The sequence below is a fragment of the Arthrobacter humicola genome (assembly GCF_039531445.1).
Classification (GTDB): domain Bacteria; phylum Actinomycetota; class Actinomycetes; order Actinomycetales; family Micrococcaceae; genus Arthrobacter; species Arthrobacter humicola.
This window is the reverse complement of the sequence record NZ_BAAAQB010000019.1, coordinates 120,549-170,972: the sequence shown is the minus strand read 5'-3', so window position 1 is coordinate 170,972 and position 50,424 is coordinate 120,549. Positions and strand designations below refer to the sequence as shown.

Annotated in this window: 40 protein-coding genes; 7 read left to right on the top strand and 33 right to left on the bottom strand. The window is 66.5% G+C overall.

The window, feature by feature from the left end; all coding sequences use genetic code 11:
- The first annotated feature begins 393 nt into the window (after positions 1 to 393).
- Positions 394 to 1,401, top strand: a complete 1,008-nt coding sequence (locus ABD243_RS07210) for an alpha/beta hydrolase (RefSeq protein ID WP_344363765.1) — start codon at positions 394 to 396, stop codon at positions 1,399 to 1,401.
- 64 nt (positions 1,402 to 1,465) lie between these two features.
- On the opposite strand, the gene ABD243_RS07205 is transcribed toward ABD243_RS07210, so the two are convergent.
- The 5 genes from ABD243_RS07205 to ABD243_RS07185 all read right to left on the bottom strand — a co-directional run bounded on the left by ABD243_RS07205 (position 1,466) and on the right by ABD243_RS07185 (position 8,243).
- Complete coding sequence (locus tag ABD243_RS07205; protein ID WP_344363783.1) at positions 1,466 to 3,289, bottom strand: gamma-glutamyltransferase family protein; 1,824 nt, start codon at positions 3,287 to 3,289, stop codon at positions 1,466 to 1,468.
- 106 nt (positions 3,290 to 3,395) lie between these two features.
- On the bottom strand, positions 3,396 to 3,524 hold the full coding sequence (locus tag ABD243_RS07200) for an MFS transporter small subunit (protein ID WP_344363762.1): 129 nt from the start codon (positions 3,522 to 3,524) through the stop codon (positions 3,396 to 3,398).
- A 1-nt stretch (position 3,525) separates the two neighbouring features.
- On the bottom strand, positions 3,526 to 4,920 hold the full coding sequence (locus ABD243_RS07195; protein ID WP_344363759.1) for an OFA family MFS transporter: 1,395 nt from the start codon (positions 4,918 to 4,920) through the stop codon (positions 3,526 to 3,528).
- 197 nt (positions 4,921 to 5,117) lie between these two features.
- Entirely contained in the window at positions 5,118 to 7,622 is a 2,505-nt protein-coding gene (locus tag ABD243_RS07190) for a Tex family protein (RefSeq protein WP_344363757.1), read from the bottom strand.
- 15 nt (positions 7,623 to 7,637) lie between these two features.
- A complete protein-coding gene (locus ABD243_RS07185) occupies positions 7,638 to 8,243 on the bottom strand; it encodes an SOUL family heme-binding protein (protein WP_344363755.1) in 606 nt (201 codons plus the stop codon).
- A 155-nt stretch (positions 8,244 to 8,398) separates the two neighbouring features.
- On the opposite strand from ABD243_RS07185, the gene ABD243_RS07180 reads away from it, so the two are divergent.
- Positions 8,399 to 12,013, top strand: coding sequence for a TM0106 family RecB-like putative nuclease (locus tag ABD243_RS07180; RefSeq protein WP_344363752.1), 3,615 nt, complete (start codon positions 8,399 to 8,401; stop codon positions 12,011 to 12,013).
- A gap of 244 nt (positions 12,014 to 12,257) precedes the next feature.
- Here the strand turns inward: ABD243_RS07180 and ABD243_RS07175 are convergent, their stop codons facing one another.
- The 12 genes from ABD243_RS07175 to ABD243_RS07120 form a co-directional block, all read right to left on the bottom strand.
- The gene (locus tag ABD243_RS07175; RefSeq protein WP_344363749.1) at positions 12,258 to 13,115 is read right to left on the bottom strand and encodes a triose-phosphate isomerase family protein; all 858 of its coding nucleotides are present in this window, start codon (positions 13,113 to 13,115) and stop codon (positions 12,258 to 12,260) included.
- Positions 13,116 to 13,217: 102 nt separating this feature from the next.
- Entirely contained in the window at positions 13,218 to 14,567 is a 1,350-nt protein-coding gene (locus ABD243_RS07170) for an MFS transporter (protein WP_344363747.1), read from the bottom strand.
- Positions 14,568 to 14,707: 140 nt separating this feature from the next.
- A complete protein-coding gene (locus ABD243_RS07165; protein ID WP_272914163.1) occupies positions 14,708 to 14,836 on the bottom strand; it encodes a hypothetical protein in 129 nt (42 codons plus the stop codon).
- Between the two features lie 12 nt (positions 14,837 to 14,848).
- The gene (locus ABD243_RS07160; protein ID WP_344363744.1) at positions 14,849 to 15,616 is read right to left on the bottom strand and encodes an SDR family NAD(P)-dependent oxidoreductase; all 768 of its coding nucleotides are present in this window, start codon (positions 15,614 to 15,616) and stop codon (positions 14,849 to 14,851) included.
- A 37-nt stretch (positions 15,617 to 15,653) separates the two neighbouring features.
- Positions 15,654 to 16,676 (bottom strand): 3-hydroxyacyl-CoA dehydrogenase family protein, encoded by a 1,023-nt coding sequence (locus tag ABD243_RS07155; RefSeq protein ID WP_344363741.1) that lies wholly within the window; start codon positions 16,674 to 16,676, stop codon positions 15,654 to 15,656.
- 2 nt (positions 16,677 to 16,678) lie between these two features.
- Positions 16,679 to 17,161, bottom strand: coding sequence for a ribose-5-phosphate isomerase (locus ABD243_RS07150; RefSeq protein WP_344363739.1), 483 nt, complete (start codon positions 17,159 to 17,161; stop codon positions 16,679 to 16,681).
- Positions 17,158 to 18,924 carry a dihydroxyacetone kinase subunit DhaL gene (dhaL, locus tag ABD243_RS07145; protein ID WP_344363736.1) on the bottom strand — a complete coding sequence of 589 codons (1,767 nt, stop codon included), beginning with the start codon at positions 18,922 to 18,924 and terminating at the stop codon, positions 17,158 to 17,160. The genes ABD243_RS07150 and dhaL overlap by 4 nt, the downstream gene beginning before the upstream one ends.
- 98 nt (positions 18,925 to 19,022) lie before the next feature.
- Positions 19,023 to 20,027 carry a sugar phosphate isomerase/epimerase family protein gene (locus ABD243_RS07140; protein ID WP_344363734.1) on the bottom strand — a complete coding sequence of 335 codons (1,005 nt, stop codon included), beginning with the start codon at positions 20,025 to 20,027 and terminating at the stop codon, positions 19,023 to 19,025.
- A gap of 146 nt (positions 20,028 to 20,173) precedes the next feature.
- Positions 20,174 to 20,884 carry a GntR family transcriptional regulator gene (locus tag ABD243_RS07135; RefSeq protein WP_344363731.1) on the bottom strand — a complete coding sequence of 237 codons (711 nt, stop codon included), beginning with the start codon at positions 20,882 to 20,884 and terminating at the stop codon, positions 20,174 to 20,176.
- Positions 20,885 to 21,581: 697 nt separating this feature from the next.
- On the bottom strand, positions 21,582 to 22,652 hold the full coding sequence (locus ABD243_RS07130) for an alkene reductase (RefSeq protein ID WP_344363729.1): 1,071 nt from the start codon (positions 22,650 to 22,652) through the stop codon (positions 21,582 to 21,584).
- Between the two features lie 82 nt (positions 22,653 to 22,734).
- Entirely contained in the window at positions 22,735 to 23,790 is a 1,056-nt protein-coding gene (locus ABD243_RS07125) for a 2,3-butanediol dehydrogenase (RefSeq protein ID WP_116768486.1), read from the bottom strand.
- Between the two features lie 143 nt (positions 23,791 to 23,933).
- A complete protein-coding gene (locus tag ABD243_RS07120) occupies positions 23,934 to 25,724 on the bottom strand; it encodes an NAD(P)-binding domain-containing protein (protein ID WP_344363725.1) in 1,791 nt (596 codons plus the stop codon).
- Between the two features lie 216 nt (positions 25,725 to 25,940).
- Here ABD243_RS07120 and ABD243_RS07115 point away from each other — a divergent pair, with 216 nt between their 5' ends.
- A complete protein-coding gene (locus ABD243_RS07115; RefSeq protein ID WP_344363723.1) occupies positions 25,941 to 27,278 on the top strand; it encodes a helix-turn-helix domain-containing protein in 1,338 nt (445 codons plus the stop codon).
- 20 nt (positions 27,279 to 27,298) lie between these two features.
- Here the strand turns inward: ABD243_RS07115 and ABD243_RS07110 are convergent, their stop codons facing one another.
- Positions 27,299 to 27,835 carry a PKD domain-containing protein gene (locus ABD243_RS07110; protein ID WP_344363720.1) on the bottom strand — a complete coding sequence of 179 codons (537 nt, stop codon included), beginning with the start codon at positions 27,833 to 27,835 and terminating at the stop codon, positions 27,299 to 27,301.
- Positions 27,836 to 28,218: 383 nt separating this feature from the next.
- Positions 28,219 to 28,875, bottom strand: coding sequence for a DUF6318 family protein (locus tag ABD243_RS07105; RefSeq protein WP_344363717.1), 657 nt, complete (start codon positions 28,873 to 28,875; stop codon positions 28,219 to 28,221).
- 191 nt (positions 28,876 to 29,066) lie between these two features.
- Here ABD243_RS07105 and ABD243_RS07100 point away from each other — a divergent pair, with 191 nt between their 5' ends.
- The 3 genes from ABD243_RS07100 (at position 29,067) to ABD243_RS07090 (ending at position 30,630) form a co-directional block, all read left to right on the top strand.
- Complete coding sequence (locus tag ABD243_RS07100; protein ID WP_116768482.1) at positions 29,067 to 29,501, top strand: pyridoxamine 5'-phosphate oxidase family protein; 435 nt, start codon at positions 29,067 to 29,069, stop codon at positions 29,499 to 29,501.
- A gap of 146 nt (positions 29,502 to 29,647) precedes the next feature.
- The gene (locus tag ABD243_RS07095) at positions 29,648 to 30,082 is read left to right on the top strand and encodes a very short patch repair endonuclease (RefSeq protein ID WP_116768481.1); all 435 of its coding nucleotides are present in this window, start codon (positions 29,648 to 29,650) and stop codon (positions 30,080 to 30,082) included.
- A 374-nt stretch (positions 30,083 to 30,456) separates the two neighbouring features.
- On the top strand, positions 30,457 to 30,630 hold the full coding sequence (locus tag ABD243_RS07090) for a hypothetical protein (protein WP_161958257.1): 174 nt from the start codon (positions 30,457 to 30,459) through the stop codon (positions 30,628 to 30,630).
- Positions 30,631 to 30,643: 13 nt separating this feature from the next.
- On the opposite strand, the gene ABD243_RS07085 is transcribed toward ABD243_RS07090, so the two are convergent.
- The 14 genes from ABD243_RS07085 to ABD243_RS07020 form a co-directional block, all read right to left on the bottom strand.
- Positions 30,644 to 31,921 (bottom strand): 5-methylcytosine restriction system specificity protein McrC, encoded by a 1,278-nt coding sequence (locus ABD243_RS07085; RefSeq protein WP_425547147.1) that lies wholly within the window; start codon positions 31,919 to 31,921, stop codon positions 30,644 to 30,646.
- A gap of 115 nt (positions 31,922 to 32,036) precedes the next feature.
- Positions 32,037 to 34,268, bottom strand: coding sequence for an McrB family protein (locus ABD243_RS07080; RefSeq protein WP_344363712.1), 2,232 nt, complete (start codon positions 34,266 to 34,268; stop codon positions 32,037 to 32,039).
- 92 nt (positions 34,269 to 34,360) lie between these two features.
- Complete coding sequence (locus ABD243_RS07075) at positions 34,361 to 34,669, bottom strand: hypothetical protein (RefSeq protein ID WP_425547145.1); 309 nt, start codon at positions 34,667 to 34,669, stop codon at positions 34,361 to 34,363.
- 59 nt (positions 34,670 to 34,728) lie between these two features.
- Positions 34,729 to 35,160, bottom strand: a complete 432-nt coding sequence (locus ABD243_RS07070) for an acyl-CoA thioesterase (RefSeq protein ID WP_091251521.1) — start codon at positions 35,158 to 35,160, stop codon at positions 34,729 to 34,731.
- Positions 35,161 to 35,249: 89 nt separating this feature from the next.
- Entirely contained in the window at positions 35,250 to 37,340 is a 2,091-nt protein-coding gene (locus ABD243_RS07065; RefSeq protein ID WP_344363710.1) for an ABC transporter ATP-binding protein, read from the bottom strand.
- The gene (locus tag ABD243_RS07060) at positions 37,337 to 39,070 is read right to left on the bottom strand and encodes an ABC transporter ATP-binding protein (RefSeq protein WP_344363707.1); all 1,734 of its coding nucleotides are present in this window, start codon (positions 39,068 to 39,070) and stop codon (positions 37,337 to 37,339) included. The genes ABD243_RS07065 and ABD243_RS07060 overlap by 4 nt, the downstream gene beginning before the upstream one ends.
- A 321-nt stretch (positions 39,071 to 39,391) precedes the next feature.
- On the bottom strand, positions 39,392 to 41,473 hold the full coding sequence (locus ABD243_RS07055) for an MDR family MFS transporter (protein WP_344363705.1): 2,082 nt from the start codon (positions 41,471 to 41,473) through the stop codon (positions 39,392 to 39,394).
- A 103-nt stretch (positions 41,474 to 41,576) separates the two neighbouring features.
- A complete protein-coding gene (locus ABD243_RS07050) occupies positions 41,577 to 42,062 on the bottom strand; it encodes a MarR family winged helix-turn-helix transcriptional regulator (RefSeq protein WP_116768499.1) in 486 nt (161 codons plus the stop codon).
- A gap of 260 nt (positions 42,063 to 42,322) precedes the next feature.
- On the bottom strand, positions 42,323 to 43,975 hold the full coding sequence (locus ABD243_RS07045; RefSeq protein WP_344363701.1) for a thiamine pyrophosphate-binding protein: 1,653 nt from the start codon (positions 43,973 to 43,975) through the stop codon (positions 42,323 to 42,325).
- Positions 43,972 to 45,051: an agmatinase gene (gene speB / locus ABD243_RS07040; RefSeq protein WP_344363774.1), complete on the bottom strand. Its 1,080-nt coding sequence runs from the start codon at positions 45,049 to 45,051 to the stop codon at positions 43,972 to 43,974. The genes ABD243_RS07045 and speB overlap by 4 nt, the downstream gene beginning before the upstream one ends.
- Before the next feature lie 181 nt (positions 45,052 to 45,232).
- Positions 45,233 to 45,574: a P-II family nitrogen regulator gene (locus ABD243_RS07035; protein WP_344363699.1), complete on the bottom strand. Its 342-nt coding sequence runs from the start codon at positions 45,572 to 45,574 to the stop codon at positions 45,233 to 45,235.
- Positions 45,571 to 46,992 (bottom strand): ammonium transporter, encoded by a 1,422-nt coding sequence (locus ABD243_RS07030; protein ID WP_344363697.1) that lies wholly within the window; start codon positions 46,990 to 46,992, stop codon positions 45,571 to 45,573. Before ABD243_RS07030 ends, ABD243_RS07035 begins: the two co-directional genes overlap by 4 nt.
- A gap of 241 nt (positions 46,993 to 47,233) precedes the next feature.
- Positions 47,234 to 47,998 carry a hypothetical protein gene (locus ABD243_RS07025; RefSeq protein ID WP_344363695.1) on the bottom strand — a complete coding sequence of 255 codons (765 nt, stop codon included), beginning with the start codon at positions 47,996 to 47,998 and terminating at the stop codon, positions 47,234 to 47,236.
- Positions 47,999 to 48,107: 109 nt separating this feature from the next.
- Positions 48,108 to 48,683: a helix-turn-helix domain-containing protein gene (locus tag ABD243_RS07020; RefSeq protein WP_116768469.1), complete on the bottom strand. Its 576-nt coding sequence runs from the start codon at positions 48,681 to 48,683 to the stop codon at positions 48,108 to 48,110.
- A gap of 281 nt (positions 48,684 to 48,964) precedes the next feature.
- On the opposite strand from ABD243_RS07020, the gene ABD243_RS07015 reads away from it, so the two are divergent.
- Positions 48,965 to 50,424 (top strand): sodium:solute symporter family protein (locus tag ABD243_RS07015; RefSeq protein ID WP_344363692.1); only part of this gene is annotated, 1,460 nt, incomplete at its 3' end.

The following is a 50,424-nucleotide window of genomic DNA, read 5'->3' as shown; positions in this document are numbered from 1 at the left end:
AGAGTGGCACCGCAGCACCTCAACGCGGCCTATGGCGGCAGACCGGTCAGTGGCGGCGTCATCCGGGCTGACGTGCCGGCCGTGTAATCACGGACCCGGCAGCGACGGCAGTCCGGTCGGTAGTCACGGCACCTCGACCTTCCGAACAGCCCACGAGATTCCAGACCACCTCTCCAGTTATCTCGATCATGGAGATAACATCGGACTGTGAACGATGCGATGCCGAAGGACCCCGGCAAACCTGTTGTTGATCCTGGGCCGGATGCAGCGAGTGGAGCCCGTGGGCCTGAATCGTCCGCCCCTGCGCCGGACCCCGCCGATTTGGAGTCCCCACACCTAAGGTCCGCTCAGGTCAACGCGGCTGGAACCGAGTCGCCGGGCTTCAGGTCGGCGGTGCTGAACTGGAGCGGCGCCTTCGCCGCCGCCGCGCTGATCGTGGTTCCGCTCTGGATGCTGATTGGCAACCCTGCAGTCCTCGGCGGCCACCCCGCACTGCCCGTGCTGCTGATCGTCGCGGCCGTGGCAGGTCTGCTCTGGGCGTTCATCCTGGTCAAACGCTCGACTCTGCTCGAACGCTGGAGACTGAACAAACAGCAGAATCCAAGAGAACACGGGCAGAAGAGGGTCAGCGTGTCATCCTGGCAACTGATTCGCGGCCTCGCTGGCAGGATCGTGGTCTTGGGGGTCGTCGCGGCGTTGTTGTGGCTCAACCCGTTCCCCTACCAGCCAAGCGGCACCGCCGGCCAGACCACCGCACCCGGCGGAACCACCGGAACCGCCGCGAAAACCAGAACCGCGACCATCACGGAGGACGCCACCTCGATCACCCTTGTTCCGGAAGGCAAAGCCACCACGGGGCTCGTCTTCTACCCGGGGGCCAGAGTCGATGCACGCGCCTATCAGGACATCCTGCGCCCGCTTGCAGACGCCGGCCACCTGGTAGTCATCCTGAAAACACCCCTGGGCATCCCCCTGCTGAACACCGGCCAGGCCAGGGAAGCCATGGACCGGCACCCCGAGATCGGTTCCTGGGCTGTCGGTGGTCATTCCTTGGGAGGAGTGAGTGCGTCCTCCTTCGCGAAGTCGAATTCCAATGTCTCCGGACTGCTCCTGTTTGCCTCGTACCCGGCCGAAAACATGGCAGACGCCCCCGGCCTCTCGGTGCTGTCCATCTCCGGCTCGAATGACGGCCTGAGCACTCCCGACAAGATCGTGGCGTCGAAATCCCTACTCCCGCCGAACACCACCTACGCAACGGTCGTGGGCGGCGTGCACGCGTTCTTCGGGGACTACGGCGAGCAGCCCGGGGACGGCGAGCCGGGCATCTCCCGTGAACACGCGCAGCAGCAGATCGTCGCTGAGTCGCTCAGCTTCATGGACCAACTCCAAGCCAGCCGCTAACAGCAACCAGGCGAAGGCCCCTCCGGAACCGCACGAAGTCTGCACCGGCGGAGCGCTCCATCCGCTACCGGCCCGCGGCGTACCCCTGCGCACCGCGCGGGTTCGCGGCCGCCTGCAGGACGCCGGTTTCAGGATCCCGTACGACGGCGGACAGCCGTCCCAGCGTCCAGTCACCAGCCCGGGTGACAATATGGCCCCGGCGCTCCAAGCCCTCGATGACGTTCTCCCCCAGCCGGCCTTCGACGACGGCGCCGCCCGGCTCCCACGTGCGCGGCCAGAAGGACCCGGGCATCGACGTCGTATGGAACGTCGGCGCGTCGATTGCCTGCTGCGGCGAGTACCCGCCCACGATGGTCCGCAGCAGGTAGGGCAGCTGCCATTGGTCCTGCTGGTCTCCTCCGGGCGAACCCAGTGCGGTCACGGCCCGGCCGCCGCGCAGCACGAGAGTCGGCGTCAACGTGGTCCGCGGGCGCTTGCCGGGCGTCAGCGTGGACGGCGTGCCGGGTTCCAGCCAGGTCATCTGCAGCCGGGTGCCGAGGCAGAAGCCCAGCTCCGGGATCGCGGGCGAGGACTGCAGCCAGCCACCCGAGGGCGTAGCCGAGACCATATTGCCCCAGCGGTCCACGACGTCGATGTGGCAGGTGTCGCCCCGGGTCTCACCTGTCGGCGCCACGGTCGGCTCCCCGATGCCCAGGGCCGCGTGACGACGGGACCCCACCCCGCGCCTGCCGCCAGCCGCGCCGCCGTCGAGCGCAACACCTGCGGCGCCGCCACCCGACCGTCCAGCGGCCACCGGCGGCACGTACTCGGTACGGAGGGGCGGGAGATGCGGCTCGCGCCCCGGCACGGAACCTGGCCGGAAGGCGTGGGACGCTCGGTCTGTGATCAAGGCGCGGCGGCTGGCGCAGTAGTCGGCCGAGAGGAGGTAGTCCAGCGGAACGTCGGTGTCCCCGTAGTATGCCTCGCGGTCTGCCAACGCAAGCTTCTGCGCCTCCAGGATGGTGTGCGCACCCAGCTCCGTGGACGGGTCCAGGTAACGGTCCTCGAAACCGTCCAGGATGGCGAGTGTCTGGAGCAGTGCCGGCCCCTGGCCCCACGGGCCGGTTTTGGCAATTGTGTGGCCGCGGAATTCCACGGTGGAGGCGGCCTCGTACCTGGCCTCGAACCCTGCCAGATCCGCCAAGGCCAGCACCCCGCGGTGGTCCATGCCCGAGGAGTTCCGGTGCGGGGCCTGAACCGAATCCACCATGGCCCGGGCCACGAATCCCTCGCGCCACTCGCGCCGGGCCGCATCAATCCGGGCCTCGCGGGACGACGCGCCGGCACCGGCTCCGACGAGCCGTTCCAGCGTCCGCGCATAGGCCGGATTCCTGACCACCTCACCCTCAGCCGGGATTCTGCCGCCGGGCATCCACAGCTCCGCGGAGGTGGGCCAGTGCGCCTGGAACAGAGCGGCCACGGCCGCAATGGTGGTTCCGACCCGGCCCAGCATCGGGTGGCCGTCCCGTGCGTAGCCGATCGCGAAGTCCAGCACGGTCTCCAGCTCCCAGGTGCCGTGGTCACGGAGCAGCAGGAGCCAGGCGTCGACGGCGGCAGGTACCGCGGCGGCGAGCGCACCGGAGCCCGGCACGAGGTCCAGGCCTTCGGCAAGGTAGTGCTCCACGGTGGCCCCGGCAGGTGCGGGACCCTGGCCCATCAGGACTACCGGCTTGGACGGTTCGTCTGCCGTGACAAACACGCCGGTCATGTCGCCGCCGGGTCCGTTGAGGTGCGGCTCCACCACATGCAGCACGAACGCCCCCGCCACGGCGGCGTCGAAGGCGTTACCGCCGCGTTCCAACACGGCTTGGGCCGCCGCCGTCGCGAGCCAATGCGTGGATGCGCTCATCCCGAACGTGCCCTGCAGTGTGGGGCGGGTGGTGAACGGATCCGGGCGCGTGAACGCGGCCGGGCCGGTGTGCTGCCGGTGCAGGGAATCTTCGCGCGCCACGGGGTCAGCCAAACAGTGCCGCCACCCGGGTCAGGGTCTCGTACACTCCATAGGCGAGCGGCACTCCCACAAGGCCCCACGCGATGATCAATTTTCCGGTCGACGGTTCCACCGGTGTCTGCGCATTACTCATCTCAAGCCTCCAAGGCGGGTTCTTCGGGCCGGACACGGCCGGGACGTGGTTCGTGGAATCGCGCATCCACTGGCGTGACCAGCAGGTTTGCCACGAAGCCGACCACCAGCAGCCCCACCATGGTCAGCAGGGCGCCCTGATAGGACGCGGCCGTGAGCGCGCCGGGCTTGCCCTGCGCGTCCAGGAAAGCGTTGACGATCAACGGACCGGCGACGCCGGCCGCGGACCAGGCGGTCAGGAGGCGGCCGTGGATGGCACCCACCTGGAACGTGCCGAAGAGGTCGCGCAGGTAGGCGGGGGCGGTAGCGAACCCGCCGCCGTAGAAGGAGATGATGATAAATGCGAGCGCCACGTAGAGAACGGTGGACGTCGAGCCGGCCAGCGCGAGCACGGTGTAAAGCAGGGCGCCGACGCCGAGGTACACCATGTAGATTCGCTTGCGGCCGGTCACATCGGAGGTCGCTGACCAGGCAAAGCGGCCTGACATGTTGCCGATGGACAACAGCCCGACGAAGCCGGCGGCGACGGCGGCACTGACCAGGGAGGTGCCGTCGGACTGGCGGAAGAAGTCCTGGATCATCGGGGCGGCCTGTTCCAGGATGCCGATGCCTGCCGTGACATTGCAGAACAAGGCAATCCACACGAGCCAAAACTGCCGCGTCTTCACCGAGTTCCGGGCGGAGACGTTGTCCGTCGTGACCAGAGCGGCGGCCTTGACCTTGCCGGGGTCGAAACCTGCCGGTTTCCATCCCTCGGCCGGGACCTTGATGGTGAAGGCGCCGAACATCATGTAGGCCAGGTAGACGACGGCGAGGGTCAGGAAAAGCTTGGCCACCGAGTCGCCGCTGGCCACCCAACCCTTGGCGCCGGAGTTGGGGTCGTACAGCTTGAGCAGTGCCGTCGAGACGGGGCTGGCGATCAGGGCGCCGCCGCCGAACCCCATGATCGCCATGCCGGTGGCCAGCCCGGGCCGGTCAGGGAACCATTTGATGAGGGTGGACACCGGCGAAATGTAGCCGATCCCCAGCCCGATGCCGCCAACGACGCCGTAGCCCAGGTATACGAGCCAGAGCTGGCTGCTGAAGATCCCCAGGGACCCGATCAGGAAACCGCTGGCCCAGAACACGGCAGAGGTGAACATCGCCTTGCGCGGCCCGTTCCTGTCCACCCACGTGCCCATGATGGCGGCCGAGAGGCCCAGCATCACGATCGCGATGGAGAAGATGACGCCGATCTCGGTCAGGCTGGCACCAAAGTGCTTCACCAGAGCGGTCTTATAGACGCTCGTCGCGTACGCCTGGCCGATGCACAGGTGCACGGCGAGCGCCGCAGGCGGCACGAGCCACCGGTTGAATCCCGGCGGTGCGATGGTTCGTTCGCGGTCCAGCCAGCCCATAAATGTTCCCCCTGCTCGTCAACGACGTCGGTGTCCAGCACACTGAGGCGAAGGGTCACTCACACAGACCGTTGCCTCCGGCAATCATGGTGCAGATCGTCAGCAAACGTATTATTTATGCGCCGAGCGGTAGCTGTTCAGCGATGAGCGGTAGCCGAGTGGATGGCAATAGCGTCCGGGGGGCTACTTGCCGAGGCCTACTTGCCGAGGCCGGCTTTTCGGAGCGCCTCCGCCATCGCGGTGTTGACGGGCGACGGCGTGGACCTCGGCTGGGAGGCCGACCGTTGCGGCTGGGACTGTTGCGGCCGGCCCTGCTGCTGGCCTGCCTGCTGCTGTCCGCTCCGGGGCTGACCGGCCCGCGGCTGAGCTGGCCGCGACGTGTCAGGCTTAGGCGTGCCGGGACCGTTGCCTGCCCGGCCCCGGGACGAAGGTGAGCTGCCGCCGGAAGCTGCCGGTTCGTCGTCGAGCCTTAGCGTGAGGGAGATGCGTTTCCGCTCCGGATCGGCTTCCAGCACCTTGACCCGGACCACCTGCCCGGACTTCACCACTTCGCGCGGGTCGGAAACGAACCGGTTGGCCAGCGCAGACACGTGCACCAGCCCGTCCTGGTGCACGCCGACGTCCACGAATGCGCCGAATGCCGCCACGTTGGTCACCGTACCCTCCAGCACCATGCCAGGCCTGAGGTCTGAGATCTTCTCGATCCCTTCCGAGAACGCCGCTGCTGCGAAGGCCGGACGGGGGTCCCGGCCGGGCTTCTCGAGCTCGGCGATGATGTCCTGCACCGTGGGCAGGCCGAAGGATCCGTCGACGAAGTCCTGCGGGTTCAGCGCGGAGGCCGGGCCGGCCTTCGCTGCCGCCTTGATCTTCCGGGCGACGGGGTACGCCTCCGGGTGCACACTGGAGGCATCCAGCGGCTCAGCTCCCCCGGTGATCCGCAGGAAGCCGGCGCACTGTTCGAATGCCTTGGCCCCGAGCCGTGGGACCTTCTTCAGCTCGCTGCGCTTCGCGAACGGGCCGTGTTCGTTCCGGTAGGCGACGATGTTCTCGCTCAGCAGGGGCCCGACGCCGGCCACCCGGCTCAGCAGCGCCGGCGAGGCCGTGTTGACGTCCACGCCCACCGCATTCACGCAGTCCTCGACGACAGCGTCCAAGCTGCGGTCCAGCTTCGCGGCCGTGACGTCGTGCTGGTACTGCCCGACGCCGATCGACTTCGGCTCGATCTTCACGAGCTCCGCGAGCGGGTCCTGCAGCCTCCGGGCGATCGAGACGGCACCCCGCAGGGACACGTCCATGCCCGGCAGCTCGGCGGCAGCGAGCGCCGATGCCGAATAGACCGATGCTCCGGCCTCGGACACCACGATCTTCTGCGGTTTGGTTTCTGATCCGGTGCCGAGCTGCTTGATCAGTTCGCCGGCGAGTTTGTCCGTCTCCCGCGACGCGGTGCCGTTGCCGATCGCCACGAGTTCGACGCCGTGCTTCTTCGCCAGGCCCACGAGGGTCCGCAGCGCCTCGTCCCATTTCCGGGCCGGGGCGTGCGGGTAGATCGTGTCCGTCGCAACCACTTTGCCGGTGCCGTCGACCACTGCGACCTTCACGCCGGTCCGCAGTCCCGGGTCCAGCCCCAGGGTGGCGCGGTTCCCGGCAGGTGCGGCGAGCAGTACATCGCGCAGGTTGGCCGCGAACACGCGCACGGCTTCGTCCTCAGCGGCGGCAAACATCCGGCTGCGCAGGTCGGCGGTCAGCCGGGCCAGGACCCGCGAACGCCACGCGAGCTGGGCCGTCTGCAACAGCCAGGCGTCGGCGGGCCGGCCGCGGTCGGCGACCCCGAGGAACCTGGCCACGGCGGCTTCGTAACGGCCGCGCGCCGCGGTGAGGGCGGCGTCGTCGTCCGGTGCGGCCTCGGCGAGGTCGAGCTCCAGCACGCCGTCTTTTTCGCCGCGCAACAGTGCCAGAACGCGGTGCGAGGGCATCCCGGACGGCTGCTGGGAGAACTCGAAGTAGTCCTTGAATTTCTGGCCCTCGGCCTCCTTGCCCTTCTTGACCCGGGACACCATCCGGCCCTGCATCCAGAGCCGTTCGCGCAGCGTCTCCGCCAGGTCCGCATCCTGGGCCACACGCTCGACCAGGATGGAGCGGGCACCGGCCAGCGCTGCGGCGGCGTCCCCGATCGAATGTTCGGCGTTGAGGTACTTGGCGGCTTCGCGCTCCGGGTCCAGCTCCGGGCGCTTCAACAGCGCGTCGGCGAGCGGCTCCAGCCCGGCTTCGCGGGCGATCTGCGCCTTCGTGCGCCGCTTGGTCTTGAACGGGAGGTAGATGTCCTCGAGGCGCGACTTCGTGTCGGCCCCGACGACGGCGGCCTGCAGTTCCGGGGTCAGCGCCCCCTGCGCGGCGATCGCCTCGAGGATGGTCCGACGCCGGTCCTCAAGTTCGCGGAGGTAGCGCAGCCGCTCCTCCAGATCGCGCAGCTGGGTGTCATCCAGCGTCCCGGTGGCTTCCTTGCGGTACCGGGCGATGAAGGGCACGGTGGAGCCGGCGTCGAGCAGATCCACGGCGGCCTTGACCTGCCAGGCCTGCACGCCGAGCTCGGCCGCGATCTGGGCGGCGATGCCCGATTCCTGGGTCTGCGTGGACGCGGCCCTGGGCGACGGGCTGGAGGCGGGTGAGGCGGGGCGCTGCGGGAGTTGGGTCACCCTGTCCATTTTGCCCTACCCGGGTCAGCGGCCCGATTCGGCCAGCGGAGTAACAGGCTCCTGCACGTCCTGAACAACCTCGTTGTGGCGCAGGAGCCACGGTTTGAAGGGCGGATCAAAGCGGGCAAACCGTGGCGGGCCCACGGCCGTCAGCCCGGCGACCACCAGTGCTGCCTGGAGGCCAGTGTTGTGCCGTTCAAAGGCGGCTTCCGACCCGCTGCCCGTGAACCGAAGAGCAGCTGCCAGGGACCCGGGAATGGCCCGCACCTTGACATCGGGGTTCGCCGGGACCGGGGCGGCCTCCGCCGTCAACCCGGCGGGGAGCACAAAGGCCACCACAAAATCAGCAGGATCTTTGCTTCCCGGCAGCGGACCACTCTGCAGCACCGGGGCGGTCATCGCCAGCTTCTGCGAAGGACCGAGCTCCTGGATCACCGGTGCCGTCATCGCCAGCTTCTGTTGGGCCGTATTGCTGCCGGTGATGTAGTTGAACAGGTGCCGGAAGGCGGCATTCCCGGCCCGGTCAAAGGTTGCGTTGACCTGTATTTCGGCCACAACATGCGCGGGATAGCGGCGCAACTCGAAGTGCGCGTATCGCCGGACCAGCTCATAGGGTTGCTGTTCAGTCATAGTTCTCAGACCCTACGCCGAACCGGCGACAGGAACCAGATCCGGACTGCTCCCCTGGTTCGTGGTTTTTGGTTCCGGCGTGATTGTCAGAGGGCTTTGATACCTTGAACAACAGAAGGCCGGACCCGGCTCATTCCAGCAACAACGGGGGCACAGTGTTTTTCCTTGAACCTGAAGTGCCGGGATCATCACCGGATCTGGTCTACTCCGCGAGCGACCTTGTGGTGGCTGCCAGCTGCGAGTACCAACTGCTCCGCAAGCTCGACGAGAAGCTGGGCCGCTCCCCCAAACCGGACTTCGGCGTCGACGAGATGCTCGAACACGCCGCCAAGCTGGGCGACGTCCACGAGCGCAGGGTCCTCGCGGATTTCGTCGAAGAGTTCGGCCCCTGGGATCCGGCCACCGGACGCGGCGTGTACGACGTCGCTCCTGCCGACAGCATGGATCGCGCCACCTTGGCGGCCAAGCACGCCGAGTCCATCGAGGCACTGCGGGCGGGCGCCGACGTCGTCTTCCAAGCAGCCTTCTTCGACGGCCAGTTCCATGGCCGCTCCGACTTCCTGGTGCGGCAGCCGGACGGAAGCTACGCCGTGTTCGACACCAAGCTGGCGCGCCACGCAAAGGTGACGGCACTGCTTCAACTTGCCGCCTATGGGGACCAGCTCCTGAAGGCCGGCATCGCACCGGATCCGGCAGTCACCCTGGTTCTCGGCGCCACCGTCCCGCTCCCGGGCGGCGGCTTCGACTACCTCCGCAGCCACCACAACTTGCCGGACATCCTGCCGGTGTTCCTAGAGAGGCGCGAGCGCTTCCTCACCCTGACTTCTACGCACATGGCACAGCCCAACACCGCGCAATGGGGTGCGCCCGGGCTGACCGCCTGCGGCCGGTGCGATTACTGCCAGGAGATGGTCAAGGCCACCGATGATCTCCTCCTCGTGGCGCGGATGAACTCCGCGCAGCGCAAGGCACTGCACGAACGGAAAATCTTTACGGTCAAGGACCTCGCCGAGGCACACCTTCCCGGGGCGAACAGCGCGCTGCGTCGCCTGCAGGACCAGGCCCGAATGCAAAGCGGCGTTGGCGCCTACGACGGGGAAGTCCGGTACGTCAAGGACGGCGAAGAGCACATCATCCGCTTTGCGGTGCTTCCGGAAAAAGCGCTGGCGGAACTGCCGTCGCCCTGCGAGGGCGACATCTTTTTCGATTTTGAGGGCGACCCTCTCTGGCAGGAAAGCGCCACGGGGGTCTGGGGGCTGGAGTACCTGTTCGGCGTCATCGAAGCACCGACGCAGCCCGGCGTCCCCGGGGTTTTCCGGCCCTTCTGGGCGCACAGCCGGGAGGCCGAGAAGCAGGCGTTCCTGGATTTCCTTGACTATGTGGAGCAACGCCGGCAGACGTACCCGGATATGCACGTCTACCACTATGCCGCCTATGAGAAGACGGCCCTCCGCAAGCTCTCCGTGATGCACGTGGCCGGCGAGGACACCGTCGACCGCTGGCTGCGTGAGGGGCTTTTGGTGGACCTCTACCAGACCGTCCGGAACAGCATCCGGATTTCCGAGAACTCCTACAGCATCAAGAAGCTTGAGCCGCTGTATATGGGGACAAACCTGCGCTCGGGGGACGTGAAAGACGCCGGAGCCTCGGTTGTTGCCTACGCCCAGTACTGCGAGGCCCGCGACTCCGATCAGCCCGAGGAGGCAGCCAGAATCCTCTCCGGGATCTCCGACTACAACGAATACGACTGCCTCTCCACGCTGGAGCTGCGGAACTGGCTCTTGGGCTTGGCCCGGGAGCGCGGGATCGGACCGGGTACCGGAGCGGAAGCGGTCCCGGCCGAACTTCGCGCCCCCGCCGATCACGCCGAGGCAGATGCCGGCCTCGGACCCGCTGAGCTTGCCCTGGCCGAGTTCCTCGAGCCAGATTCGGGGCTGCCGGACGCGGATCGACAAGCGGTCGCCATCCTCGCCGCGGCCGTGAGCTACCACCGTCGCGAACGCAAGGCGTTCTGGTGGGCGCACTTCGACCGGTGCGAGAACGGACCGGACGCGCGCCACCCGCAGGACCGCAACGTGTTCCTGGTCGAGGACGCTGTGGCCCTCGAGGACTGGTGGAGGGACGGGACCAAGCTGCCCGAACGCAGGGTGAAGCTGATCGGTACCGTGACCGCCGGCTCGGATCTGCGTGAAGGCAGCATCTGGTTCCGCATGTACGAGCCCCCGCTCCCCGCGGGACTCGCAGGCACTGGCATCAACGGGACCGGCCGGAACGGCTGGTTCGGCACCGAAGTTCTGGAACTTGGCGAGGAAGACGGCCGGGACACGGTCATCATCCGGGACAAGCTCAAGAGGAACATCGAGCCGTACGCCCAACTGCCGATGGCGCTGACCGAAGACCAGCCCATCGCCACCAAGAATCTCGAGGAAGCGCTGGCGGCGCTGGCCGACGACGTCGCGGCGGGTTTGCGCGCTTCCCGGTCCGGAGCCAGCCGGTTCGGGAAGCATCCAGCCCTCGACCTCGTGCGCAGAGTGCGTCCGCGGCTTGCCTCGGGGGCGCCCCTGCCGGTGCCTGGACAGGGCCCGGAACGCTTCGTTGACGCCATCACGGAGGCCATCGCGGCCCTGGACCATTCATACGTGGCGGTCCAGGGGCCCCCGGGGACGGGCAAGACCCATGTGGGATCGCATGTGATCGCCCGGCTCGTCTCCCGCGGGTGGAAGGTTGGCGTCGTCGGCCAGTCGCATGCGGTGGTCGAAAATCTGTTGCGGACCGCAGTCACGAAGGCCGGCGTCGATCCCGCCCGGGTCGCGAAAGACGTCAAGCACCGGGATCCGCTGCCCTGGAACCAGCGTTCCGCCCAGGATGTGGCACGGCTGCTCGAGTCCCCCGGCGGCGCCCTCATCGGAGGCACCGCGTGGACGATGACCGGGGCCACCGTGCCGCGCGGCTCGCTCGATCTGCTGGTGATCGATGAGGCCGGTCAGTTCTCGCTGGCCAATACCCTCGCCGTGGCGCAGGCCAGCAGCCGTCTCCTGCTGCTCGGCGACCCGCAGCAGCTTCCCCAGGTCAGCCAGGGTTCACACCCTGAGCCGGTCGACGATTCGGCCCTCGGCTGGATCTCCGCCGGTCACGCCACCCTGCCGCCCGAACTCGGATACTTCCTTGCGGACTCGTGGCGGATGACGTCGCCGTTGTGCCGGGCCGTGTCCGAACTCTCCTACGAGGGACGGCTCGTCTCGGCACCGGCCGCCGACGCCCGGCGCCTGGACGGTGTTGCCGCGGGTATCGAAACGGTGATGGTCGAGCACCAGGGTAACGTCACGTCCTCGCGCGAGGAGGCTGACGAAGTGGTCCGGCAGGTGCAGCGGCATGTGGGCCGCGGTTGGCACACGGAGGACGGCACCCGGCCGTTGGCTGAATCCGACGTCCTCGTGGTGGCGGCCTACAACGCGCAGGTCAACCTGATCCGCGAGGCCCTCAATGCTGCCGGGCTGCTGCGTGTGAAGGTGGGAACCGTGGACAAGTTCCAGGGTCAGGAAGCCGCCGTGGTGATCGTGTCCATGGCGTGTTCGGCAGTGGCGGAGGCGCCCCGGGGAATGGAGTTCCTGCTCTCGACCAACCGGATCAACGTGGCGGTGTCCCGCGGGCAGTGGCGTGCGGTCATTGTCCGCGCGCCGGAGTTGACCAACTATCTCCCCACACATCCCGAGGGCCTGGAACAGCTGGGTCGGTTCATCGGCCTGTGCCAAAGGTCAGTCCGCGCCTAGCTCCAAGGGAACATGCTCATTGTTCACTCGTCATTTCGAGGACATGCTCATTCTTTGCCTTGGCCAAGGGACATCAGGGCATCATGTCCATCGCTCGCGGTCAGGGCTGGACATGCTCACGCTTCGCTAGCCATGTCGGAGAACATGCCCAATCACAGGCTGTTACAGCATGGGACATGCTCATTCACAGGCAGCTACAACACGGGACATGCTCATTGTTCACGCGTGACCCCAAGGAACATGCTCATTCTTTGTCGTGACCAAGGGACATCAAGGCATCATGTCCATCGCTCGCGGTCAGGGCTGGACATGTCCCGCGGGCGCCCGCGAGCAGCAGTGCCTCGTCGAGGACGCGCCCGAAGTTAGCGGGGTTGTGCGCGAAGCGGCCCAGGAACAGGCCGGAGACACCCTCGAGCATCGGCAGCATACCGGGCTTGGCCGAACCGCCGTAGATGATCGGAAGCCCGGGCACCCCGGCCGTGGCCAGGCGCCCGCGGAGCCCGCGGACGACGTCGGACACGTAGGCCGCGGCCGCTGGCTCGGCCGCGCCGATGGCCCAGACCGGTTCGTAGGCCACCACCAAACGGCCGGCGCGGTTCCAGTCGCCGTCGACGGCCGATGCGATCTGGCGGTACACATGGTCCGCCGCGGCAGCCGACTCCCCGGCCTCGGTCTCCCCCACGCACAGCAAGGGCGTAAGCCCGGCGTCGTCGGCTGCCCGAGTCTTGAGGGCCACCATGGCGTCGTCTTCGCCGAAGTGCCGGCGTCGTTCGGCGTGGCCGATTTCCACGAGGCGGACGCCCAGCTCCGCGAGCATGGACGGAGCCACTTCCCCGGTCCACGGGCCGTCGGCCCAGCCACAGTTCTGCGCCCCGAGCATCAGCGGCGACCCCTCTAGTAGCCGGGCTGCCGCGGGCAGGACGGGGAAGGACGGAATTACAAACGGGACAACCCGCCCGGCCGCGAGGGCCGGACGGGCGTCCACTTCTTTCCGCAACTGCTCCAGCCACGCCAGGCTGTCCCGGTAGCCCAGGTACATCTTGGTGCTGACGCCCACCAGAATGCTCTGGCGGGAAGCCTGGCGGCTGGAAGTCTGCTGCATTGCGGGTGCTTTCTGCTGGGTCCAGGGACTGCGGTCCTGGGAGCTGCGGCCTCACGGGCTGGGCCTCGGACTGCGGTCTTGGGGCTTCGACGTCGAAGCCGGTTACTGCTCCAACAGCTCGTCGGCCTTGTTCCGGAATCTCTTGGTTGCGAACATCATGGCCGCGGCCAGGAACGGCAGCACGCCCAGTGCGTAGACACCCATGGTTCCGGTGTCGGATGCCGTGATCTGGTTGACGGACGTCCGCAGGATCGGGGCGACGAAGCCGCCCAGGTTGCCCAGCGAGTTGATCAGGCCAATGCCTGCGGCTGCAGCCGTTCCGGTCAGGAACGCCGTGGGGTAGGACCATGCGATGGGACCGATGGACAGGAAGCTGCAGACGGCCAGGCTGATGAAGACGATGCCGAGGGCCGGAATGTGGTTGGCACCGGCCCAAGCCGAGCCGAAGATGCATAGACCGGTGGAGATGAAGAGTCCGGTGCCCCAGACCCTGCGGCGGATCACCGTATTGGCTGCCTTGCCGATGAAGTAGCAAGCGAAGATGCCGAAGGACCACGGGATTGCCGCCATGAGTCCGACGGCGAGGCCCACCTTTTGCCCGGTCAGTTGCGCCACCTGTTGCGGCAGGTAGAAGGTGACGCCGTAGACGGCGACCTGCAGGCAGAAGTAGATGACCGTGAAGTACCAGACCTTGCCGTTCTTCATGGCAGCCAGCACACCGCGCGGGCCGGTCTCTTCCTTGACGCCGTCCTCCAAGGCCATGACGTCCAGGAGCGCCTTCTTCTCGTCCTTCTCCAGGAACTTGGCGTCCTGCGGGCTGTTGATGAGGAAGAAGTACGCCGCGACACCGGCCAGGACGGCCAGCATGCCTTCGACGAAGAACATGACCTGCCAGCCCTGGACGCCGGGGACCTGGTCGCCGATGTTGATGAGCCAGCCGGACAGCGGTGCGCCCATCATCTGGGAAAAGGGCTGCGCGAGGTAGAAGATCGCGAACATCTTGACCCGGACTTTGTTGGGGAACCACGCGGCCAGGAACATGATGACACCCGGGAACAGGCCGGCCTCGGTCACACCCAGCAGGAAGCGCAGGATGATGAAGGACGTCTCGCCCTGCACGAACGCGAAACAGGCGGAGACGATGCCCCAGGTGATGGCGATGCGGGCCAGCCACACCTTGGCCCCGAACTTGGTCAGGAGCAGGTTGCTCGGAATTTCGAACAAGGCGTAGCCGATAAAGAAGATCCCGGCGCCCAAGGCGAAGGCGCCAGCGCTAATGCCCTTGTCCACTCCGAGGGCCGCCTCGGAAAAGCCCACGTTGGTGCGGTCCAGGAACGCCACCACGTACAGGATGACGAGCATCGGCATGAGCCGCCGGGACGCCTTGGAGATGGCCGACTTCAGGACCGGTGTCTCCAGGAGATCCCTGGTGGAGGTTGTTGCTACGGACATCAAAACTCCTCATTGAGTGAATCAGTTGAGTAGATCAGGAAGGTAGAACAGGTCGAACGAGCAGATGGAACGGGTGGAGACGCAGAGGTGTAAGGCAGAGGTGCAAAGCAGATGGGTGAAGCGAGCGGGCGAAGCGCCGGCTAACGGGATAAGGCCATCATCAGGATTCCGGCCACGCAGGCCAGGATCCCGACGGCGAGATAGATCTTCCGTCCTTTGCTCCAGCTCGCGAATCCGGCGGGAGCGGCAGTCTTGCTGTGGTGTGCCACGGGACTACTTCCTTAGTGCATGTAGAGTCCGCCATCCACATTCAGCGTCTGCCCGGAGATGTAGCCGGCGTCCTCGCTGATGAGGAAGGCGATGGCGGCCGCGATATCCCGGGTGGAACCGACGCGGTTGACCACGAGGTCTTTGGTGAGTTCGTCTTTGCGTTCCTCGCTGAGCGTGCCGCCCATGATGTCGGTGTCGATGGGGCCTGGGGAGATGGCGTTGACGGTGATGTCGTAGGGGCCCAGTTCCCGTGCGGTGGACCGGGTCAGGCCGATCACGCCGGCTTTGGCCACCGAGTAGGGCGTCTTGGAGTAGGTCCCGCCGCCGCGCTGGGCTGAGACCGAGGAGATGTTGACGATCCGCCCGATTCCGTTCTTGACCATGGATTCGGCCACGCGGCGGGTGGCGTAGTGGACACCGTTGAGGTTGATGCCGAGCACCCGGTCCCATTCGGCGGCGTCAAGTTCCAGGTACGGGACCGGCGAGCTGACGCCGGCCACGTTGGCGAGTGCCACAATCTGGGGCAACTCGGCCTCGATCTCGTCGATGGCGGCACGGACGGATGCCTCGTCGCAGACGTTGGCGCCCGCGCCGTAGGCCTTGACGCCGTGCTCCGCGGCCAGTTCCTTGGCCGTTGCCTTGCACCGGGCGTCGTCGAGGTCAATGATGCCGACGTTCCAGCCCTGCGCCGCGAGGTAGGTGGCGGTGGCGCGGCCGATGCCGCGCTCGGATACGGCGCCGGTGACGATTGCCGTGCGTTCGGCGGGGAAAATGCTCATGGGATTGCTCCTGAAAAGTGCGAAAGAAGAAGTAGGTTCAGTTGATCGGGGCGGGACCAAGGTCCTCCAGGAGCTGCTGCATCGCCACGTACGCCTTGTTCCGGTACGCGATCAGCTCCGGTGTGCGCTCGGCCGGCACGTTGAGGAATCCGGCGCCGGACTTGGTGCCCAGCTTGCCTGCCTCCACCAGATCGGTGAGGATCTGCGGCGTCGCAAAGCGTTCGGGGAAGTCGGTCTGAAGGGACTTGTAGCAGAAGTTATAGACGTCCAGTCCGGCCATGTCGGCGATGGCGAACGGTCCGAAGAACGGCAGCCGGAAGCCGAAAGTGGTGCGGACCAGGGTGTCGATGTCTTCCGCGGTCGCGATCTCCTGCTCCACCAACTGCGCTGCCTCGTGGAACAGCGCGTACTGGAGCCGGTTGAGCACGAATCCGGTCACGTCCTTGACGACGGCGGTCTGCTTCCCGGCGGCGTGCACGAGGTCGCGGACGGCGCCGACCGTGGCCGCCGAGGTGCCGGCGTGAGGGATGATTTCGACGCCGGGGATGAACGGCGAGGGGTTGGAGAAGTGCACGCCCAGGAACCGTTCCGGGTTGGTGACGGGCTCGGACAGGTCCGCGATGGAGATCGTGGAGGTGTTGGATCCGATGATGGCGTCCGGGCGGGCGGCGGCGCTGATCCGGGCCAGGGTCTGGTGCTTGATCGCGATGACCTCGGGGACGGCTTCTTCGATGAAGTCGGCGTCGGCCACGGCTTCCTCAATGTCCTTGGCGGGCCACAGGTTTTCCTTTAGGAGCTCCGTGGAGCCTTGCGGGAACAGCCCGGCGGCAACGAATTCGTCCGATTCCGTCAGCAACCGCTCGTAGTTCTTCTGCGCCACTTCGGCGGACACGTCAGCCAGCGCGACGCGCGCGCCGCCGAGGGCCAGCACCTGCGCGATCCCGCCGCCCATGTAGCCGGAGCCGACGACGGCGATCTTGCGGGCGGCGTTGATGGCGCCTGCGGTGTCCGGTGCTGTGCTCGTTTCAGGAGCCGGGGCGTTGGTTGTTGATTCGGTCATGGTCAGACTGCCTTCGTGTAGTCGGGCTCGTAAGAGCAGATGGCGTCCACCTTGGCGGCGGAGGAGGAGTTTTCGTCGAAGTGGTGGCCCAGCCATTCACTCACGAGCTTCTTGGCGAGTTCCAGGCCGATGACGCGCTGGCCGAGGGTGAGGACCTGGGCGTTGTTGCTCAGGACCGAGCGCTCCACGGAGTAGGCGTCGTGGGCGGTGACGGCCCGGATGCCAGGGACCTTGTTGGCCGCGATCGCCACGCCGAGGCCGGTGCCGCAGATCAGCAGCGCCCGGTCGGCGTCGCCGTCGGCGACTTTCCGGGCCGCATCGACGGCCACGTGCGGGTAGGCGGTGGAGTCGTTGGCGCCGACTCCCACGTCCTGGACGGACGCCACCCGGGGATCCGCTTCGAGCAGCGCCTTCAGCGCGTTCTTGTATTCGACGCCGGCCTCATCGTTGCCGATGACCACGCGCCAGCCTGTTGCTGCGCTCATGCTTGTGCTCCTTGTTCCGCCGGCTCGGGGTTGACGAGCCGGGTTCCGGTAGGGGAAATGTGTGCAGAGATCCGCGTCGCGATGAGGGCGAAGGACACCGCGCCGGGGTCGGGGTGGCCGAGGCTCTTTTCGGCAAGCGGGCGGGCCCGGCCTTTGAGCGGGCGCAGCTCGGCGGTCCGGTCTGCGGCGGCCGTGGCGGAGGCCGCCGCTGCGGCGAGCGAGGCAGCCACTGGGGTGCCGGCGTCGAACGCGGTGAGGAAGGCATCCCGGAACGGCAGCAGGGCGTCCACCATGGTCTTGTCCCCGGGCTCGGCCTTGCCGAGAGCGGTGATGGCGTCGGTGAAGGCGGTGACCGCGGCCGCCGCGTCCTCGCCGCTGTAGCTGTCCCGGTTGCCCAGAGCCAGCCCGGCCGCGATGACCGCGGAGCCCCAGAGGGCGCCGGAGGTCCCGCCGGCGCGTTCGCTCCAGGCCTCCCCCGCAACGGTCAGGATCCGCGCAACTGATGCACCGCCGTCGTTCGCGGCTGCCTGCCGGGCCGCCGCGACGGCCGCATCGACGCCGCGGCGCATACCGATCCCGTGGTCGCCGTCGCCGGCGATGGCGTCCAGCCGGCCCAGTTCTTCTTCATGCTCGACGACGACGTCGCGCACCTGCCCGAGGAGCTCTACGGCCAGCCGCCCGAGGGCTGCCGCCGCCGGGGTGGGGCGCTCGACGTCGGCGGCCTCCTCGGCTTCCGGCCCGGCGAGTTCGCGGCGGGCCCGGGACGCCAGGTTGCCCTTGCGGAACGCCGGAGTGTCGGCCGGGGCGGCCCAGTACTGCTCGAGTTCCTCGTCCAGCCACAGCAGGGTCAGGGAGAGTCCGGACATGTCCAGACTGGTGACGAGTTCGCCGCATTCGGGCTCCACCACAGTGAGCCCGGCGGCGGTGAGGAGTTTCTCGATCTTGCCGTAGAGCAGGAAGAGTTCGTCGTACTTGACGGTGCCCAGGCCGTTGACGATCGCCACCACACGGGTGCCGGCGTCGTCCGGTTTGTCGGCCAGGAGCTTGCTGACGAGGAGGTCGGCCAGTTCAGAGGCGGTGGGCATGGGGTGATCGGAGATGCCGGGTTCGCCGTGGATGCCCAGGCCGAGGGACATGTGCCCCGGAGGGACAGAGAACAGCGGCGCCTCCGCCCCGGGCAGGGTGCAGCCGTCGAAGGCCACGCCGAGGGAGCGGGTGCGGTAGTTGGTGCGGATGGCCAGACGCTCGACGTCGTCCAGGTTCAGTCCCGCCTCCGCGGCGGCGCCGGCGATCTTGAAGACTGTCAGGTCCCCGGCGATGCCGCGGCGCTTCTCGATCTGGTCCAGCGGGGCACTGGCGATATCGTCGGTGACCAGGACGGTGCGGGTCTCGATGCCTTCGGCATTGAGCCGCAGCTGGGCCTGGCCGAAGTGCAGGACGTCACCGGCGTAGTTGCCGTAGCTCAGCAGCACGCCGCCACCGGCGTTGGCCACCTTGGCTACCCGGTAGACCTGGCCGGCCGCGGGCGAGGCGAACATGTTGCCGCAGGCCGAGGCGGTGGCCAGTCCCGGGCCGACGAGGCCGGCGAACGCCGGGTAGTGCCCGGAGCCACCGCCGACCACCAGGGCGACCTGCCCGGCCGGGACCTCGGTGGAGCGGACGACGCCGCCGTCGACACGGGCCACGTAACCGCGGTTGGCTGCCACGAAGCCGTCCAGTGCCTCATCCGCAAAGTCAGCGGGGTTGTCGAAGATCTGGGTCATGGTTTCCTCATTGAATCCGTGTTGGAGAAGTGGATCTGGGGTGAAACGGGGTGGTGCGGCCGCCCCCAATCGGCTAGACGGCCGCACCAGGCGCCGGGTCAGACGCTGGAAAGTTCCGCCGTCGCGGGCTGCTGCCGTCCTTGGGCCACCTGGCTCTGGCCGAGGGCGTAGCCGTCGGTCTTCGGCAAGACCTGGCGGCGGAGGTAGTCCTGGTTGCTGGCCGTGACGCTGAGGCCGTCGCCGCCGTAGTGCTCGGTGCAGAGGATTCCTTGGAAGCCGACCGAGAGCGCCACCTTGAATGCCTCGCGGTAATTGATGAGGCCGCTTTCCATCGGGGCCGGCATCGCGACGTAAGTGTTCCGGGCGACGTCCTCGTCGCGGATGTAGTTCTTCATGTGCCAGTAGTTGGAGTACGGGAGGGTCTTTGCGACCATCTCGCGCCAGTCCTCGATCGGCCGGTGGAGCCGGATGAGGTTGCCAAGGTCCGGGTTGAGGCCGACGTTGGCCAGTCCAATGTCCTGGACCAACTGGACGGACGAATCCGCGGTACCGAGATAAGTGTCCTCGTACATTTCGAGCGAGAGCAGGACGCCGACGTCGGCCGCGTGCCGCCCCAGTTCCCGGAGCCGGGTGACGGCGTTGTTCCAGACTTCTTTGTCCCCAACCGGGTCTTTGTGGCCTTCGACGGTCCAGAACCAGAGCTGTTTCTGCTGCTCGGCGGTGATGGCCTGGTGCAGTCCGAAGGACACCACTTCGCAGCCGAGTTCGGCGGCGGCGTCGATGGTGCGGTGGCTGTAGGCGAGGTTGGCTTCCCAGTTGCCAGCCTCGATGACGCTGCGGCGGATGGCTGAAATGACAGGGATGCCGATGCCGACGTTGTCCGCGGTCTGCTTGAACTCGGCAAGCCGGGCGGCGCTGAGGTCGCCGGGACGGACCCAGCTGTCCGTGAGGTCCGCGTTGGCAAAGCCGGCGTCCTTGACTTCCTGCAGGACGTCGGCCCAGGCGGATGCCGGGGCGTCGTTGATGGGGGTGCCCTGGGCGTCGGTGCCGGGGAACTGCAGCAGCGCCGCGGTGATGGGCCAGTTTTCGGCGGTGTAAGCCATGGGTCACTCCTTCGTGGAATCCTGTTTCCTATAGGATTTACTATCGAAAGGGTGTTGTCAAGGTCACATCGGGGTCATTGGCAACAATCGAAGATCCTATAGGCATTCTTCGTTCGCGTGAAGGGATCTCCGGGAATGCTGGGTGGTCAGTCTGCCGGCGCGTCCGCAATGGCCCGGCCGCGCACCTTGCGCACGTGCTCCGCCATGGCGGCCTCAGCCTTCTGCGGGTCTCCCGAGGCCAACGCATCCAGGACGGCCTGGTGTTCGGCGATCGCGTGGTCGGCGTCGGTGATGCCTACTCCCCCGAACAGGCGGAAGCGCTGGATCTGTCCGCCGAGGGCGGCATAGGCGGCCACCATGAACTGGTTGCCGGTCTGCTCGGCGATGAGCCGGTGGAACCGCTCGTCGGCTTCGAGGTAGCCGCGGAATTCGGCAAAGGACGGCCCGCGCGGCGCGTCCTTGAGGTCCGCCACCGCCTGTTCCAGTTCCTTGAGGTGATTCGGCGTCAGCCGGACGCACGCCAGGCGGGCGTTGACCGGCTCGATCGCAAGCCGGGCCTCCATGAGCTCGGCGAAGTCTTCCTGGGTGAACACCGGAGCAACCCGGTAACCCTTGAGCGCGACCCGCCGCACCATGCCGGTGTGCTCCAGCCTGGCCAGCGCCTCCCGCACGGGCGTGGGTGAAACGTCGAGCTCCCGGGCGGTCCCGTCGATGCTCACCGCGGCACCCGGTTCCAGCCGGCCATCCATCAGCGACGCCAGAAGTTCTTCATAGACGTGGTCCGCCAGGACCTGCCGGCTGACGGGGCGGCCCGCGGGACGCCCCTCAGAGGCGCTGCCGGTGGAAGCTAGTTGCATGTTCAGATCCTATAGGACTGGGGTGGAAGCGTGCGTGGGGAGGCTCCCTCCGGGACATGCTCATTTGCACTGCTCACGAGTGGACATGCCCCTCCCCGGGGGCTGCACCAGCGGCAACGGACCACGGGACATGCCCAGCCACGCGACCAGCCAAGGCACATGTCCTTTGGCGCGTTGTAACAGTGGACATGTCCAGTGCCCCAGGGACGCGGAGCGGGACATGTCCAGCCGCACGTGTCATCGCGGAGCATGTCCATCCGCAGGACCGCTCAACGAGGGACATGCTCATTGTTAAATGCCAGCAGCGGACAGAATGGCATTCTGTCCACTGCTCGTGGCCGAAGCTGGGCATGTCCACTGGCCATGATGTGCCGCGAGGGACATGCGCAGCCGCGAGGGACGCGGCGGGACATGTCCAGCCGGGGGTCCGTCGCAGTGCACAAAGTGCGCAGCGGGTGTGCTTCAAGGCGCGACGTAACCCCAAGGTGTACTGATGCGGTGGACATCTCCAGCCTTAGACCTGGTCAATGAGGGACATGCTCGTTGTTAAATGCCAGCAGTGGACAGAATGGCATTCTGTCCACTGCTCGTGGCCGACGCTGGGCATGTCCAGCGGCCAAGACGTGCGGCGAGGGACATGTCCAGCCGCGAGAGGGTGCTCCGGCGGGGCATGTCCAGCCGGTGGCCCCGTCGCTGCCTAGTTCTGGTAGGCCGGGTAGTCCGTGTAGCCCTCGGCGCCGGCGGCGTAGAAGGTGGAGGGGTCGGGCTCGTTGACGGGCAGGCCTTCGCGCCAGCGGCGGGCGAGGTCCGGGTTCGCGATGGCCGGGCGTCCGACGACGACGGCGTCCGCGTGACCGTCGGTCACGAGTGCCACTGCCTCGTCGCGGGTCGTGATGACGCCAAAGCCGGTGTTCACGAGGAAGGTCCCGCCGAAGCGAGCGCGCAGGTCCTGGACGAGTGCACTCGTGGGCTCCTTGTGGAGGACGCTGAGGTACGCGAGCTTCAGGGGAGCCAGCCTGTCGACCAGCCGGCCGTAGGTCTCCCGGACATCGGCAGCATCCAGCTCGAGGGCGCCCTGGACGTTGTGTTCCGGCGAAATGCGGATGCCCACCCGGTCCGCGCCGAGGGCTGCAACAACGGCCTCGACCACTTCGAGGACAAAGCGGGCGCGGTTCTCGGGCGAACCACCGTAGATGTCATCGCGCTGGTTAGCGGACGGAGCGAGGAATTCGTGGAGCAGGTAACCGTTGGCGGAGTGCAACTCCACGCCGTCGAACCCTGCCTCGACCGCCTTGCGCGACGCCGTGACGAATTCGTCGACAATGCCCGGCAGTTCCTCGGTGGTGAGGGCGCGCGGAACGGGGAACGGCTGCTTGCCCGCGTAGGTTCGGGTTTCGCCGTCGATCGCGATGGCACTGGGCGCCACAACTTCATGACCACCATTGGTGTCCTGGTGCGTGACCCGGCCGGCGTGCATGACCTGGGCGAAAATCCGGCCGCCTTCGGCGTGGACGGCCGCGGTGACGTTGGACCAGCCCTCGAGCTGCTCCGGGGTCACCAGGCCGGGCTGGCCCGGGAAGCCCTGGCCCGCGTGGCTCGGGTAGGTGCCCTCGCTGACGATCAGGCCGAGCGAGGCGCGCTGGCGGTAGTGTTCCACAACCAGCGGCCCCGGGATTCCTTCCCGGCCCGAGCGAAGGCGGGTCAGCGGCGCCATCACGAGACGGTTGGGCAGTTCCAGCTCGCCGAGGGTCATCGGGGAAAACAGCATGCGCAATTCCTTTCACAGTGAAATGGGTTCACTGGCGGCAACTGCGAGGCGTCTGCAACTATTCCTGATGAGACTCGAATCACTACGGGTGGACGATGATTTTCACCGCGGTGTCGTTGTGGTTGATCAGCGTGTCGAACCCCTGGTCCACCAGATCATCCAAGGCGATTCTTCCGGTGATGAAGGGTTTGAGGTCGACTTTTCCGTCCTGGACGAGCTTGATGGCGGCCGCATGATCACCGCAGTAGGCGATGGTGCCGCGCAGATCGATTTCCTTCAGCACGACTTTCTGCATGTCCACCGTGGCCGGATGCCCCCAGATCGATACGTTGACGACGACGCCCGCGGGCTTGACGACGTCGAGCATCGTGTCCAGCACGGCATTCACGCCGGCACATTCAAACGCCGCGTTGGCCCCTGCGCCGCCGGTCAGTTCCAGCACGCGCGCCTTGACGTCAACTGAGCTCGGGTCGAGAACGTGATCGGCAACCCCGGACGAGGCCGCTTTGTCCTTGCGGGCGGTCGACAGCTCGGTGACGATCGTAGTGATGCCGATGCCTTTGAGGACCGCGGCGGTAAGCAGGCCGATGGGTCCGGCTCCTCCGACGACGGCGACGTCCCCGGCCTTGAGCCCGCTGCGGCCGACGGCGTGATACGCCACCGCGAGGGGTTCGATGAGAGCGGCCTCATCCAGAGGGATGTCTCCGACGGCGTGCACCCACCGGGCGTCGACGACCACCTTCTCGCTCAAGCCGCCACCGCCGCCCGCCAAACCGATGAATCCCAGCTTCGTGCACAAGTTGTAGTGTCCGCTGAGGCACGGGCCGCATTCATTGCAGACGAAGTACGGCTCCACGACGACGCTGTCTCCGACCGCCAGGCCACTGACCCCTTCCCCGAGTTCCTCGACCGTGCCGGAAAACTCGTGCCCCAGGGTGACCGGCGCGGCCTCGTGGGAAAGTACGTGGGGGTTGCCGGGAGGCGGGGTGAAGATGGGCCCTTCCAAGAATTCGTGGAGGTCTGTGCCGCAGATGCCGCACCAGGCGACCGCGATCTTCACCGCCCCCGGACGCAGCTCAGGCTCAGCGATATCTTCGATCCGGAGATCCTTACGGGCGTGGAATCGTGCTGCTTTCATGGTGTATCGCCTTTGCATTCCAGGCCGTGGATGCGCCCGATAAGGCGCATCCACGGAATGTCATTGGTTTCTCACAACGGAGCCTTAACCCCAGTCTGGTTGCCGTGTCTGTGATTGTCACGGGCCGTTCGAATCAGTTCAATTCAGCGCGCGTGGTGTGTGGGCTGAAGCTCGAAGACCGGCGTCGGCAGTCCTTCCATCCTTGCCTTGAGCTGCAGCGCCAGATAGTTGGAGTAGTGCCGGCTCTGGTGCAGATTGCCGCCGTGGATCCACAGGTTCTCCACGTTCGTGGGCTTCCACATGTTGCGCAGTTCGCCCTCCCACGGCCCCGGGTCTTTCGGCGTCTCCGATCCATACCCCCAGCACTTGCCGACGGCGTCGGCCACCTCGGGCGAGACCAGATCGGCCAGCCAGCCGTTCATGGACCCATAGCCGGTGGCGTAAATGATGACGTCCGCCTCCAGTTCCGTGCCGTTGGCCATCACGACCGAATTCCCGGTGATCTTGCCGATCTCGCCGTTGGCGAGCTTGACCCGGCCGTCGATGATCAGCTGGGAGGCACCGACGTCGATGTAGTAGCCGGAGCCGCGCCTGAGGTACTTCAGGAACAATCCGGAGCCGTCAACACCGAAGTCCAGGTCAAAGCCGGCAGCCTCCAGCTCGGAATAGAACTCGGCGTCGCGCTCGGCCATCTCCGCATACACCGGGATCTGGGCTTCGGGCAGGATCCGGTACGGCAACGAGGCAAACAGGAGATCGGCCTTCTCCGTGGTGACGCCGTTGGCGAGCGCCTGTTCGGAGTACAGGCCGCCGAGCGCCAGGTCCATGAGGGATTCGCTGCGGGCGATGTGCGTGGAAGACCGCTGGACCATGGTGACGTCCGCGCCGTGCTCCCAGAGGTCCGCGCAGATATCGTGCGCGGAATTGTTGGAACCGATAACCACGGCTTTCTTCCCGGTCCAGTCTCCGCCGCCCGGGTGCTTGGACGAGTGGTATTGCTCCCCTAGGAAGGACTCGGCGCCGTCGAACACGGGAACGCTGGGGTACCCCGAGACGCCCAGGGCGAAGACGAGTTGCTTGGGGCGCAGGGTGACCGGTTCGCCGTCGCGCACCACCTCCACCACCCACTCCTGGGATGCTTCATCGAAGCGGGCGCTGGTGCACTCGGTCTTGGACCAGTAATTCAGCTCCATGATCCGGGTGTAGTTCTCGAGCCAGTCGCCGATCTTGTCCTTCGCCGCGAAAACCGGCCAGTCGTCGGGGAACTTCATGTAGGGCAGGTGGTCGTACCAGACAGGGTCGTGCAGGTGCAGGGACTTGTAGCGGTTGCGCCACGAGTCACCCGCGCGCTCATTCTTTTCGATGATGATGGTGGGCACGCCGAGCCTGCGCAGCCTCGCACCCAGCCCGATCCCTCCCTGGCCGCCGCCGATAATCACGGTGTAGGGCTGGTCTTCGTAGCCGAGCCGCGCTTCTTGCTCTTCCTTCAGTTCCAACCAGGACTTGCGGCCCTTCGTGATCTGATGGGCCACTCCCTTCTCCCGGTTCGGCCCCTTCTTTTCCTCAAAGCCCTTGAGCTCCTGCATGGTGGTGAGCAGGGTCCAGCATTTGCCGTTGCGGAGACGCAGATGGGCGTAGCCGCGGGCCTGGCCGGTCTCGAAATTGACCCAGGCCTCGGCGTTCGCAGCGTCCCCGGTGGCGTCCTCGGCGAGGGCCCAGTTGCTGGGCTGCACGTCGTCAAGGGTCGCCTCCAGCATGCGACGAATGTCCTCTTTACCCTCGAGGGTCTTGAGGTTCCAGGTGAAGGAGACGAAGTCGCGCCAGTACGAATCGTCGTCGAAAAGCTCCAGTGCGGCGTCCGTGTTGTGGCTGCGCAGTGCCTCTTCGAACTGCGCCAACCACGCCCCGACGACGCCGTTTGGTGTCTCAGGCATGATTCCTCTTTCTATTGCTGACAGTGGGTCGCTCCCGTTGCGTGACCCCTAGACCACACAGTGACCCGCATCACAAGTAAAAGTCGCAGGGGGTTACAATCGGGTTACACGGAGCTCTCAAGCCGTTGTCCGGCGCTCACAGCAGCCGACGGCGGCGGCGAAGCGGCGGGGAACCGGCCGGGTGCGACGATTCGAGGGCGAGTTGGGAGAATGAGCATGCGGCAGGGCAATGGCTCCATCACGCACCCCTCAGACCTCAGGTTTTCGGCGCCGGCGGAGTACGCCCGGACGCTCCGGGCGGCTCACGAGGCCACTATTTCCGGCAATCCGGATCCGCACCTGCCGCCGTCGCTCATCAAGTCCTGGCAGCGGTCTCTGGCATTGGGCATCAATCCGGACCAGCACCGGCCGCCCCACCGGCATGAGGTCTCGGAGGCGCGCTCCCTAAGTGCCGGCCACCGGCTGGCCGCTGTCATGCCCGCGCTGTCGCAGTTGCTGGCCGATGAGACCGTGACCGGCCGCCATTTGCTGATCGTGACTGACCACGAGGGCGAAGTCCTGTGGCGCGTTGGCAGTAAGCAGGCGTTGCGGCTCGCGGACTCCCTGGAGTTCGTCGAGGGCGCCGACTGGTCCGAGTCCGGCGTCGGCACCAACGCCATCAGCGAGGCGTTGGTGACCGGCGCCCCGGCGCAGCTCTTCTCGGCCGAGCACCTTGTGCGGACCCATCATGAGTGGGCGTGCACCGCATCCCCCATTCGCGATCCTTTGACGGGCGAAATCGTCGGCGTCCTGGACGTCTCCGGTCCGTTCGAATCGGTCACGCCGGACAGCCTGCGGCTGGTCCGGTGTGGGGTGCGGCTTGCGGAGGAACTGCTGAAATCGGTTCCGGCTCCCGGCGGCGGCGTCCGGCGTCCGGGGCAGCCGGCACTACGTGACGAGCGGACACTGCGCGACGGCGGCGCCCGGGAACAGCTGCTGCTGCGGCTGCTGGGAGACTCACCATCGGCGGCGCTCGACGGCGGCACCAGACGCCCGCTGACGTTGCGCCGTGCCGAGATCCTGGCTCTGTTGGCCTCGCGCGACCAGGGCTGGAGTGCCGACGAACTGGCGTACGAGATCCATGGCGACGCGGGAACCGGGGCGGCGATCCGGACCGAGATGCACCGGATCCGCAGCATCCTGGGCGATGTCGTGGAAGCGAACCCCTACCGATTCTCGCCAACCGTCACCGTCGTGACGGATGCCTCGGTCGTGGCCGGCCATCTGCGGGAGGGGCGTGTGGCCGAAGCCTTTGCGGCTTACCCGGCGAAACTGCTCACCCGTTCGACCAATTTGGCGGTCGGGTTTATGCGCGACGAGCTCAACCTGGCAGTGGGGGCCTCCGTACGGTCCAGCGGCGATGCTGGGCTGATGCTGCAATGGTGCACAAGCGATATGGGATCCTCCGACACGGCAACGGCGGCGGCCGCGGCCGCATTGCTCGGACCGGGTGATCCCCGCTGCCAGCTGGTGAGCGCCCGGATGGACCGGGTAGACCGGGAGTTGCGAGCCTAGCCACGGGCTGTGGTGCCGCCTCAGGGAGGCGGCGCGACGCCGGGGCAGCCTTGGCCTTGGGGGTTCTGCAGGCACGTGTCCGCGTAATTCCTGGTGATCGACCGCCAGACGCTGATGGTCTGCGGGGGCGAGCTGAATTGTCCTTGGCCGGGAATCGGCAGCGCCGGTCCTCCATTTACGGAGTAGGTGCCTTGGAAATGCGTTGTCAGGACCACCGGGAAGTCGCCGGTCTGGGAGTAGACGTGGCTCGTCAGGGTCTTCTCGCCCCACCGGTCCTGCGGAAGCGGTCCGCCGGGCGCCGTTTGCGGACCCAGCGACGTGCCGTCGCCGTAGTTCCAGGTGTATTCGACGGGTTTCGCCACAATGGAGACCCTCTGGCCCAGCATGTCGACGCCAAAGGTTTGCTCGACGGCTTCCGCATAGAAATTTGTCTCTGCGCCTCTCAGAGTGTGTGGACTCGGCTGCATGACGGCATTTCCTGGACTGACCGGCAGCTGCTGAAATTTAGTCTGGATCTGCGCCGCGATCTTGCTCAGGACGTCTTCGGGCTTCTCCAAGTAGACACAGCGGTCGGGCGAAATGCGGCTCCAATCATTCGGTCCCGCAACAACTAGCTTCCACCACCATCGAACCGGGCGGCCGTTTTGGCCAGCGTTACATTCTGCCGTCGCCGCGAGACAAGCAAGATCGAAGTTGTTGTTGTCTATCAGGCACAGGTAGTCGAACCTGTATTGGAATGGGCTCTCCGGAACAGTCCCCGGCGCATCCACCCAAACTCCGAACGTCGAGTCATATCTCCATACGCCCACTCCCGTCTCGTTCCAAAAAACGTCCGATGCCTCAGCGCTGGCCGACGGGACACCGGTTAGCGAAAGACAAACGACAACGGCGAATACAGCCCTGATACCCCACCGCCTTGGTCCTGAGCGCTGGAGGCGATTCATGCACCGATCCGGTCAACATCCATCGCAATCCAACGACCGTCGGAAAAGCGGAGAATCATGATATCTGCGAGCACTTGTGAGGGCGGCACGGACTTCTCGACACTTGAGTCAGGTCGATACAGGGTTCCCGCCGATTGCTCCAATTGTGTGGTCACTTGGTAGCTACCCTGGGATGTCTTGACGAAGTTGGTATAGGCCCCCTTCGCTTGGACCAACCCTCCCGCGATCCAACGTCCTTCCGAGTTCCACTCCACAATTCCCGGGCGCACCTTCGCGCATAACCTGCACGAGGAATCGGTCACCTCGTCCATCAGTCGGAATTCCCCCGTCTGATACGCGTAGTTCAACAGCGTGTACCAGTGCTTTGCGAATGCGATCGCGCCTTCCTTCGTTTCCGCTTTCGCTGCCTCGGGCAGTACCGGAACAGGGACGTTCTGAGCCCTACCCGAGGCGTCGGCGGGTTTGTAGGCGGCCGTGGGCGTCGGAGTGTTGCTAGGAGTCGTCGATGCGGCCGGGCTTTGGGAGTCGGAAGGTGAGGATCCGGGAGGTGGCGCTCCACCTCCGGTACAAGCGGAGACCGACATCAGGGAGAGCGACACCACGGCGACCGTGCAGGCGCGCCAGGGACCGGAAAACGAACTGCGAGATGTCATGGTCAGCTACTCCCCCGATAGAAATCAAGACGCGCGAAGCCAAGCAATTGCTTAAGGGTAACCGACGTCACATTTTGGTCAACAAAGTTATCCACAGGCGCGTGATTGACGCGGCTTTCGCCGCCCCGGACGGCTGGCCCTCAGTCCTTTAGCCCCTAGCAATCGTCGGCTCGTTTCAGAACAATGAACCCATGATGTTCGAACACGAAGACGGCAATCCCATCCTCAAGCTGGACGACGAGCAAAGCTGGAAACTGATCGAGGGCACAAAACACGGCAGGCTCGTGGTCACCGTGGCCGGAGACCCCGACATCTTCCCTGTGAATTACGCGGTCAGCGGCCGGAAATTATTCCTCCGCACCGCCCCGGGAAACAAACTGGCCGAGCTCACCATCAATTCGAAGGTCCTCTTCGAAACGGACGGCATTCTGTCCGAGGAAGCGTGGTCTGTGGTCCTGCGAGGCACCGCGCGCGTTCTTGACCAATCGGCCGATATCGCCGAAGCCGAGGCCCTCGGACTGAAACCCTGGGTTCCAACATTGAAGGACTTCTACGTAGAAATTACGCCAGCGTCGGTCAGTGGCCGACACTTCCAGTTCGGCGAACACCCTGAACGGGAGATCTAGGGCCCGACGTCGTCTCCCGGCCGCCGTTCGGCGTCCGGCATCGCCGGGGTCTCGTTGCCCGTCGGTCACAGTCCGCGCTGACGCCCCGGGACCCGCCCTGGGACCTTCCCGGGGACCTGCCCGGGGCGGCCGCCTAGACTTGAATGATGGCGGACAAGCTGACCCCCGAGCGGCGCAGCTGGAACATGTCCCGCATCCGGGGCAAGAATACGAAGCCCGAAATGCTGGTCCGCAAGCTGCTGCACGCAAAGGGCTACCGGTACCGGCTGCACGGCAGCGCAGCCGGGGGCAAACTCCCGGGCAACCCGGACCTCGTCTTCGCCGGCCGGCATAAAGTCATCTTCGTCAACGGCTGCTTCTGGCATTTCCACGATTGCCGGGCGGGGCAGCACGCGCCCCAAGCCAATGCGGAATTCTGGGAAACAAAGCGCACGCGGACCCGGAACCGCGACGCCGAGCAACGGCTCCAGCTCGAACGCGATGGCTGGGAGGTTCTCACCGTCTGGGAATGCGAGCTCAAGGACCCATCGGCGCTGGAGGACCGCCTCGAGGCTTTCCTGCAGCGCACGCCGCCGGCATGAACCGGCATCGACGTCCGGCCTAAGCCGGCATCGGCCTCCACCTCGAATCAGCAAAAACCATGAGAAGTCCTGCGTGTCGCGTGGCCCGGCTTCCGGTTCAGGCAGGTGGTCTCCGCTACTATTCGAATTCGGGGACCTTAGGCACTATTCGGTCAGTACCACTACGTACTGCAAACACGGGAGAGCGCATGCCGCACTTGCTGATGTCCAACGACGAGCCCGACACGGCTGCTACGCCGGCAGATTCCAGTCCCTCAGATTCCAGTCCCATACATCCCAGTTCCACAGTCCTGCAGTTCCGTCCCCTCAGCCACTCCACACACCGTGCCGTCCGGCCCCGCCGGTTCCGCGGAGCGGACCCGGATCTTGAACCCTTGCGTCGGCAGTCGACCTCAATCATTAATGAGGTTCTCGCATCGACCAATCCGGATGATGCTGAAGCGCAGGACAAACTGCTGTGGCATGTCGCCAACAACCCGGGCCAGCCGGAAAAAGCGCTTCTGGACCACCTGCTGACCGTGGGCGTCCGGCAGGACGAATCCGCCTAACGCGCTGAGCAGTTTAGCTGGCTGACCTGTCGATACTGGCCTGCCGGAGCACTTCGCCCCAGGACTGCTGGGCCAGATCTGCCACCGAGGCAAGAATTTGCGACGGCGGCAAGGACAAATCCAGCGGGAACTCGACAATGTCGATGTCGGTGTTGAGGATCCGGCGCAGCTTGATTTCCCCGGCGCCCGGGTAAATGATCCATGCCGTCGGCACCCGCAGCGATGTGCAGTAGGCCAGCATCCGGTAGTGATCGCCCGAGAGCGATGCGCCGGCGTCGGCTGCTGCTTTGTACTTGGCGTCGTACACCATGACGGGCCGGCCGCCGAGGAAATGGACTGCCCCGGGCTGCACGACGATCCTGTCCGAGTCGCGGACGGCCTCGTTGAGGAGTGCGTTGTAGCGCAGCCGCATCTCGCCGGGGAAGGCAGCCATGGCTTCGCGCAGGGCCGTCCCGACAAAGTCCTCGAACACTTTCGCCATATCTACCACGAACGACGCCGACTGCTGTTTGCCGTCGCCGGCCTCCGCCGAGGCGTTCCGCAGGATCAGCTCGGCGAGCCGGAGAGCCGCGTGGTAGCGGGTGTTCATCCGGCTGGGCCGCCACTGCGGCAGCGGCGCGCCGGACTGAAGGCGCGTCACGGCGTCGAGCTTTCCCTTTAGCTGGCGCAGCCGGCTGAGGACTTCCGGCCGCACGCGCGGCACTTGGGACATCCGTTCCAGCGCGGCGCGCAAAATCCGGTTCTCCGCGATATTCTCGGTGAATTCGTCGTACGAGACTTCCAGCGGGACCAGCATTCCCGGCCGGCGGGAAATTTGGTCCGAGATCCGGATCCGGCCCTTGACGGTCCGCAGGGATTCCTCCACCATCAGGTACCCCTGCAGCACGCCGCGGCTCAGCGCCCGGTCGGCAAGCTGCGCCAGGGACTCGGCCAGCGCGCTCCAGAGATCGGTGTGCTCCACGGCGGCGACGGATTCGTCGCGGAACCCTTGATCCCCGGCGTAGCCGAGCAGGAACAGGAGCCGGCTCAGACCGAGCCGTCCCTTCGGCCGCACCTCCAACTGGACGGTGGGGGTGCGCACCGAGCCCACCTTGCCGACGGGTTCAATCCGGTACAGGCCCATGCCCATCGGCGAGGCTTTTGCCAGGCCGCTGGCATTGACGTAGGCCGCGGTGTCCGGATCAAGCCGCTCCACGACGCCGGCGGAGAGCTCGTCGATGACAAGGTGCCGCCCGGCCACCGCGCCGCCGCGCCCGGCTACAGCCGGGCCAGACGCCGCCCGGGCCGGCATGCCCCGTCCGGGCCCGCCCGGCCCCAGTGCGCCCGGCGCGGACGTACCCCGGCCGGCCGTGTTCCGGTCCGCCACACTCCGGTCCAGCGCCACAGCGCCCCCGGACGGCGTCAGCCTAGACGTGCGCAAGGCGACCGAGGAGTTGTTCCAGTCCAAACCGCTCCTCGAGCTGGGCGCGGTTGAGCTGGCCGTGATAGTGCTCTTCCAGCAGCGGCATGAGCTCGTACTTCCAGATCCGGCGGAGGCCCTTGGGCGTCTGCGCAGACTTCTTCATGAAGTAGGAGGGCCCGATCATCAGGTCCCGGTCCCATTCATCGATGGCGTCGTTCAAGGCGTCCAGCAACAAGGCCGGCGTCGTGTCCAGGTCCCGGGCCTGCAGGAATCGCAAGAGCGAGCCCTTCACAGGCTCCGTCTTCGGATGGAGCTCAATGAACGAGAAGCGCCGCCGGATGGCCGCGTCCATCATCGCGATGGAGCGGTCCGCGGTGTTCATGGTGCCGATGATGTAGAGGTTGTCCGGCAGCGTGAACGGCTCATTGGGGCTGTACTGGAGGTAGATCCGGTCATCCCGGTATTCGAGCAGGAAGTACAGCTCACCGAACACCTTGGCGAGGTTCGCCCGGTTCATCTCGTCGATGATCAGGAAGTACGGCTTGCTCTCGTTGCCGGGTTTGGCGGCCTCCTCCGCGAGCCGCCGCAGCGGACCGGCAACGAGCTTGAAGGACACCTGGCCCTCATCCGTCTTGTCCGGGCGGAAGCCCTCGAAGAAGTCCTCATAGGCGTACGAGGGGTGGAACTGCACCAGCTTGACCCGCTCGTCCGTGGTGTCGCCGGCGAGCTCGGCGGCGAGATGTTTGGCGAGGTACGTCTTGCCGGTTCCCGGCGGACCGTAGAGGACCAGCTGCCGGTTCTCCTCAAGGAGTTCTGCGATTTCTTGCAGCGGCTCCAGGTCCATATGCAGGGACGCGGCGAACTCCTCCGTCAGCGGGCGGAAACCTTCACAGGCCGGTTCGACGGCGGCGGCCGGCTCGACGCCGTCGCCGGCCTCGGATTCGGCTTCTGCGGGCAGGAGCGCCTCAAGCGCCTGGATCACGCGGGTGATGTCCACGATGTTGCCGGACGTGGTCAGTTGCCGCTGCACGTGCCGGGGCAGGCCGGTGACGTCGTGTTCCTCATCGAACCAACGGACCTTGCGGCGGAGCTGGCGGTTGTCCTTGCCGTGCTCCGGCTCGCCGAGGACCACCCCGATCCGGACCTTGCCCGAGCTCTGGTAGAGAGCGAGATCGCCCGGCTTCATCACGGTCAGGAACGCGAAGACGGCGGTCTTGGTGTCCTCCCGCTCCACGTAGCCGAGGTGCTTGTAGTCCTCGTCAACGGCGTTCTGGACCAGCCCGGCGGTAACGCCGGGGTCCAGCAGGCGGAGGTGTTCGACGTCGAGCGTCACTGCTTCCTCGTTCCGCCACTCCCCCAACAGCTCAGCGTTGTCGTGGTGGGTGCGCAGCAGCCAGGCGCGACGACCCGGATCACCGACTTTCCTCCACTGACTTACCAGCTGGCGGGAATACCAGTCGATCCGCTGTCCGGCCTGCTGGTCCAGATGGAGGCGGATGCGGTGGATATCCGCGGAAATTTCCTCGTCGCTGTCCCCCTTGGCGCCGCCCACGAGGGATGCGAAGGCGTCGCGGATTTCCTGCCGTTCGACGTCGGCCACGACAGGTTCGAAGTAGCTGGGCCAGACCAGGAACTCGATGCTGCGGCGGATGGCCGGCTGGTCATCCGGGGTCCCGGCGACCAGCCGGTGGAAGGCCAGCGGGTCCTTGACCGCGGCCTGGACGACGCCAGCCGGCCGCTGGGCGACGTGCTGCACGAAGCGGCAGAGCCACTTCAGATGGTCCCAGATGGTCCAGTTGAATTCCGCGGTCCGGTCCCGGATCACACCGTGGTCCGTCATGCCGGCGTAGAGCTCGTCGGGGAGCTCAAGCGGGGGCTCCAGCCAGGACGCGGCCTCGGCGACACGGGCCCGCTTGACCTTGAGTGACTTGACCTCGTGGGCCAGCGGCAGGGACTGGAGGAACAGGAGCTCCACTGCGAGTTGCTTCGCCCCGCGCGTGGCGTCCTCCAAGTTCTGGCGCAGGTTGGTCATCATCGGCGCCTTGGGGTCCGGAACGCCTCGTTCGAGACGTTCCAGCAACTCCGCGGCCGCCGGGACAGACCATGTCTTGGTGCGGCCGTCCAGGGCGGACGCCTTGCCGAGCAACCCCGGGCCCAGCACGAACCACGCCGCGTCTTCAATCTCCTTGGAGATACCGAGGGCACGGTGCAGGGCAGGCTTTTTGGTTGGGGTCATACGTTCAATTTACAGGCTTAAACTGAACGCGCGCATTTAACGCTGCCCTCCAGCTACCTGCCAGTAGATCCCGGGCGGGTGGTTGGCCGTGGCTATTTCGTGGCGGGAAGGCGCTTCACGCCGAAGGTGAAATAGCACCCCGGACCGATGAAGTTCACTAGGGTGGCAGCCCTCCACATCGCTTTGCTGCCGCGGATTTCCGCTGCGGGCCGGCGCGAAATGTCGCGTTGGGCTGCAACGAGCAGCGTCAGTTGGATAATCGCGCCGGCGATTGTTCCGATCTTCGCCCTCGGGGAGAGCTCTTTCCATGTCTTCTTGCGGGGGTGCCTCATGTGCACCTTCTGGTGCATGTCCTTGCCCATGTTCTTGTGCATGTTCTTGCCCATGTTCACAGCGACCACTGCTCCTTATGCGTCGGGATTGTTCATTGTAGGAGCCATGCCAAGAACGGGGGTAGGGGCTATTGGACCGGGTGGGCGCGGGTATAGGGGGCCAGCCGTTCCTTCTGCTCCGGCGTCAGCCGCAGGACCCGTCCGGTTGCCTCGTCGACGAAGGCAAGATGGCTCGTGGCCCGGACGCAGTCCTCCCGGGTCACCGGATCCTGCACCAGGTAGTGGATATCGAAGCTGGCGCCCTTGACCGCGCCGACCCAGAGCTGGACGACGGCGGGCACGTTCCGGTACTCCAGGGTCCTGACGTACCGGATCTTGTGCTCCACCACGAGCGCCAGAGTCCCCTCCGGGATGTCGTTGAAGAGCGACACAAGGGGTTCAGTCCCGGGTAGCCCGGCTCCGCGCGGCGGCCCGAACCCGGCGATCCGTGCTTCCTCCAGGATCCGGACAATCTGGACGTTGTTGATGTGCCCGTACGCATCCATGTCGCTCCAGCGCATCGGCACCTCCACCTCCAGGCGGCGAGGTTCGGTGGCTCCCGCCTCCCCCGCTGCCGGGGCTCCCGCGTCCCCGGTGTGGCCTGCGGCGCTCAACTTCGCACCGCCGTCGCGTCCTCTGCCGTCTCCGCTGAGGCCGCGTCTGCGTCCTCCCCGGCGAATTGGGACATGTACAGCCGGTAGTACGCGCCCTGCAGTGCCAGCAGTTGGGCGTGCCGGCCCTGCTCGACGATCCGGCCGGCCTCCATAACCAGGATGGTGTCCGCGTCCCGGATGGTGGAGAGCCGGTGGGCGATCACGAAGCTGGTGCGCTCGGTGCGGAGCGCGGCCATGGCCTTCTGCACCAGGACTTCGGTGCGGGTGTCCACGGAGCTCGTGGCCTCGTCCAGGATGAGCAGCGACGGGTTCGCCACGAAGGCCCGGGCGATGGTGATGAGCTGTTTTTCGCCGGCGCTGACGTTGTTGCCTTCCTCGTCAATGACCGTGTTGTAGCCATCCGGCAGGGCGCGGACGAAGCGGTCCACGAAGGTGGCCTTGGCTGCCGCCATGATCTGGTCTTCGGTGGCGTCCAGTTTGCCGTAACGGATGTTCTCGTAGATGGTCCCGCCGAACAGCCAGGCGTCCTGCAGCACCATGCCGACCTTGGCGCGCAGCTCCGACCGGCTCAGCCGGGTGATGTCCACCGCGTCCAGGGTAATGCTGCCGGCGTTCAGTTCGTAGAAGCGCATCACGAGGTTGACCAGGGTGGTCTTGCCGGCCCCGGTCGGGCCGACGATCGCCACGGTGTGTCCGGGCTCGGCGGTGAACGACAGGTCCTCGATCAGCGGCTTGTCCGGCGAGTAGCTGAAGGTGACGTGCTTGAACTCGACGTGGCCGTCGGTCTTGGTCGGGAGGTGCTCGGTGGCCGTCTCGGCGTCTTGTTCGTCGGCGTCGAGGAATTCAAAGACCCGCTCCGCGGAGGCGACACCGGACTGCAGCATGTTGGCCATGCCGGCCATCTGCCCCAGCGGCTGGGTGAACTCGCGCGAGTACTGGATGAACGCCGTGGCGTCGCCGAGGCTCATGCTGCCCGAGGCCACGCGCAGTCCGCCCACGACCGCGATCCCCACGTAGCTGAGGTAGGAGACGAACTGCATGACCGGCATGATCATGCCGGAGACGAACTGGGCGCCGAAGCCGGCCCGGTAGAGTTCCTCGTTCCGTTCGTCGAAACGGGCCAGCATGTCGGCGTCGCGGCCGAACACGCGGACGAGGTCGTGGCCCGAGAAAGATTCCTCGATCTGGCCGTTGAGCTCGCCGGTGTTCTTCCATTGGGCGGCGAAGAGCTTCTGGCTGCGGGCGCCGATGATGCCGGCGGCCACCCCGGAGAGCGGCAGTGCGATGAGCGCGATGAGGGCCAGCTGCCAGGACACGATGAACATCATGATCACAATGCCGAGCACCGTCAGGGCCGAGTTCACGAGCTGCGCAAAGGCCTGCTGGAGCGCCTGCTGGATGTTGTCGACGTCGTTCGTGACGCGGGAGAGGACGTCGCCGCGCTGGCGGGTATCGAAGTAGTTCAGCGGCAGCTCGTTGAGTTTCTTCTCAGTGTCGTCACGAAGCTTGCGAACCACGCGCATGACCAGCACGTTCAGGACATAGCCCTGAAGCCACAGGAAGATGTTGGCGACGAAGTACATCACCAGCACCACGCTGATGAGGAACGCGAGCTTCTGGAAGTCGATGCCCGCGCCGGGCACCACATCCATTTTGGTGAGCATGTCGGCAAAGTTGTCCTGGCCCTGGGAGCGCAGTCCTTCGATGAACTGTTCCTTGGTGGCGCCGGCCGGGAGCTGCTTGCCGACCACGCCTGCGAAGATCACGTCCATCGCCTGGCCGAGAATCCGCGGGGCGATGACGTTGAGGACGACGGCGACTGTCACCATCGCGAGAACCGCGGTGATGCCGGCACGCTCGGGCTTCAGCAACCCCATGAGCCGTTTGGCCGAGGGCCAGAAGTGCTGGGCCTTCTTGGCCGGCACGGCGCCGAACATGCCGCCGTCGGCTTCGCCGGGAGTGAACTCCTCCTCGAGGAAATCATCGTCCAGCACGTCCGTTGCCGGCATCCCGGCTGCTGTCGCGTCCGGTGCTGTCCCGTCCGGTGCTTGGGCCGAGCCGGTGGAGACTTTCTCGTTGGTGCTCATGCCACTGCCTCCGCGCTCAGCTGGGATTCGACGATTTCCTGGTAGGTGCTGGAGCTTTGCAACAGTTCCTCATGTGTTCCGCGGTCCACGATCCTGCCGTTATCCAGGACGAGGATCTGGTCCGCATCGGCGATGGTGGACACGCGCTGGCCGACGATGATCACCGTGGCGTCGGCCGTCTTGGCCTTGAGCGCGCGGCGGAGCCTGGCGTCGGTGGCGACGTCAAGGGCCGAGAACGAGTCGTCGAACAGGAAGACCTTGGGCTCGGTGACGAGGGCACGGGCGATGCAGAGCCTCTGCCGCTGCCCGCCCGAGACGTTGGTGCCGCCCTGGGAGATCCGGGACGCAAGGCCGCCCTTCTTTTCGCGCACGAAATCCGCGGCCTGGGCGACCGTCAGGGCTTCCCAGAGGTCCTCGTCGGTGGCCTCGGGCTTGCCGAAGCGCAGGTTGTGCTCGATGGTTCCGGAGAACAGGTAGGGCCGTTGCGGCACCATGGCCACGCGCTGGGTGATCTCGGCACGGTCCAGTTCGGTGACGGGCACGCCGTCGAGCAGGACCTCGCCGGATTCGGCGTCGTAGAGCCTCGGCAGCAGGGCCAGCAGGCTCGTCTTTCCGGCGCCTGTGGAGCCGATGATGGCCACGGTCTGGCCGGGCTCAGCCGTGAAGCTGATGTTGCTCAGCACGGGCGCTTCGGCGCCGGGGTAGGCGAAGGTCACGTTCCGGAATTCCACGCGCCCGGCCTTTGCCGCCGGCGCCACCGGGGTGAGCGATTCGTGGATGGAGGGTTCGACGTCGAGCACTTCACCGATGCGGTCGGCGCAGACCGAGGCACGGGGAATCATCATGGCCATGAACGTGCCCATCATGACGGCCATGAGGATCTGCAGGAGGTACTGCAGGAAGGCCGTCAGCGAGCCCACCTGCATCTCGCCGGCGTCGACGCGCTGGCCGCCGAACCACAGCACGGCTGCGGTGGAGATGTGCAGGATCATGCCGATGGCGGGGAACATGAGCACGAAAAGGGAACCGATCTTCAGCGAGACGTCGGTGAGGTCCTTGTTGGCGGCGCCAAAGCGCTCGGCCTCGTGGGGTTCGCGCACGAACGCCCGGACCACGCGGATGCCGATGATCTGCTCGCGCAGGACCCCGTTGAGCCGGTCGATCTTCGCCTGCATGGAACGGAAGAGGGGCATGAGGCGAACCACGAGGTAGCCCACCACAACCACCAGCAGGGGCACCGAAACCCAGACGAGCCAGGACAGGTTGAGGTCCTCGCGCACGGCCATGAAGATGCCGCCGATGCACATAATGGGCGTGGCCACCATGAAGTTCAGCGTCATGAGCATGAGCATCTGGACCTGCTGGACATCGTTGGTGCCTCGCGTGATCAGCGTGGGGGCACCGAAAACGTTGACGTCGCGGGCCGAGAAGCTGCTGACCTTCCGGAAGACCCCGCGGCGCAGGTCCCGGCCGAACGCCATGGCCGCCTTCGAGCCGAAGTACACGCCGGCGATCGCGGTGGCCACCTGGATCAGGGCGACGCCGAGCATGATGCCGCCGGTGCGCCAGATGTAGTCCGTGTCGCCGCGGGACACGCCCTCGTCGATGATCTGGGCGTTGAGGCTGGGCAAGTACAGAGCCGCGATGGTTGAAGCCAGCTGGAAGATGACCACAGCCGCGATGTATGGCAGATACGGCTTGGAATAGCGCCGCATGAGGGTGACGAGCATGCCCACGAGTCCTTAGGAGTACCGAATGAGGGGGAGTCTGACGAATCAGAAGCCTGAACAAGACCGAAAAATGAAGTGCGTTGAAGAGCTGATTGGAGACTATCTCTTGGGTCCGACAGCCACAGCCATCCAACTCTACGAAATCCCCCGCCCGGGTGGAACACGGGACACCAAATATCATCCAAACGGTGTACTTAGTGGCTGGCGCCCGTCCCGCGGCTAGAAGGCGGCCCCCCGGCGGATACGCCGAAAGCCCCGCGGCTGCCCAAGGGGCGGCCGCGGGGCCTTGAGGGTCCGGAGCGGCGGACGCGGAACCGGGTGCTACTCGGTCCGGTGCCGCCCGTGCGTGGCGATGTAGTCGGCCGCCGCGCGCTGCATCTTGCGCTGCTTGGCCAACTGCCGGCGCAGGACCGTGAGCTCCTCGGCAACGCGGGCCTGTTCCGCGGCAATCGCACGCTGCTCAGCAGCTTGGTCGTACACGGCGCGCAGCGCCTCGGCCAGCTGGAGCTGCTGTTCGGCCAGCAGCTGCTGGGTCTGCAGCAGTACGGGCACGACGTCGGCTGCCTCGGGCCGGTCATCGGCCACAAGGGTCCGGGACCGTTGACGGGCGCCTTCCCTGTCGGCCGCGCGCTCTGCGGCTGACTCCCCCTGGCGAGGCTCCCCTTGGCGGAAAGCCGGGTCGGACGTCAGGCCTGCCTCCTGGCGGGCGGCGTCCGGGAAGCGGGATTCGGCCCGCTCGCGGCTGAGCACCTCGATGAATTCCCGGTCCAGGTCCACGATGCCGGTTCCGGTGGCGGACGAGGCGCCCCGGACGGCGTCGTTTCCGGTATTTCCAAGTGCGGTCGCAGAAGCACCTCCGGCGGCGACAGCAGCAGCGGCGTCGCCTGCCTGCTCGGCCGACTCGGGCCGGATATCGACAGTCCGGCGCAGCGGGCGTTCCTTGATGAACAGGATGGCCACCAGGGCAATCACGCCGATGATTGCCGAGATCATGAAGACCTCCGCGATCGCGTCACCGTAGGCGGCCCGCATGATGTCGCGGATGGGTGCAGGCATGTCCTTGAGGTCCATGCTGGCTCCCGAGGATCCCGCCGGAACCTGGATGCCGGCGGAAGCGAGCCCCTCCGTGACGAGTTCCTTGACCCGGTTGCCCAGGACGGCTCCGAGGACCGAGACGCCGATGGCGCCGCCGACGGACCGGAAGAAGGCAACAGAGGCGCTGGCCGTGCCGATGTCCTTGGCCTGGACGGTGTTCTGCACGGCGAGCACGAGGTTCTGCATCAGCAGGCCGAGACCGATGCCGAGGATGGCGGTGTAGATGCCGGTCAGCCACAAGTCGGTGGTGTGGTCCATGGTGCCGGCCAGGCCGAGGCCGCCGATCAGCAGGATGGAGCCGGCGATCAGGTACCGCTTCCACTTGCCGGTGCGGCTGATGAGCATGCCCGAGGCGACGGAACCGATCAGGTTGCCCGCGATCATGGGCAGCGTGAGCAGGCCGGCTTCCGTGGGGGTGGCACCGCGTGCCACCTGGAAGTACTGGCCCAGGAAGGTCGAGGAGCCGAACATGCCGACGCCGACGGCCACCGAGGCGAGGATCGCGAGGGCGGTGGTCCGCTCCGAGATGATCTTGAGCGGGATGATCGGCTGGGCCACGCGGGATTCCACCAGCACCAGCAGGCCAAGGAGCACGACGCCGCCGCCCACCATGGCGACCGACTGCCATGACCACCAGTCGTAGTAGTCGGGGTTGCCGGCGAAGGAGACCCAGATGAGCAGCAGGCTGACGCCTGAGGTCAGCAGGACGGAGCCGAGCCAGTCGATCTTGGCCGGGCGCTTGACGTGCTGAATCTTCAGGGTGATCTGCAGCAGGATGAGGGCGACGACGGCGAGCGGGACGCAGACGAAGAAGGTCCAGCGCCACCCGAGCGGGCTGTCGACGATGAAGCCGCCGAGCAGCGGGCCGCCGGCTGTGCCTACGGCCATGACGCCGCCCATGTAGCCGGAGTACTTTCCGCGGTCACGCGGGGGGATCATCGAGCCGATGATGGCCTGGGCCAGGGCGGTAAGGCCGCCCATGGCGATGCCCTGGATGACGCGGGCGGTCAGCAGCAGCGGAATGGTCTGGGACAGGCCGGCCATGACGGAGCCGGCCACGAAGATCACGATGCTTAGCTGGACGAGGACTTTTTTGTTGAAAAGGTCGGCGAGCTTGCCCCAGATCGGGGTGGTTGCGGCGTTGGCCAGGAGCGCCGCGGTGATCACCCAGGCGAAGTCCGTCTGGGTGCCCTTGAGCTCGGACATTATGGTGGGAAGCGCGTTGGCAACGATCGTGCTGCTCAGAATGGCGGTGAAGAACGCCGCGAGCAACCCGGTGAGTGCTTCCATGATCTGGCGGTGGGTCATCGCCGCAGGTTCTGCGGCGGGCTGGGATGCGCGGGGCGCCCCCGGCTGAATGCCCGATGGGACCGGGGACGGCCCAGTGGCGGCAGCGTGGCTAGCCATATGTCTACTCCTCAACAATTTCGGTCGTATTCGTGGGTCCGGCCGTCGTTGCCCGGGCTGAGGTCCTGAGGGACTCAGCGAGTTTTTGCAGGGTGCGCGCCGTCTCTTCGACGTCGTTCTGGCTCCAGTCCTGCAGGAGGTCCTGGATGGTTGCCGTGCGATGGTCCTCGATAGCGCGCAGCTTTTCCGCACCGGTGGCGGACAGGGCGATCAGTTGCGCGCGGCCGTCCTCGGGGTCCGGCCGGCGGACCACATAGCCGTGCTCTTCGAGTTCGGCGATGTGGCGGCTGAGCACCGGAGCGCTAACGCCGAGGCGCTCCGCAAGATGCGTGGCCCGGGATTCGCCCTCCCCCACAAAACGGAGAACACCCTGTAGCGCCACTCCGGTGTCCTGCCCGCGCAAGTTAGCGGTGGCAACACAGCGGACGGCGCGCTGGAGGTCGAAGATTTGGTAAACGAGTTTGGCTGCAGCGTTGGATTCAACTGACATGATGGACACCCCTTTTTTGCTTGCCCTAGGCAACCATATCACCAAAATGGTTACTTCGGGAAACTAACCCTTTTTGATGGCCGTGTGAGGTGCCGGTCCGATCCCGAAGAAGGGTGTTTAAACGCCAAACGCGGACCTGCCGGGCCCATCCCTCGCGGTGAGGGGTGGACCCGCCAGGTCCGCGCGGTAAGCGTGCAGGATCCTACGGTGCCAGGCGGCCGGTTGGCCGCCCAAGCCAGGCGGCCGGACGGCCGGCCCGCTTAGGTGGCCAGGTGGGTGGGGCCGAACATTTTGAGCAGGGTTTCGACGACGACGACGTTGGGGCCGTCGGCGGCGAAGCCGGCCTTCAGGGCATCCCCGACGTCTTCGGGGGCGACCCGGACCGCCGGGACCCCGAAGGCCTCGGCAAGTTTGACGAAGTCCGGCCGGGAGAGCTCGGTGGCCGTGGCCTTGCCGAACGCGCCGACCATGTATTCGCGCAGGATGCCGTAGCCGCCGTCGTCCACGATCAGCCAGGTGACCGGGATGTTGTGCTGCTTGGCGGTGGCGAGCTCGGAAATGGAGTACATGGAGGACCCGTCCCCCGAAACGGCCAGCACCCTGCCGGGCTTGCCGGTGGTTTCCAGGCCGACTGCGCCGCCGATCGCGGCGGGGAAGCCGAAGCCCAGGCCGCCGGCGCCCTGCGCGGAGTGGAACTGGCCGTCCCGGGCGTCCCAGCAGCTCCAGGCCCAGTAGGCCGAGATCGTCATATCCCAGAACGTCTGCATGTCCGCGGGTACGGCCTCGCGGATGTCGGCCATGAACTTCAGTTCCTTGGCCAGGTCCTGGGATTCGAGCCGGGCCGTGACCTTGGCCAGGGTCTCCTTGACCAGGGTCTCGGGGGCGGTGCCGTGCCAGTCTGGGCTGGCATCGCCGATCACGAGGGCCTCATCGAGGGCAGCGAGGGCCTGGCCGGCGTCGGCGCGGATGCCCAGGCCTGGCCGGTTGGACTCCAGGACGCGGGGCTCGGCGTCGATCTGGATGATCCGGCCGCGGGGTTCGAAGGTGAAGTAGTTCGACGTCACCTCGCCCAGGGAGGAACCGATCACGATCAGGACGTCGGCGTCCTCGAGAAGCTCGGTCATGTACCGGTCCTCGATCCACGCCTGGAGCGAGAGCTCATGATTCCAGGGGAACGCGCCGTTGCCGCCGGGCGTGCAGATCACCGGGGCGCGGAGCTTTTCCGCGATCGAAAGCAGGGACTTCTCGGCCCGGCCGCGGCGGGTGCCGCCGCCGGCGATGATGGCTGGACGTTCCGCCGTCGAAAGCCATTTCACGGCCTCGCGGACCAGCTCCACCCGGGGCGGGTTGTCCGCGGCCTCGGCCAGGGCATCCTCCACCGGGGGCACCACGATCGGGTCCAGCAGCACGTTCTGCGGGATTTCCAGCCACACCGGACCCTGCGGCGAGGAAATCGCCTCGGTCCACGCGTCCTGGATCGCCGAGGGAATGCCGGAGGCGTGCTGGATCAGCCGCTGGCTCTTGGTGACGTTGGCGGCCGAGGCCTTCTGGTCATCGAGCTGGTGCAGCATGCCCTTGCGCCGGGCGCCGAGTCCTTCGAGCGGGATCTGGCTCGCCACGACCACCATCGGCACGCCGGTGGCGTAGGCCTCCTGCAGGCCGGCCAGCGACGTCAGCGCTCCCGGACCCGTCGAGAGGAACAGCACGCCGACCTCGCCCGTGGCGCGGGAGTACCCGTCGGCCGCGAACGCGGAGTTATTTTCCACCCGGGAGGAGACGAAGTGCAGGTTTCCGCGGCCCATGGCGTCGAAGAGGCCCAGGGCGTGCTGGCCCGGGATGCCGAAGACCGTCTTGGCACCGAGAGCCTCAAGGGTCTCGACGACGAGGTCCCCGCCATTACGCACGCCGGTCACCGCGAGGCCACCGGCGAAGCCACAGAGGAGCCGAATCCGGCCGGGCGACGGGATTCCCGGCCGAGGGCCTGGGCGGCGTAGCCGTTCGGGGCGCCGAAGCGGTCGCCTTCGACGGCGCGGTCCGCCATGAGGGTCACGAGTTCGTAGGCGACGTGGCTTGCTGCCACACCGGTGATCTCGGCGTGGTCGTACGCGGGGGCGACCTCGACGACGTCGGCGCCCACCAGGTTCATGCCGCGGAAGCCGCGGATGATTTCCAGCAGTTCGCGGCTGGTGATGCCGCCGGCCTCGGGCGTGCCGGTGCCGGGCGCGTGCGCGGGGTCCAGGACGTCGATGTCCACCGAAATGTAGAGCGGGCGGTTGCCGATCCGGTCCCGGACCTTGGCGACCGTCTCCAGGACGCCCTGGTAGTAGACGTCGGCGGAGGTGACGATGCCGAAGCCGAAGCGGTGGTCGTCGTCGAGGTCCTTCTTGCCATAGAGCGGGCCGCGGGTGCCGATGTGGCTGATGGCCTCGGTGTCCAGGATGCCCTCCTCGACGGCGCGGCGGAAGGGTGTGCCGTGGGTGTATTCGGCGCCGAAGTAGGTGTCCCAGGTGTCCAGGTGCGCGTCGAAGTGCAGCATGGCGATGGGTTCGCCGGCGCGCTCGGCGGCGGCGCGCAGCAGCGGGAGGGCGATGGTGTGGTCCCCGCCCAGGGTCAGCAGCTTGCTGCCGGACTCCGTCAGGTCCAGGGCGTTTTGCTGGATGGTTTCGATGGCCTCGTTGATGTTGAACGGATTGACGGCCATGTCGCCGGCGTCGGCCACCTGGATGGTCTCGAAGGGGCTGACGTCCCAGGCCGGGTTGTACGGCCGGAGCAGCCGGCTGGCTTCACGGACGTGGTTGGCGCCGAAGCGGGCGCCGGGGCGGTAGGAGACGCCCGAGTCGAAAGGCACACCCACGACCGTGACGTCGGCCTTGGCCACCTGGTCCAGCCGCGGCAGGCGGGCATAGGTGGCAGCCCCTGCGTAGCGCGGGATGCGGGATGAATCGATGGGGCCAAGGTTGCCATTGGCCTCGATGCGCAGCTCTTCCAAAAGAAGCCTCTCCTTCGAGGATTGACCGACGGTTGTGATAGCCATCATACACTCGAAGTTTCATGTCGCGCATCATTTGTTTACCAAAGCACCCGGCCACCGGCAGCCTTCCCCAGGCGGGTCCGACATGTTTCGGACCCGCCGGCGTGCCGCCAGAGGCGGCCGCCCCGGCCGGGCAGCCTCACGCGATGGCCGAGGCTCCCCGCTCCCCCGTCCGGACGCGGACGGCGTCGTGCACCTCAATGATCCAGATCTTGCCGTCGCCGAAGTGTCCGGTGCGGCCGCCCTCTTCGATGGCGGCCATGACGCCGCCCAGGGCGTCCTCGTTGGCCAGCACTTCCAGCCGCACTTTGGGCAGCAGGTCGGAGTTGTATTCGGCACCCCGGTACACCTCGGTGTGGCCGCGCTGCCGTCCGTAGCCGCTGGCCTGGCTCACCGTCAGGCCGTTGACTCCAAACCGCTCCAGGGCCGTGCTGATGGCGTTGACCCGCTCCGGCCGCACGACGGCGGTGACGAGCTTCACGTGGACACCTTGCCGCGGACAGCCTCACTTTCGGCCTGGCCTTCGGCGTGGGCTTCCGGCTGCGACTGGACCGCTGTAGCGTCAGCCCGGTTGTGCGGGTCTCCAGGGTGGAAGCTGCCGCCAACCATGAGGAGTTCATAGGCCGTTTCGGCGTGTTCCGTCACGTCGATGCCGGAGAGCTCGTCGGCCTCAGAGACGCGCATGCCGATGGTCTTGTGGATCGCGAAGCCGATCAGCAAGGTCATCACTGCGCTCCAGGCCGTGACAATCAGCGCGGTGAGGATCTGCGGCCAGAACTGCGCCAGCCCGCCGCCGTAGAACAGCCCGCCGCCGGTCTTGGCGGACGGGAGGGCGAAGAATCCCAGTGACAGGGTCCCCCACAGGCCGCCGACGAAGTGCACGGCCACAACGTCCAGTGAGTCATCCAGCCCGATCTTGAACTTCAGCCCGACGGCGAGCGCGCAGACGGCCCCGGCGATCGTGCCGATCAGGATTGCCCCGACGGGGTCGATGAACCCGCAGGCCGGGGTGACGGCGACGAGTCCCGCGACAGCGCCCGAGGCGGCGCCCAGCGACGTGGCATGCCCGTCCCGCAACCGCTCCACGAACAGCCAGCCGAGCAGTGCGGCGCTGGTGGCAAGCAGCGTGTTGGTCCAAGCGAGAGCGGCCGTGGCGTCGGCGGCAAGTTCAGAGCCGGCGTTGAAGCCGAACCAGCCGAACCAGAGCAGGCCCGCGCCGAGCATGACGAACGGCAGGTTGTGCGGGCGGATGTTGGGATCCTTCATGAAGCCGAGGCGCTTGCCGAGCACCACCGCCAGCAGGAGGCCGGCCATGCCGGCGTTCATGTGGACCACGGTACCGCCGGCAAAGTCGAGGGCCGAGATCTTGCTGCCGATAATGCCAGTGGGCCCGAAGATGCCGCCGCCCCAGACCCAGTGCGCGATCGGCGCGTACACGAGCGTGACCCAGAGCCCGGCAAAGAGGAGCCAGGGTCCGAACCGGACGCGCTCGGCTACCGCCCCGCTGATCAGGGCGACGGTGATGATGGCGAACGTGGCCTGGAAGCCGATGAACACCATGTCCGGCAGGCCCGCCGCCTTGGTGCCGATGCTGGTTGTCAGCCCGCTGAGGCCGAAGTTCGTGAAGGGGTCTCCGACGAAGCCGCCCAAGGTATCCGGCCCGAACGCGAGGCCGTAGCCCCACAGGGCCCAGACGACGGCGACCACGCCCATGGCGCCGAAGCTCATCATCATAATGTTGAGGACGGATTTCATTCTGACGAGGCCGCCATAGAAGAATGCGAGCCCGGGGGTCATCAGGAGGACGAGGGCGGAAGCCGTGAGCATCCATGCCGTCGATCCAGGGTCAAGGGTTTGCGGATCGACGTCCATTCCTACTGCAAGCACAGCGAAGTTCATTGCGGGAGCCTTCCTCGAGGGCCGGCGCTCCGAGGGCGCCGATTCGGCGAGACCATGAGACGAATGGGACTGTTGTGCGTCCCCCCGCAGATGACGCTACCCACCGCGTGTTTCAGGAAGGCTTTCCTCGTTTTGCGGGCGCGTTACGGGACGACCCCGGGCATGAATTCGCCGTTTCCGGCAGGTTACCGGAATGTGACGTACATCTCACCAAAACTCGCAGCTGTCGGCCGCGCGCGGGTCAGCTGTACTTGAGGCTGAGTAGCAGGCGCTTGAGCTGGGTGTACTGCTCCGTGGTCATCCAGGCTTTCGCGGAGTCGACGGAGGCGAACGCCGGGCTGCCGAACAGTACCTTGGCCTCGGCGCCGCCATTGGGGAACTGGACGTGGGAATAACCGGCTTCCGTGACCGAAGGTGCGAAGTCGCGTTCTTTGCGCACTCCCATATGGAAGTCCGACTTATCGGCGAAGGAGTCAAACGCGAACCCGAAGGCCAACTGTTCGCCGTCCACATCTTTCAGCCCCGGCACCGGAGCGGTGTCCAGGACGGTCCGGGCCACCGGGCCGGACGCACTGCTGCCGTTGGTGCTGCTGACAATCGACGCCAGCTCGTTGCCCGTGGCATCGGCGAGGACCGCCTGCACGCCACGCAGCTTGGCGGCATTCTCGGGAGAGCCGACCACCCGGATGGACCAGTCGCTCGGGTAGGAAAAGGACAGATGTCCGTCCGGGAACGTAAAGGTTTTGACGCCGGCTTCAGCACCCGCCGTCGGCGTGGCCGGCGAGGTGGCAGTGACTGCGGGGGCCGGCGTGGCCGCGGTCGCGGAGGGTTCCGCCGACGCGACGGGGCCGGACTCCTGCTGCGTCGGGGCCGCCGCGGTGGCGCTCGCCGTGCCGCTTCCGGTCTCGCCGGCACGCTGGCCCGGCGCGGCACAGGAGCTCAGGCCGAGTCCGGCCGCGAGCGTGGCGGCCAGCGCCAGGGACAGAAAGACGTCGTTGCGGTTCATGAAATCCCCCAGTTGAAGCTAGTGTGAGCGGCTTCCGCTCGTCCTGTATGGTTCCGGCACAGATATTTCCGGCGGAGCCGGAGTGGTTACTTCCTCACGCTTACCAGCCTTACCGGCTGGCGGCCGGTACCAGCACCCACAGCACCTCGACGGCGTCGTCCGTGGGGTTGACCCAGGTGTGGGGCTCCCGGCCGGGGAACGTCACCGTGTCACCCGTGCTGAGCTCGAATTCCTCGTTGGTGAGGATCAGCCGGATGCTTCCCTTGACCACGTGAAGGACGTCGACATCGCAGTCCACGGCATAGAGTTCGGACTCGCCGCGCCCGCGGGGCTCGATCACGGCCTGGATGATCTGGACGCGGCGCTCGGAGCGGGCAGTCAGCAGCCGCTCGACGATCCCCTCGCCCCCGAGGGAGATCCGGGGGCCTTCGTTCCGCTTCGTGAGGTGGGTCTCGGGGGCGGCGAAGAGGTCGCCGATCGAGATGGACAGGACCTGGCACAGTGTCACCAGGGAGGCGACAGAGGGCGAGGTGAGGTCCCGTTCGACCCTGCTGAGGAATCCCTTGGTGAGCCCGGTGGCGTCGGCAACCTGTTCAATGGTGAGCCGCTGGGACTGCCGGGCGGCGCGGATCCGCGAACCGATGGCAACGGGAACGTTGCTCGGTTCAACTGGTAGAGCCTTCATTTAGGAACCTTTCACGGCCGGCCGCTTGGCCCCATCATTGGAGCAATCCTAGCCGGAGCGGGCGTTGGTGACGCGGAACCGGCGGCGGCACGCGCTGCGCCTTGACTGTTACCGGAGTCACAACATACTCTTTGGCAACATGTGTTGCCTATGAGGCAATACTGGAGGTTCCGACGGACACCTCCTCCACCCCCGTCACGCAGCAGCTAACTTGCCGAATGCACCGTTGAGGCCCGGCAATGCCCGCGCACGCTGCTCATCAGCTCCAAGGAGCCCTTTTTATGGACGCAAGTTTCGTCAACATCGCCATTGTGGTGGTGTATCTGCTCGCCATGCTGGCGTTCGGATGGTGGGGCAAGTCCCGCACCAAAAACAACAGCGACTTCCTCGTCGCCGGCCGCCGCCTCGGGCCGTTCCTCTACACCGGCACCATGGCCGCCGTCGTGCTGGGCGGCGCCTCGACGGTCGGCGGCGTGGGCCTGGGCTACAAGTTCGGCATTTCCGGCATGTGGCTCGTGGTCGCCATCGGTTCCGGCGTCCTGCTGCTGAGCCTGCTCTTCGCCAGCACCATCCAGAAGCTGAAGATCTACACCGTCTCCCAGATGCTCACCCTGCGCTACGGCAGCAACGCCACGCAGACCTCCGGTATCGTCATGCTCGCCTACACGCTGATGCTCTGCGCCACCTCCACCGGCGCCTACGCCACCATCTTCGTGGTGCTCTTCGGCTGGGATCGCGCCCTCGCGATCGCCGTCGGCGGCGCAATCGTGCTGGTCTACTCGACCATCGGCGGCATGTGGTCCATCACGCTGGCCGACCAGGTCCAGTTCGTCATCAAGACGGTCGGCATCTTCTTCCTCATGCTGCCGTTCACCCTCAACGCCGCCGGCGGCCTCGACGGGATCCGCAGCCGGGTGGATGCCACCTTCTTCCAGATCGACGGCATCGGCGCCCAGACGATCATCACGTACTTCGTGGTCTACACCCTCGGCCTGCTGATCGGCCAGGACATCTGGCAGCGCGTGTTCACCGCCAAGACGCCCGAAGTGGCACGCTGGGGCGGCGCCACGGCCGGCATCTACTGCATCCTCTACGGTGCAGCCGGTGCCCTGATCGGCCTCGGCGCCCGCGTGGCCCTCCCGCAGATCGACGTCAAGGCCCTCGGCAAGGACGTTGTCTACGCCGAGGTCGCCACCCATCTGCTGCCCATCGGGATCGGCGGCCTCGTGCTCGCCGCCGCCGTCGCCGCCATGATGTCCACCGCCTCCGGTGCCCTGATCGCGGCCGCCACCGTGGCCCGCGCCGACGTGCTGCCGTTCGTCGCCGGCTGGTTCGGCAAGACCGTCAACACCGATGACACCGACAACCCGGAGCACGACGTCAAGGCAAACCGCCTGTGGGTCCTGGGCCTCGGCGTCGTGGCGATCGTGATCGCCATCATCACCAAGGACGTCGTCGCCGCCCTGACCATTGCCTACGACATCCTTGTCGGCGGCCTGCTCGTCGCCATCCTCGGCGGCCTGGTGTGGAAGCGCGGCACCGGCGTTGCCGCCGCGGCGTCCATGGCGGTCGGCTCGGTCATCACTCTCGGCACCATGATCATCCTGGAAATCAACGCCGAAGTTCCGCTGGACGGCATCTATGCCAACGAGCCGATCTACTACGGCCTCATCGCCTCCGCGGTCGTCTACATCGCGGTGTCGCTGCTGACCAAGCCGACGGATCCGGCGGTCATGCAGAA

Coding starts and splice junctions, on each gene's coding strand:
- ABD243_RS07175 (WP_344363749.1), bottom strand. CDS start 13,115: ATGCAGCAGACTTCCAGCCGCCAGGCTTCCCGCCAGAGCATTCTGGTG.
- ABD243_RS07085 (WP_425547147.1), bottom strand. CDS start 31,921: ATGCCGGCCCGGGCGGCGTCTGGCCCGGCTGTAGCCGGGCGCGGCGGC.
- ABD243_RS07170 (WP_344363747.1), bottom strand. CDS start 14,567: ATGTCCGTAGCAACAACCTCCACCAGGGATCTCCTGGAGACACCGGTC.
- ABD243_RS07050 (WP_116768499.1), bottom strand. CDS start 42,062: ATGTCAGTTGAATCCAACGCTGCAGCCAAACTCGTTTACCAAATCTTC.
- ABD243_RS07030 (WP_344363697.1), bottom strand. CDS start 46,992: ATGAACTTCGCTGTGCTTGCAGTAGGAATGGACGTCGATCCGCAAACC.
- ABD243_RS07125 (WP_116768486.1), bottom strand. CDS start 23,790: ATGAAAGCAGCACGATTCCACGCCCGTAAGGATCTCCGGATCGAAGAT.
- ABD243_RS07120 (WP_344363725.1), bottom strand. CDS start 25,724: ATGCCTGAGACACCAAACGGCGTCGTCGGGGCGTGGTTGGCGCAGTTC.
- ABD243_RS07080 (WP_344363712.1), bottom strand. CDS start 34,268: ATGACCCCAACCAAAAAGCCTGCCCTGCACCGTGCCCTCGGTATCTCC.
- ABD243_RS07190 (WP_344363757.1), bottom strand. CDS start 7,622: ATGGACAGGGTGACCCAACTCCCGCAGCGCCCCGCCTCACCCGCCTCC.
- ABD243_RS07135 (WP_344363731.1), bottom strand. CDS start 20,884: ATGCAACTAGCTTCCACCGGCAGCGCCTCTGAGGGGCGTCCCGCGGGC.
- ABD243_RS07155 (WP_344363741.1), bottom strand. CDS start 16,676: ATGACCGAATCAACAACCAACGCCCCGGCTCCTGAAACGAGCACAGCA.
- ABD243_RS07060 (WP_344363707.1), bottom strand. CDS start 39,070: ATGCTCGTCACCCTCATGCGGCGCTATTCCAAGCCGTATCTGCCATAC.
- dhaL (WP_344363736.1), bottom strand. CDS start 18,924: ATGACCCAGATCTTCGACAACCCCGCTGACTTTGCGGATGAGGCACTG.
- ABD243_RS07195 (WP_344363759.1), bottom strand. CDS start 4,920: ATGGGCTGGCTGGACCGCGAACGAACCATCGCACCGCCGGGATTCAAC.
- ABD243_RS07020 (WP_116768469.1), bottom strand. CDS start 48,683: ATGAAGGCTCTACCAGTTGAACCGAGCAACGTTCCCGTTGCCATCGGT.
- ABD243_RS07105 (WP_344363717.1), bottom strand. CDS start 28,875: ATGACATCTCGCAGTTCGTTTTCCGGTCCCTGGCGCGCCTGCACGGTC.
- ABD243_RS07185 (WP_344363755.1), bottom strand. CDS start 8,243: ATGACTGAACAGCAACCCTATGAGCTGGTCCGGCGATACGCGCACTTC.
- ABD243_RS07200 (WP_344363762.1), bottom strand. CDS start 3,524: ATGAGTAATGCGCAGACACCGGTGGAACCGTCGACCGGAAAATTGATC.
- ABD243_RS07065 (WP_344363710.1), bottom strand. CDS start 37,340: ATGAGCACCAACGAGAAAGTCTCCACCGGCTCGGCCCAAGCACCGGAC.
- ABD243_RS07115 (WP_344363723.1), top strand. CDS start 25,941: ATGCGGCAGGGCAATGGCTCCATCACGCACCCCTCAGACCTCAGGTTT.
- ABD243_RS07025 (WP_344363695.1), bottom strand. CDS start 47,998: ATGAACCGCAACGACGTCTTTCTGTCCCTGGCGCTGGCCGCCACGCTC.
- ABD243_RS07205 (WP_344363783.1), bottom strand. CDS start 3,289: ATGAGCGCATCCACGCATTGGCTCGCGACGGCGGCGGCCCAAGCCGTG.
- ABD243_RS07150 (WP_344363739.1), bottom strand. CDS start 17,161: ATGAGCGCAGCAACAGGCTGGCGCGTGGTCATCGGCAACGATGAGGCC.
- ABD243_RS07055 (WP_344363705.1), bottom strand. CDS start 41,473: ATGACCCACCGCCAGATCATGGAAGCACTCACCGGGTTGCTCGCGGCG.
- ABD243_RS07140 (WP_344363734.1), bottom strand. CDS start 20,027: ATGGCTTACACCGCCGAAAACTGGCCCATCACCGCGGCGCTGCTGCAG.
- ABD243_RS07070 (WP_091251521.1), bottom strand. CDS start 35,160: ATGCGCTGGAGCGACATGGATGCGTACGGGCACATCAACAACGTCCAG.
- ABD243_RS07095 (WP_116768481.1), top strand. CDS start 29,648: ATGGCGGACAAGCTGACCCCCGAGCGGCGCAGCTGGAACATGTCCCGC.
- ABD243_RS07130 (WP_344363729.1), bottom strand. CDS start 22,652: ATGCTGTTTTCCCCGATGACCCTCGGCGAGCTGGAACTGCCCAACCGT.
- ABD243_RS07100 (WP_116768482.1), top strand. CDS start 29,067: ATGATGTTCGAACACGAAGACGGCAATCCCATCCTCAAGCTGGACGAC.
- ABD243_RS07160 (WP_344363744.1), bottom strand. CDS start 15,616: ATGAGCATTTTCCCCGCCGAACGCACGGCAATCGTCACCGGCGCCGTA.